Source organism: Bradyrhizobium sp. WD16 (assembly GCF_024181725.1).
In the GTDB taxonomy this organism is placed as follows: Bacteria; Pseudomonadota; Alphaproteobacteria; order Rhizobiales; family Xanthobacteraceae; genus Bradyrhizobium_A.
Genome location: NZ_CP028908.1, coordinates 5,855,001 through 5,912,671 on the forward strand (window position 1 = coordinate 5,855,001; position 57,671 = coordinate 5,912,671).

The 57,671-nt window shown below is 65.5% G+C and carries 40 protein-coding genes and 1 pseudogene (2 of these 41 cut by a window edge); 20 read left to right on the top strand and 21 right to left on the bottom strand.

Annotated elements, in window-relative coordinates; all coding sequences use genetic code 11:
- On the bottom strand, positions 1-222 hold the start of the coding sequence (locus tag DB459_RS26940) for a hypothetical protein (RefSeq protein WP_253710398.1). The gene continues 825 nt to the left of window position 1, outside the view; only the first 222 of its 1,047 coding nucleotides appear in the window; its start codon is at positions 220-222; its stop codon lies beyond the left edge, outside the window.
- A gap of 498 nt (positions 223-720) precedes the next feature.
- On the opposite strand from DB459_RS26940, the gene DB459_RS26945 reads away from it, so the two are divergent.
- From DB459_RS26945 to DB459_RS26960, 4 genes are all read left to right on the top strand, one after another.
- Positions 721-2,292, top strand: a complete 1,572-nt coding sequence (locus tag DB459_RS26945; RefSeq protein WP_253710400.1) for an ABC transporter ATP-binding protein — start codon at positions 721-723, stop codon at positions 2,290-2,292.
- Positions 2,276-3,364 carry an ABC transporter permease gene (locus DB459_RS26950; RefSeq protein ID WP_253710403.1) on the top strand — a complete coding sequence of 363 codons (1,089 nt, stop codon included), beginning with the start codon at positions 2,276-2,278 and terminating at the stop codon, positions 3,362-3,364. Before DB459_RS26945 ends, DB459_RS26950 begins: the two co-directional genes overlap by 17 nt.
- On the top strand, positions 3,351-4,268 hold the full coding sequence (locus DB459_RS26955; RefSeq protein WP_253710405.1) for an ABC transporter permease: 918 nt from the start codon (positions 3,351-3,353) through the stop codon (positions 4,266-4,268). Before DB459_RS26950 ends, DB459_RS26955 begins: the two co-directional genes overlap by 14 nt.
- 168 nt (positions 4,269-4,436) lie before the next feature.
- Positions 4,437-5,507 carry a BMP family ABC transporter substrate-binding protein gene (locus tag DB459_RS26960; protein ID WP_371927016.1) on the top strand — a complete coding sequence of 357 codons (1,071 nt, stop codon included), beginning with the start codon at positions 4,437-4,439 and terminating at the stop codon, positions 5,505-5,507.
- A gap of 147 nt (positions 5,508-5,654) precedes the next feature.
- Here the strand turns inward: DB459_RS26960 and DB459_RS26965 are convergent, their stop codons facing one another.
- The 6 genes from DB459_RS26965 to DB459_RS26990 form a co-directional block, all read right to left on the bottom strand.
- A complete protein-coding gene (locus DB459_RS26965; RefSeq protein WP_253710409.1) occupies positions 5,655-7,004 on the bottom strand; it encodes an 8-oxoguanine deaminase in 1,350 nt (449 codons plus the stop codon).
- A gap of 259 nt (positions 7,005-7,263) precedes the next feature.
- Positions 7,264-8,514, bottom strand: coding sequence for an IS256 family transposase (locus DB459_RS26970; RefSeq protein WP_253713713.1), 1,251 nt, complete (start codon positions 8,512-8,514; stop codon positions 7,264-7,266).
- A 441-nt stretch (positions 8,515-8,955) separates the two neighbouring features.
- Entirely contained in the window at positions 8,956-10,482 is a 1,527-nt protein-coding gene (locus tag DB459_RS26975) for an aminotransferase class III-fold pyridoxal phosphate-dependent enzyme (protein ID WP_371926827.1), read from the bottom strand.
- Entirely contained in the window at positions 10,479-11,924 is a 1,446-nt protein-coding gene (locus DB459_RS26980) for an APC family permease (protein ID WP_253710411.1), read from the bottom strand. Before DB459_RS26980 ends, DB459_RS26975 begins: the two co-directional genes overlap by 4 nt.
- Before the next feature lie 55 nt (positions 11,925-11,979).
- Positions 11,980-13,494, bottom strand: a complete 1,515-nt coding sequence (locus tag DB459_RS26985; RefSeq protein WP_253710413.1) for an aldehyde dehydrogenase — start codon at positions 13,492-13,494, stop codon at positions 11,980-11,982.
- A 364-nt stretch (positions 13,495-13,858) separates the two neighbouring features.
- Positions 13,859-14,854 (bottom strand): transporter, encoded by a 996-nt coding sequence (locus DB459_RS26990; RefSeq protein WP_253710415.1) that lies wholly within the window; start codon positions 14,852-14,854, stop codon positions 13,859-13,861.
- Positions 14,855-15,663: 809 nt separating this feature from the next.
- Between DB459_RS26990 and DB459_RS26995 the strand changes: the two genes are divergently transcribed.
- The 5 genes and pseudogenes from DB459_RS26995 to DB459_RS27020 all read left to right on the top strand — a co-directional run bounded on the left by DB459_RS26995 (position 15,664) and on the right by DB459_RS27020 (position 21,940).
- Positions 15,664-16,647 carry an AraC family transcriptional regulator gene (locus DB459_RS26995; protein WP_253710416.1) on the top strand — a complete coding sequence of 328 codons (984 nt, stop codon included), beginning with the start codon at positions 15,664-15,666 and terminating at the stop codon, positions 16,645-16,647.
- A 166-nt stretch (positions 16,648-16,813) separates the two neighbouring features.
- Positions 16,814-17,380 (top strand): annotated as a pseudogene (locus DB459_RS27000) (IS701 family transposase); the annotation flags it as partial.
- A 63-nt stretch (positions 17,381-17,443) separates the two neighbouring features.
- Positions 17,444-17,917 carry a transposase gene (locus tag DB459_RS27675; protein ID WP_371926828.1) on the top strand — a complete coding sequence of 158 codons (474 nt, stop codon included), beginning with the start codon at positions 17,444-17,446 and terminating at the stop codon, positions 17,915-17,917.
- Positions 17,918-18,392: 475 nt separating this feature from the next.
- Positions 18,393-19,223 carry a xanthine dehydrogenase family protein subunit M gene (locus tag DB459_RS27015; RefSeq protein ID WP_253710417.1) on the top strand — a complete coding sequence of 277 codons (831 nt, stop codon included), beginning with the start codon at positions 18,393-18,395 and terminating at the stop codon, positions 19,221-19,223.
- Positions 19,220-21,940 carry a molybdopterin-dependent oxidoreductase gene (locus DB459_RS27020; protein WP_253710418.1) on the top strand — a complete coding sequence of 907 codons (2,721 nt, stop codon included), beginning with the start codon at positions 19,220-19,222 and terminating at the stop codon, positions 21,938-21,940. The genes DB459_RS27015 and DB459_RS27020 overlap by 4 nt, the downstream gene beginning before the upstream one ends.
- A 104-nt stretch (positions 21,941-22,044) precedes the next feature.
- Here the strand turns inward: DB459_RS27020 and DB459_RS27025 are convergent, their stop codons facing one another.
- Positions 22,045-22,518, bottom strand: coding sequence for a hypothetical protein (locus tag DB459_RS27025; protein WP_253710419.1), 474 nt, complete (start codon positions 22,516-22,518; stop codon positions 22,045-22,047).
- A 565-nt stretch (positions 22,519-23,083) separates the two neighbouring features.
- On the opposite strand from DB459_RS27025, the gene DB459_RS27030 reads away from it, so the two are divergent.
- From DB459_RS27030 to DB459_RS27060, 7 genes are all read left to right on the top strand, one after another.
- Positions 23,084-23,173, top strand: coding sequence for a K(+)-transporting ATPase subunit F (locus DB459_RS27030; protein ID WP_253710420.1), 90 nt, complete (start codon positions 23,084-23,086; stop codon positions 23,171-23,173).
- Positions 23,174-23,289: 116 nt separating this feature from the next.
- On the top strand, positions 23,290-25,002 hold the full coding sequence (gene kdpA, locus DB459_RS27035; RefSeq protein ID WP_253710422.1) for a potassium-transporting ATPase subunit KdpA: 1,713 nt from the start codon (positions 23,290-23,292) through the stop codon (positions 25,000-25,002).
- Between the two features lie 14 nt (positions 25,003-25,016).
- The gene (gene kdpB / locus DB459_RS27040) at positions 25,017-27,131 is read left to right on the top strand and encodes a potassium-transporting ATPase subunit KdpB (RefSeq protein WP_253710424.1); all 2,115 of its coding nucleotides are present in this window, start codon (positions 25,017-25,019) and stop codon (positions 27,129-27,131) included.
- A 96-nt stretch (positions 27,132-27,227) separates the two neighbouring features.
- Positions 27,228-27,827 (top strand): K(+)-transporting ATPase subunit C, encoded by a 600-nt coding sequence (locus tag DB459_RS27045; RefSeq protein ID WP_253710426.1) that lies wholly within the window; start codon positions 27,228-27,230, stop codon positions 27,825-27,827.
- Positions 27,828-27,851: 24 nt separating this feature from the next.
- Positions 27,852-30,575: a sensor histidine kinase KdpD gene (locus DB459_RS27050; RefSeq protein ID WP_253710428.1), complete on the top strand. Its 2,724-nt coding sequence runs from the start codon at positions 27,852-27,854 to the stop codon at positions 30,573-30,575.
- A complete protein-coding gene (locus DB459_RS27055) occupies positions 30,572-31,261 on the top strand; it encodes a response regulator (RefSeq protein ID WP_253710430.1) in 690 nt (229 codons plus the stop codon). Before DB459_RS27050 ends, DB459_RS27055 begins: the two co-directional genes overlap by 4 nt.
- Before the next feature lie 106 nt (positions 31,262-31,367).
- On the top strand, positions 31,368-31,826 hold the full coding sequence (locus tag DB459_RS27060) for a PTS sugar transporter subunit IIA (protein WP_253710432.1): 459 nt from the start codon (positions 31,368-31,370) through the stop codon (positions 31,824-31,826).
- A 231-nt stretch (positions 31,827-32,057) separates the two neighbouring features.
- On the opposite strand, the gene DB459_RS27065 is transcribed toward DB459_RS27060, so the two are convergent.
- From DB459_RS27065 to DB459_RS27110, 10 genes are all read right to left on the bottom strand, one after another.
- Positions 32,058-34,274, bottom strand: coding sequence for a CHASE2 domain-containing protein (locus DB459_RS27065; protein WP_253710435.1), 2,217 nt, complete (start codon positions 34,272-34,274; stop codon positions 32,058-32,060).
- 7 nt (positions 34,275-34,281) lie between these two features.
- Entirely contained in the window at positions 34,282-35,613 is a 1,332-nt protein-coding gene (locus DB459_RS27070) for an HlyD family type I secretion periplasmic adaptor subunit (protein WP_253713715.1), read from the bottom strand.
- A 32-nt stretch (positions 35,614-35,645) separates the two neighbouring features.
- On the bottom strand, positions 35,646-37,394 hold the full coding sequence (locus tag DB459_RS27075; RefSeq protein ID WP_253710438.1) for a type I secretion system permease/ATPase: 1,749 nt from the start codon (positions 37,392-37,394) through the stop codon (positions 35,646-35,648).
- Between the two features lie 143 nt (positions 37,395-37,537).
- On the bottom strand, positions 37,538-40,498 hold the full coding sequence (locus DB459_RS27080) for a VCBS domain-containing protein (protein WP_253710440.1): 2,961 nt from the start codon (positions 40,496-40,498) through the stop codon (positions 37,538-37,540).
- A gap of 627 nt (positions 40,499-41,125) precedes the next feature.
- Positions 41,126-41,641, bottom strand: a complete 516-nt coding sequence (locus DB459_RS27085; protein ID WP_253710442.1) for a hypothetical protein — start codon at positions 41,639-41,641, stop codon at positions 41,126-41,128.
- 140 nt (positions 41,642-41,781) lie between these two features.
- Positions 41,782-42,636 carry a D-amino-acid transaminase gene (locus tag DB459_RS27090; RefSeq protein ID WP_253710444.1) on the bottom strand — a complete coding sequence of 285 codons (855 nt, stop codon included), beginning with the start codon at positions 42,634-42,636 and terminating at the stop codon, positions 41,782-41,784.
- Positions 42,637-42,809: 173 nt separating this feature from the next.
- Positions 42,810-43,541 carry an amino acid ABC transporter ATP-binding protein gene (locus DB459_RS27095; RefSeq protein ID WP_253710447.1) on the bottom strand — a complete coding sequence of 244 codons (732 nt, stop codon included), beginning with the start codon at positions 43,539-43,541 and terminating at the stop codon, positions 42,810-42,812.
- 10 nt (positions 43,542-43,551) lie between these two features.
- Positions 43,552-44,244: an amino acid ABC transporter permease gene (locus DB459_RS27100; RefSeq protein ID WP_253710449.1), complete on the bottom strand. Its 693-nt coding sequence runs from the start codon at positions 44,242-44,244 to the stop codon at positions 43,552-43,554.
- A 3-nt stretch (positions 44,245-44,247) separates the two neighbouring features.
- The gene (locus DB459_RS27105) at positions 44,248-44,979 is read right to left on the bottom strand and encodes an amino acid ABC transporter permease (protein WP_253710451.1); all 732 of its coding nucleotides are present in this window, start codon (positions 44,977-44,979) and stop codon (positions 44,248-44,250) included.
- A 237-nt stretch (positions 44,980-45,216) separates the two neighbouring features.
- Complete coding sequence (locus DB459_RS27110) at positions 45,217-46,143, bottom strand: amino acid ABC transporter substrate-binding protein (protein WP_371926831.1); 927 nt, start codon at positions 46,141-46,143, stop codon at positions 45,217-45,219.
- Positions 46,144-46,806: 663 nt separating this feature from the next.
- Between DB459_RS27110 and DB459_RS27115 the strand changes: the two genes are divergently transcribed.
- Positions 46,807-47,136 carry a helix-turn-helix transcriptional regulator gene (locus DB459_RS27115; RefSeq protein WP_253710453.1) on the top strand — a complete coding sequence of 110 codons (330 nt, stop codon included), beginning with the start codon at positions 46,807-46,809 and terminating at the stop codon, positions 47,134-47,136.
- Positions 47,137-47,172: 36 nt separating this feature from the next.
- Here DB459_RS27115 and DB459_RS27120 read toward each other — a convergent pair whose 3' ends face one another.
- The 3 genes from DB459_RS27120 to malQ form a co-directional block, all read right to left on the bottom strand.
- Positions 47,173-47,490, bottom strand: coding sequence for a cupin domain-containing protein (locus DB459_RS27120; RefSeq protein ID WP_253710455.1), 318 nt, complete (start codon positions 47,488-47,490; stop codon positions 47,173-47,175).
- 217 nt (positions 47,491-47,707) lie between these two features.
- Positions 47,708-48,658, bottom strand: coding sequence for a glucokinase (gene glk, locus DB459_RS27125; protein ID WP_253710457.1), 951 nt, complete (start codon positions 48,656-48,658; stop codon positions 47,708-47,710).
- A 150-nt stretch (positions 48,659-48,808) separates the two neighbouring features.
- A complete protein-coding gene (malQ, locus tag DB459_RS27130; RefSeq protein WP_253710460.1) occupies positions 48,809-50,767 on the bottom strand; it encodes a 4-alpha-glucanotransferase in 1,959 nt (652 codons plus the stop codon).
- A 201-nt stretch (positions 50,768-50,968) separates the two neighbouring features.
- Between malQ and DB459_RS27135 the strand changes: the two genes are divergently transcribed.
- The 3 genes from DB459_RS27135 to glgB form a co-directional block, all read left to right on the top strand.
- Complete coding sequence (locus DB459_RS27135; RefSeq protein ID WP_253710462.1) at positions 50,969-52,915, top strand: alpha-1,4-glucan--maltose-1-phosphate maltosyltransferase; 1,947 nt, start codon at positions 50,969-50,971, stop codon at positions 52,913-52,915.
- 102 nt (positions 52,916-53,017) lie between these two features.
- A complete protein-coding gene (gene treS / locus DB459_RS27140) occupies positions 53,018-56,254 on the top strand; it encodes a maltose alpha-D-glucosyltransferase (RefSeq protein ID WP_253713717.1) in 3,237 nt (1,078 codons plus the stop codon).
- Positions 56,251-57,671: the 5' portion of a 1,4-alpha-glucan branching protein GlgB gene (gene glgB, locus DB459_RS27145; RefSeq protein WP_253710464.1), read on the top strand. 727 nt of this gene lie beyond the right edge of the window; only the first 1,421 of its 2,148 coding nucleotides appear in the window; its start codon is at positions 56,251-56,253; the stop codon falls past the right edge of the window. The genes treS and glgB overlap by 4 nt, the downstream gene beginning before the upstream one ends.

The window sequence follows — 57,671 nt, forward strand, 5'->3', positions numbered from 1 at the left end:
ATGGGTGAAGGCAAAGATGTTCTTCGGCGTGCTGGCGCTGGCGCCCGGCGAAGTCGCGGTGAACTGGTAGGCGTAGGTCAGGCGGTTGTCGTTGACGATGAAGAAGGGCACATCGGCCACCGGCTTCGCCTTTACCGGCATCGTCGAAAGGTCGGCGGCAAAGGCCGAGCCGGCTGCCGCGATCGTCAGACCGAACGCGAGTGCGTAGGATTTCAATTTCATCAAGTGCCCCCGAAAGTGAGTTGAGACGACGAACGTTGTCGCCTCACTTTGCGCGGGGGCGGCACGGACGGAAGCACGAAAGTTCCGCATGCCCTGCACAGACATTGACGCGAGCGCGAAATACATGAGCAGCGCCCATCGCGTTGCGGCGCCGGCGCGCGGGCGCTTCGCATGATCATGATCATGCAAAATTCGCGGAGTTTACGCGGTGTTCGGCGCCTCGCCCGTCGGCTCGCGGCGCGCTGCGACGACACGCCGCGCCGTCATCGGCCGCTGCTCATTTTCTGACCGCGCGGTCCCTGCAGGATTCCGATTTGCGGCCGCCTGTCGCAAATCAGCAACAGATCCGTCGACGCCGGGACAAGAGCGTTTTCAACAGGTTGCACCGGGATTGGGCAACTGGTGGCGCTTTTCATGACTTATCTTGACGGACGATCTGGCACAGTATCGTCCCAATAATCCCGCCCGCGCGAGTCCCGCACCGAAGCCCCGACGCTCATGACCGAAGCTCCACCTTCCCCGCCCCCGGCCGGCGCCATCGCGCTTCTCGAGGCCGTCGGCATCACCAAGCTTTACGGCGATTTCGCCGCCAATGACGGCGTCGACCTCGCCGTCCGGCCGCATCAGATCCATGCGCTGCTCGGTGAAAACGGCGCCGGCAAGTCGACCCTCGTCAAGATCATCTACGGGCTGATCCAGCCGAGCGCCGGCGAGTTGCGCTGGCAGGGCCGCCGGGTCGAGCTGAGCGGACCGGCCGCCGCGCGCGCGCTCGGCATCGGCATGGTGTTCCAGCATTTCTCGCTGTTCGACAATCTGACGGTGGCGGAAAATGTCGCGCTCGGACTGCCGGCGGGCGAATCCTTTTCGGCGATCTCGGCGCGGCTCGCCAAGATCTCCGCCCTCTACGGGCTGCCGCTCGATCCCAAACGCGAGGTCTGGCAGCTGTCGGTCGGCGAGCGCCAGCGCATCGAGATCGTCCGCGCCCTGATGCAGGATCCGAAATTCCTCATTCTCGACGAGCCGACCGCCGTGCTCACGCCGCAGGAAGCCGACCAGCTCTTTGCCGTGCTCGAACGGCTCAAGGGCGAAGGCCGCGCGATCCTCTATATCAGCCACAAGCTCGAAGAGGTGAAGCGGCTGTGCGACACCGCCACCATCCTGCGGGGCGGCAGGAAGGTGGCGAGTTGCGATCCGCGGCTGGAAAGCGCCGCCTCGCTGGCGCGGATGATGGTCGGAAGCGACATCAGGGAGGTTCGCGCCAGGAGCCATCGCCCCACCGTGCCGCGCCTCGTCGTCAACGACCTGAGCGCCGCCCCCGAGGAGGCGCACGGCACGCGCCTTCGCAACATCTGCCTCGAGGTGAAGGGCGGCGAGATCTTCGGCATCGCCGGCGTTGCCGGCAACGGCCAGGACGAACTCTTCGCCCTGCTCTCGGGCGAACGGCGGCTGCTCGATCCGGCGAAGATCGTCATCGACGGCCAGGCCGCCGCCCACCTCTCCATCACCCAGCGCCGCCGCCTCGGCGCCGCCTTCGTTCCCGAGGAACGGCTGGGCCACGGCACCGCGCCGCGGATGCGCCTGTCCGAGAATGCGCTTCTCACCGGCCACGCCACCGGCACCATGACCCACCACGGCTTCATCGATGCCGCCGCGACGCTCGCCACCGTCGATCGCGCCACCGCGGCTTTCGATGTGCGCAAGGCCAAGCGCGATCCCGAGGCCGCCAGCCTGTCCGGCGGCAATCTGCAGAAATTCATCGTCGGCCGTGAAATCCTGCGCAAGCCGGCCGTTCTCGTCGTCAGCCAGCCGACCTGGGGCGTCGACGCCGGCGCCGCCGCGGTGATCCGCCAGGCGCTGATCGATCTCGCCGCCGACGGCGCCGCGGTCATGGTGATCAGCCAGGACCTCGACGAACTCGCCGAGATCTCCGACCGCATCGCCGTGATGTTCCATGGCGGCCTCTCCGCGCCGCTCGCCACCGCCGAAGCCGACCGCGAGACCATCGGCCTGCTGATGGGCGGCAGTACGATCCAAGCGGCAAAGGAGCACGCCCATGGCGCTGGTGCTTGAGAAGCGCGCCGAGCGCTCCACGCTGGCGGCGCTCACCTCGCCGGCGATCGCGATCGTACTGACGCTCGCGACCATGGCGATCCTGTTCGCCGCCATCGGCAAGAGTCCGTTGGCAGCGCTGTCCGCCTATTTCGTCGAGCCGCTGACCGACAGCTATTCGCTGCAGGAGATCGCGGTCAAAGCCTCGCCGCTGGTGATGATCGCGGTGGGCCTCGCGCTGTGTTATCTCGCCAACGCCTGGAATATCGGCGCCGAGGGCCAGTTCCTGATCGGTGCCGTGGCGGGAAGCTGGATCGCCGTCGCGACCCAGGGCACCGACGCCGGCCCCTGGGTGCTGCCGGCGATGATGATCTGCGCCGCCGCCGCCGGCGCGCTCTATGCGCTGATCCCGGCGCTGTGCAAAGTGCGGTTCGGCGCCAGCGAAATCCTCACCAGCCTGATGCTGGTCTATGTCGCCGACCTGTTGCTGGACTACCTCGTCCGCGGCCCCTGGCGCGATCCCAACGGCTTCAACTTCCCGACCACGGCCGAATTCGATCCGGTCGCAACCGTGCCGCTGCTGATCGAAGGCAGCCGGCTCCATATCGGCGTCCTGCTGACGCTGGTCGTGGTCGTCGCCGTCGCCATCCTGCTCGGGCGCACCATCACCGGCTTCGAGATCCGCGTCGTCGGCATCGCGCCGCGCGCTGCCCGTTTCGGCGGCTTCAATGCCGATCAACTCGTCATCCTGACCTTCGCGGTGTCCGGCGCGCTGGCGGGCCTCGCCGGCATCATCGAGGTCGCAGGACCCGTCGGCCATCTGCAGCCGGGGATTTCGCCGGGCTACGGCTTCACGGCGATCATCGTCGCCTTCCTCGGCCGTCTCAATCCGGTTGGAATACTAATTGCAGGGCTATTCCTCGCGCTGACCTTCATCGGCGGCGAACAGGCCCAGATCGCATTGAAGATCCCTCTCGACATGACCAAGGTATTCCAGGGCATCCTGCTGTTCTACGTGCTCGCCTGCGACTCCCTGATTCTCTACCGGATCCGCTGGATCACGAGCCAGAGGAGCGCCGATGGAGCTGTTTGAGGCCATCCTCCTTTCCGTGATCACGGCATCGACGCCGCTGCTGCTGGCGGCGGCGGGCGAACTCGTGGTCGAGCGCTCCGGCGTGCTCAATCTCGGCGTCGAAGGCATGATGATCCTGGGCGCCGCCTGCGGTTTCGCCGGCGCCCACCTCACCGGCTCGACCCTGGCCGGCGCCCTGTGCGGCGCCACGGCGGGCGTTGCGCTCGCGGCGGCATTCGCGCTGATGACGCTCGGCCTCGCGGTCAACCAGGTGGCCACCGGCCTCGCTTTGACCATCCTCGGCATCGGCCTGTCCGGGCTGATCGGCGCCGGCTTCGTCGGTGAACGCATCGCGCCGGCGCCCCATCTCTTCATCCCGCTGCTCACGAGCATGCCGTTCGCCGGGCGCCTGCTGTTCGGACAGGATGGCTTCGTCTATGTCTCCATTGCCCTGATCGCGGGCATCTGGCTGTTCCTCTATCGCAGCCGCGCCGGCCTCGTGCTGCGGGCGATCGGCGACAACCATGTCTCGGCCCACGCGCTGGGCTATCCGGTGCTGAAGATCCGTTTCCTCGCAGTGCTGTTCGGCGGCGCCTGCGCCGGCCTCGGCGGCGCCTATCTGCCGCTCGCCTATACGCCGTTCTTCGTTCCGGGCATGACCGCCGGCCGCGGCTGGATCGCCCTCGCGCTGGTGGTGTTCTCGTCGTGGCGGCCGATCCGCCTGGTGGTGGGCGCCTATCTGTTCGGCGCGGTCAGCATCCTGCAACTGCACGCCCAGGGCGCCGGCGTCGGCGTGCCCTCCCAGCTGATGTCGGCGCTGCCCTATCTCGCCACCGTGCTCGTGCTGATCCTGATCTCGCGCGCGCGCAGCGGCGGCTCGACGGCGCCGGCCTCGCTCGGCACCGTCTTCGTGCCGGATCGCTAGCCCGGTACCCAGTTTCCGAAGTTCGTTGGAGGAGATGCGGTACCCTTTGCGAACTTTGGAAAGTGGGCACCGGCACCAAGCGTTTCACTCCATCCGGAATGCACGCGACGGGGCGTTGCGTTTCGGCGTTCTGTTCACCCGTCCCTTTCGAATGGAGATCATTGCATGATGCGTAAAACCCTGTTTGCCGCGGCCGTCGTGCTCGCCGGCGGATTGCAGGCGGCGACCGCGTCCGACAAGCTGAAGGTCGGCTTCGTCTATCTCGGTCCGGTCGGCGACTTCGGCTGGACCTATCAGCACGAGGTGGGACACCAGGAACTCGTCAAGGCGCTCGGCGACGAGATCGAGACCACCTATCTCGAAAACGTCAATGAAGGGCCGGATTCCGAGCGCGCCATCGAACAGCTGGTCCGTGCCGGCAACAAGCTGATCTTCACCACCTCCTTCGGCTACATGGACCCGACCCTGAAGGTCGCGAAGAAATATCCGAACGTGCATTTCGAGCACGCCACCGGCTTCAAGCGCGACAAGAACATGGCGACCTATTCGGCGCGCTGGTACCAGGGCCGCTACATCCAGGGCCAGATCGCGGCCAGGATGTCGAAGAAGGGCGTGATCGGCTATATCGGCTCGTTCCCGATCCCCGAAGTGGTGTCGGGCATCAACGCAACGCTGCTCGGCGCCCAGAGCATCAATCCGAACATCAAGTTCAAGATCATCTGGGCGAATTCCTGGTTCGATCCCGGCAAGGAAGCCGACGCGGCCAAGGCGCTGCTCGATCAGGGGGCCGACATCATCACCCAGCATACCGACAGCCCGGCGGCGGTGCAGATCGCCTCGGAGCGCGGCGCCATGGCCTTCGGCCAGGATTCGGACATGATCAAGTTCGGCCCGAAGACCCAACTCACCGCCATCGTCGACAACTGGGCGCCCTATTACATCGAGCGCATCAAGTCGCAGCTCGACGGCAGCTGGAAGGCCGGCGACACCTGGGGCGGCCTCGACAGCAAGATGTTCGTGATGGCGCCCTATACCAACATGCCCGACGACGTGAAGAAGCAGGCCGAGGACACCGAGGCCGCGCTCGCCAAGGGCACGCTGCATCCGTTCAAGTGCCCGCTCGCCGCCCAGGACGGCAAGGCGCTCGAATGCAAGGACGGCGACCATCTCGCCGACGGCCAGATCCTGAGCATGAACTACTACCTCAAGGGAATCGACGACAAGCTGCCGGGCAAGTGAGGGCTGCGGACGGCGATACGTCCGTCAAGTGCCCCCTCACCCGGCGCCTCGCACCGACCTCTCCCCGCCGTCGCGGGGAGAGGTCGGATCACGTCAGCGATCCGGGTGAGGGGCATTATCAATTATCAATCGTCTGAGCAGTAACAATCACCCCGCCCGCAGCGCCGCCGCCGCGACCGAATGGCGGCGGATCAGATCGGCGATGTCGAGGCCGGCGATGGCGCCGTTCTCCACCGCCCAGCGGCCGCCGACCATGACGCGGTCGGCGCGATGGCCGCCGCACAGCACGAGCGCGGCCAGCGGATCGCCATGGCCGGAGAAGCGCAGTTCGTCCAGCCTGAACAGCGCGAGATCGGCGATCTTGCCGGCCTCGATGCGGCCGAGTTCGGGCCGGCCGATGCAGGCGGCGGATCCCTGCGTCGCCCAGCGCAGCGCGTCCTTGTGGCTGACCCTGGAAACGCCGTAGCGCGCCCGCTGCAACAGGAAGGCGGAGCGCACTTCCTGGATCAGGTTGGAGCCGTCGTTGGAGGCGGAGCCGTCGACGCCGAGGCCGATCGCCACCCCCGCCTCCTCGAGATCGCAGACCGGACAGCAGCCGGAGGCGAGCAGCTGGTTGCTGCAGGCGCAATGGCTGATGGTGGTCTTCGCCCTGGCGATCCGCCGGCCTTCGTCATCGTTGAAATGAATGCCGTGGGCGAGCCAGGTGCGCTCATTGAGCCAGCCGCAGTCCTCGAGATAATCCAGCGGTCGGCAGCCGTAGAGCTGCTGGCAGAACTCGTTCTCGTCCTGCGTCTCGGCGAGATGGGTGTGCAGCCGGACGTCGAGCCGCGCCGCGAGCTCGGCGGTGGCGCGCATCAACGAGGTCGTCACCGAGAACGGCGAACACGGCGCCAGCGCGATCTGCACCATGGCGTCCTCGCCGCGCTCGTGGAAGCGCTCCACCACCCGGACGCTGTCGGCGAGGATTAAGTCCTCGTCCTGGACCACGCTGTCCGGCGGCAGGCCGCCGTCTCGCTCGGACAGGTTCATCGAGCCGCGCGTCAGCAGCACGCGAAGGCCGAGCCGGCGCGCCGCCGCCACCTCGATGTCGACGGCGTCTTCGAGGCCCCGGGGAAAGAGATAGTGATGATCGGTGGTGGTGGTGCAGCCTGACAGCAGAAGCTCGGCCATGGCGACCGTCACGGCGAGGTCCAGCGCTTGCGGCGTCAGACGGGCCCAGACCGGATAGAGCGCCTTGAGCCAGGGAAACAGTTCGCGGTCCATCGCCGCCGGCAGCGCCCGCGTCAGGGTCTGGTAGAAATGATGATGGGTATTGATCAGCCCGGGGACCACCACGTGTTGCGCGGCGTCGAAGGCGACCGTGTCGCGCGTCTGCGGCTCGCGGCCGGCCGCCACCAGCTCGACGATGCGTCCGTCCTGGATCACAATGCCGCGCTCGGCGCCGTCCGCGAGGATCGCCAGCGGATCCTTGATCCAGATCGGTTTTGTGGCAGTCACGCATCATCTCCTTCAGATTGTGCCGCGTTCAGGTTATGGCGCGGAAACAGAACTGGCGTCGGACTTGCAGGGATACTCGGCGCCTCGCCGGACGAGTTGCAGCAAAAGCGGTATCGCGTGCGACGGGCAGCTTGCAACATCGTCCAGCATCAATATGATTCTAGTGTCCCGTCTCCGAATTACCGCTTCGTTTGCCTCACCCTGGCGATGTCCCGTTCGCTGTTGAAGTCTTGAGAGCGGACGTTGCTTGGCATTCAGATTAGGCGGCCTTCTTCTGCTGCTCAAGAGCGTGACGCGCTTGAATGGCTTTGAGCGCGACCTTCAGGACTGGCAATTGCTTCCACGCCTTCAGCCGCCTGAAGCCCTTGGCCGCTTCGATCATCCCTGCGGCCGTCCAACGCAGAGCCATGCTCGCGTCGCGCCATCGCTTGACGTTGCCGCACACACGCCTGATCGTGCCGTTCATGTTCTCGATGACGTTCGTGCATGCCAGTGATCGTCTGAGCTGCGGCGGCAGGCCGAGCCGCGTGACCGTGAGGATTTCGTCGAGCCCCTCGAAGATGCTGGCCGCGACGCCCGGCGCTTCACGCTCCAGGCGCCGGGCCAGGTTCTTGATCAGTTGCTCGGCGCGCGCCGCGTCGTCGATGTCCCCGGCATGGCGCAGCGCCTTTCGGACTGGCGCATGCAGATGCTTCGGCAGGCGCTCGACGATGTTGCGGGCCTTGTGAATTTGACAGCGCTGGGTCGGCGTGTGGCGGCCAAAGGTTTGGCGGATCGCCTTGGTCAGCGCCTTTGCGCCATCGACGATGAACAGCCGGCAGATCGTGGGGTCGAGGCCGCGGCCGCTCAGGTTGTCGAGAAGCGCCTGCACCGTCGCGGCATTTTCCGTGGCGCCCTCGACAACCGCCAGCGGATGCTTGCCGCCGTCGCTGTCGATCCCCACCGCGGCGACCAGAACCAGCTCCTCGGTGATGTGCAGCCCGTCGATCTGGATCGCGAGCAGGTCGAGCCGCGACAGGTCAGAGGACATCCATTCCGTCATCCGCGCCGCCGACAGCTCGACGAACCGGCGCGACACGGCCGACTTGGAGCGGCTGTCGCCCCGCTCTGCCGGAGCGTCGCCTTCCGGCAGACGCCCCGCGCGCCCGAACCGGCGCGTCGACACGTTCAGCACCATCAGGTTCATCGCCCATCGGCTGAGCCACCCTTCTGCCCGGGCGGTTTCCCAACTCGGCAGTGCCATCTCCCCGCCGCCGCGCCGACGCACGCGGGGCCGCTCGACCTGGACCGTTCCCCCATGAAAGTCCAGCCGGCCTGTCGGTCGTCCCCACCGATGGCCGTCCTTGTCCTTTGATCGGCCATGCCGTGGCCCGCAAAGCCGTTCGGCGTCTTCCTCCATCATCCCGGCAAGCGTGGCGATGCCGGCTGTCAGGCAGAAATGCTCGAAACTTTCCCCAACCGTTTGCCAGGCCGCTTCCACCATCGCGGTCGCATCAGGCTTCGTTCTCATGGTAATCTTATTCATGGCGTTGCTTTCCTCGTGGGTTCGACACCCCGAGCCTACCGGCTCAAGGCGAGCAACGCCGCCCTTTCTATTTCAACAGAGGTCGGGACATTCCCTTTGCTAATGTCCCGTTTCCAACGTTCGTATTTCTTTGCAGCAGACGCTTCAACGAACGTTGGAAACAAGGAGACACTAGCATCATTATGATTCTAGTGTCCTGTCTCCGAATTACCGCTTCGTTTGCCTCACCCTCGCACGGTAATTCGGAGACATCAGGACACTAGCAAAATCAAAAAGCTAGTGTGGCTTATGTCTCGCAATTGCCTACAGGGGCTTGCCGCAAAGGGCATCGGCAATTGCGAGACGCCACACTAGTGTGGTTTTGGATCTGACGCTCGTCTGAAGAGCTCGCTGCAATGCTGAAACGAGCGTCAGAGATCTACCGCACTAAGTCAGCGTTTCCACACGCTTGAACGCCGCTGTCAGAGCATCGATAATGTTGTCAACATGCTCGGCTTGAATCACGAGCGGCGGCGATAAGATGATGGCTGCCCCGGCCGGACGCACGATGACGCCTTCCTCCCGCGCGAAGGCCGCGACTTGTTCAGCGAGTCCCGTCTGCGGCTCCAGCGGGACGCGAGTCTTCTTGTCGGCGACGAGATCAATGCCGACCATCAGGCCCTTGCCGCGTACTTCACCAGCGATGCGCGACAGGCCGGGAATATGCTGCAGTCCATCGAGGAGACGTTTGCCCTGCACGGCGGCGTTCCCAGGCAAGTCTTCGCGCTCGACGATTTCGAGGGCCGCGAGCCCGGCCGCGCACCCAAGCGGATGCCCGGTCGCCGTATAGCCATGCATAATGAAGCCTTCCGGGGTAACGTCCTTGTACCAGGCCGACGCCACCCGTTTGTTGAGTACGGTTGCACCCAGCGGAATGTAGCCCGCCGACAGCCCCTTCGCGAGGCACATGATGTCAGGCTTCACGCCCCAACCGCGAGCGCCGAACATCGATCCCGTGCGCCCGAAGCCCGTGACCACCTCGTCCGAGATCAGCAGGACCTGGTATCGATCAAGCACCTCGCGTAGTCTGGGCCAGAAGCTTGGCGGCGGAACGATGACCCCACCGGCGCCCTGCACCGGTTCCGCGATGAACGCTGCGACTGTATGCGGTCCCTGGTGAACGATCTCACGCTCCAGCAGTTTGATCACAATGTCTGCCAGCGTCTCCGGATCTTCCGACCAGACATTGCGATACGGCCACGGTGAGTCGATCTGGAAACAACCGTCGAGGAGCGGCTCGTACGGCGCTCGATAGTATGTGCTACCATTGACCGACATTCCGCCGAAGTGCACGCCGTGATAGCCCTGCTTCAACGAAATGAACTTCGTACGAAGCGGCTCGCCGGAAAGCTTCCAGTATTGCCGTGCCAGCTTGAGCGCCGTCTCGACCGCGTCAGAGCCGTTCGCCGAGAACAGCACCTTATCCATATCCTCCTCGGCCGACATCTCGACGATTTTCGCCGATAGCTCGATCGAGGGGCCGGTTGTCGTCCCCGCGAATGACGAATAATAGCTAATACGGTCCATCTGGGCGATGATCGCGTCTTTTATTTCCTTGCGGTTGTGACCGACATTCACGTTCCACAGACCGCCAATGCCGTCGATGTATGTCTTACCGTCGATATCGGTGACAAACACTCCATCTCCGCTAGCGATGATTTGGGGCGGCTGCTGACGCGACAGCAACGGATGGATCATCGGATGAAACTGATGCCTGGTGTTTTCTTCTCGAATGAAGTTGTGATTGCCTTGAATCATGGTCTTTTCCGCCTTTGCCCCGTCCAGATGATGGAAAACGGGATGTTGGAGCGGGGTGTACTCTCCTCCATCCCATTTCGGCTCGGGCCATCCCGCGGCAGGACGCGCGTGGAAAGCAGCGCAAGCCGCTTTAGCGCGGCCGGCGCGCTGTGTCACGAGCCGAAGACTCGTCCGAGGTTTTCGTAGAGTTGCGGGCGACTGCGGCGAATTTGGGTGGCGAGCGCCACGCCCAGGAGTCCGACCGCCACAATGATAAGGGGGAAGGACCGCACGATCCAACTCTCGCTGCCCGCCAAAAGCGACAGGTTCGAGATCACCAGGAACAGCATCACCATGAGGCAGAGACATGCAAGCGCCGGCGCAACGGTCGTCGTCCAGGCTCCGTGCAAGTTAGCTGTCTTTCGGAAATAGAGGATGATCGCGACACAGACGATGGACTGAACCGCCAGAATGCCGATCACCGTCAGAGCGGACATCCAGGCGAAGACGACGGAATAGGGATCGGAATTGAGGAGCACGAATAGTGCGATCATGGCCGCCGCGATTGCAGTTTGAAGATAACCGGCCACATAGGGGGAGCCGTGTCTGTCGTGAACTTTACCCAGTCGCCGGCTGGCCAGCCCTTCCCGCCCCAATGCGAAGAAATAGCGGTTGATCGTGTTGTGGAAGGAGAGCACGCAAGCAAAAAGACTGGTGATCAGCAGGATGTTGATTACCGTGCTCGCCCATGGGCCAAGAACAGCGTCGGCAGCCCTGAAATAGAGGGTCTCGAGCCCGGCCTTCGCCGTCTCTTGCACATTCCCCGGCCCATAGAACTGGACGATGGCCCAAGTCGAAAAGGCGTAGAAGGCTGCAATCAACAGCACCGCGACATAGGTCGCCCGCGGGATCGTCTTCTCGGGATCTTTCGCCTCCTCGCCGAAAATCGCTGTCGCCTCGAAGCCAATGAACGAGCCGATCACGAAGACCAGAGCAACCCCAAGGCCGGTTGAGAGAACGGTGGGTGGCGCGAACGACGTCAACCCAATGCCTTCGGGGTGTGGGCCGGCAGCCAGGATTCCGAGGTCGAGGAACAGCAGGATCGCAATCTCCGCCAGCATGCACACCCCCAGGATGGTGCCGGAGAACGCGATGTTGCGCTGTCCGCAAATCAACACCACGACGAGCGCCACATAGGCACATACCCACCAGGGCACGACGAGCCCCAACGGCGCCAGCGCACCCGATAGAAATACGCCGAACAAGGCATAGATCGCGATCTGCACGGAAGTGTAGGTGACGAGCGCGATCAAGGCGGCCGCGACCCCCGCTTCCTTACCGATCCCCGAGGCGATGTAGGTATAGAATGCGCCAGTGCCGCCGACATGCCGGCTCATCGCAGTGAAGCCCACCGAGAAGAGCAGGTAAAGCAAGCCTACAATAACGAATGCCCCCGGGACACCGGCGCCGTTGCCAAAGGCGAAGGCTGCAGGCGAGGCGCCAACTACAGCGGTCAGCGGAGCCGCGGCGGCGACGACGAAGAAGACGATGTGCGCCAGACCGACCGAATTCTTGGACAGACGCTCCTGCCGGGCTGGCGTAGCTTCGCTAGACGACATAACGTTTCCCTTCCCCGTTTCCCGTTCACCGAGATCTCAAAATCGACCAGTTTCGTCATCCGACGGCGATGCAGACGGATTTGGTCTCTAGAAAATTGTCGAGCGCTGCCCGTCCATGCTCGCGGCCAATGCCCGACCGCTTGAGGCCACCGAACGGCATGTTCTGATCAGGCAGGTTGTGGGCGTTGACCCAAACAGTCTCAGCCTGGATCCGCGGGACGTAACGCAGCATCTTGTTGAGATTGGTCGTCCAGATGGATGCACCAAGGCCGAAGCGGGTGTCATTGGCGAGGCGGATCGCCTCCTCGGGATCGGAGAACGGAGTGATCGTGACGACAGGGCCGAACACCTCGTCCTGCATGATCGACATGCCCTGCTGAACATCGGTGAATATCTGCGGTTGCACGTAGAATCCGGGTCCGTCGTGCGCTTTCTGGTCAAGCAGCGGCCGAGCCCCCTGCTCGATGCATTGGTCGACGCACGCACGGATGTGCGCCTGATGCTTGGCCGACACGACCGGATTGATCTGGTTTGCCGGGTCGAGGCCAGAACCGATCGATAGCGAACCAGCGATTGCTGCGAGGGTCTCGACGACACGATCATACACCCCTTTCTGCGCATAGATGCGGGTGCCGGCACAGCAGGTCTGACCCGTGTTGAAAAAGATTCCCACCCCTGCGGCGACGGCGAGTTGATCGAGGTCCATGTCGTCGAACATGATCATCGGCGCTTTGCCCCCGAGCTCAAGGGTCACGCGCTTCATGTCTCGCATGGCCTGGATGCCGATAATTCTTCCGACCTCGGTCGAGCCGGTAAAGGCGATCTTGTTGACATCCGGGTGGGCCGTAAGCGCCGCGCCCGCTTCCTCGCCCGTTCCCGTCACGACATTGACGACGCCCGCGGGAATTCCAGCTTCAAGACACAGCTCGGCCAGGCGGATTACGGTCAGCGGCGTCTCTTCGGCCGGCTTCAACACCACGGTACAGCCGCAGGCCAGCGCCGGCGCAATCTTCCAGCACGCCATGTTGAGCGGGAAATTCCAGGGAGTGATCGCCCCGACGACACCGACGGGCTCCTTGCGTGTGAAAGCCTGATAGCGAGCCCCAGGCGGGACCGGAATGGAAACATCAAGCGTCGAACCTTCGATCTTCGTCGCCCAGCCAGCCATGTAGCGAATGTATTCCGCAGACGACGTCACCTCGACAAGCCGAGAGAGCATCACCGACTTGCCATTGTTGACGGTCTCAAGCTGTGCCAGCTCTTCGCCGTTCTCCTCCAGGAGGTCGGCAAGCTTCAGCATCACGCGCTGCCTCTGCGCGGGAAGCCGCCGCGACCATTCACCGGCCAGCGCCTGTTTGGCGGCCCGCACCGCCGCATCTACATCTTCGGGCCCGCTGCGTGGAACAGACGTGATCGCGGCTCCAGTTGACGGGTCGAACACGGCAAGCGTTTGCCTACCCGCGGCAAGTGGACGCTCGGCCCCCACGATCATCCTGATCTCGGAGGCAACAAAGGACCGGACCCCGGTGGCGAGTTCCAATACCGGCGTCTCCGGGGATGCGATGAACATTCTCTTCCTCCCTGATGAACATGCGCAACGCTGCCCCTGTTCTTCAATCTCATCGCCCACGCGCGTGTCGCGGCGCGGCGCAGAGCGATCCATGCTGAGCGCCAATGCCAGGATCCCGCCGCATGGCATGGCATTTCGCACAAGACGGAGCGCACAACTCTGTGCGCGGTCTGCGAAAGCCAAACCTATTTGTCGACACTACGCACTTACAGCGGAGCCCGGAGCCTGTCGTTTTCGGCGTCCACGCGGGGTAACGAATATCCGTCGATGCGGCGTGTGCAAACGAGTTGCGCACCTGCGACAGTCTGTTTGCCGCGCATACTCGCTCACTTCCAACGACCGATCGGATGCACGCCATTTGATGTCACTTACGCACATAGGGAATTGAGCGCGCGGCGGGTTCTTCAGGCGCCCAAATGCGATAGTTAAGCTGAGCAAAGATCGCAAATCCTTTCGTGATCGTAGCAGTATCGACACCAGGCGAACCTGCCCTGCCGCCCGACGCACTTGCCGAAATTTCTTTCAGCCCCCAGACGTTAATGCTTGCGGGGCCGAAGTCGTAACCGACAAGACCACCGACGGCCCATACGTTGTAGCGGTTGACATTGATCGCACCGTTATAGAAGGCACTCGATCGGTCATCGGTCACCTGGCCTACATAGTAGGCGACGGGGCCAAGGGTCCACTTGTCAAAGGACTTCGTCGCGGTGAACTCGGCGTGGAGGACGTTGCCGGTGCGGTAGTTTGTAAGCCGGTTTGCAGTATTGATTTCCTCGAAGAGGTTCGCCGTGAGATTCCAGCCGTCCTTCACGTAGGACAAGACAAGGCTTGGCTCGAATGTCCACCAAGGGACGCCGACGTTGGACAAACCTGCCGGCCCCTGCTGGGTGCCGGTGGGAACGTACAATCCAAGACCAGTCTTTATGAAGAAACCTGTCTCTCCAAGCCTCCAGCTCAGCTCGTTCGCAAGGAATGCGTTCTGCATCCCCGCTGGCGCAAAATCAATCGGACTTCCAACCGTCGTGGACGTAAACGGCACCACGCCAACGACATCATAGCTCGCACCGAGGAAACTCCAGCCTGGGACCCAAAGCAGGCCAGCCGACGCCGAGTCGGACTTGGAGCTCACTTGCGCCCCATTGACCGTTGGTGCACCAGGTCCGACAATTCTTGCCTGATATGTGAACACCTGATTGAACCCGTAGAGTCCGGGCGGCGGCGCCTCTGCCGACGCACCGATCACGATGCCGGCCGATTGGACCGAGCCTGGAAAACCGAATTCGTACGCTCGCGCCGTCGTCGTGACTGCCAATGCCGTGACTGCAACCGAAGCGAATATCGTTACGGTCTGTCCAGCCAACCCGAAACTCCGAGCCATCGCGTTCACCCCACTCCCTTCCGTTGTCCGTCAGCTTGAATAACTACTTGCTCGCCTTATTTCCGTCCGTGGCTGGTGGCGCCCGCACCGGAAGCAACGCGCTGGACCGCTCACTCCGCGATAGCTGATGAACGTTGCTTTCGGCGTCGCTCTGGAAGATTGATCGCGAGGTTCGAAGCGGCGAAGCCAATCGGCTTGAGCCGAATCCTGCACAATCGACAGGCATTATCTGGTCATTCCGCATGCAGACACGCCGGTGACGGCACGGGCGCCATAGGACGGCGTCGGCGCTACCGGCACCGAAGAGGCGCGACATACCGCCTGTCGATACAGACGCAACCGGCCGACTCCGACCACAGCCGAACGAAAACACGGCGGGCATCGCGCAAAGGGCCGTCAGACGATCTGCTGCTGCGAACGCAAAGACGTCGACGCCGATTGCGCGCAGGTCGCCCCGTAGGCGCGGGCGCCTCATATGGTCTGCCACGAACGTCTTCATCCTCATGATCTCCGCTACGAAGTAGCGCCGCAGCGCGGTCCTCGGCATTAAGGAGCGGGATCGCCCTGCGGCTGAATTCATCAGCGGAGAGCCTTGTCCCGTTCACTTCATTTGTGCGACAGTATGAAGATTCCTAACTGGCTCGCTATAACGGTTTGCGCCAACAATTCGATTAACTGCGCCATGCGGAGTGATGCGGATGGTTCCAACGCCAATACGGGCAGTTGCTACGGAAACAGGCACGCGCTTGCTCCCGATCCAGACTATCAGAGCCTCCATGTTGGCTCCGTTGGTGGACAAGCTCGACCGCGGGCGCGGGCTGACGGACATCTTGTTGAGCGAGCATGACCTGCTCCGTTCAACGCTGGGGGACCCTTACGCCGCGATCCCGCTCAGGCACTACATAACGATGCTAGAACACGCGGCGGTCGCACTTGGGGATTTCTGGTTGGGGCTACATCTCGGACAAAACATGAGGTTTTCCGACCTTGGTCCGCTAGGGCCCTACCTTGCGGCCGCGTCGACGGCACGATCCGCGTTCGAGCGCATGTCGCGTTTTCTCCATGTACTTCAGAGCCACACCTTGGTGAGGCTGGACGTGTCGGGAAAGACGACAATCTGGACGTACCAGGTCGAGGATCCGACGATTTGGCCGCGCGTTCAAGACAGCGAATTGACGCTCGCCGGAACCTGTCAGGTTGTCCGCTTTTTCCTCGGACAGCACTGGTCTCCATCGGAAGTGCATTTCGAACACGGCGCGCCTGACGATTGCTCCGCGCATCAGCGTTTTTTTCGGGCTCCGGTCCTTTTCTCACAGCCAACCAATCGGCTCTTCTTTTCAACCGCCGATGTCGACCGTCCGGTTCGCAATGAAGATCCGGATCTCAGTCGCGTGCTCGAAAGACACATCGCTGATCTTCTTGCTAAACAAGAGACGGAAGCCGACATATTGCGTCAGGTGCAACGTCTCATCGTGCTAAACATGGGCCGTAATCGAATTACGGTCGATAGACTGGCCGGGGATCTTGGTATCTCAACACGAACGTTGCAGCGGGAGCTGTCCAAGCAGAACACCTCACTTCGGCTTCTGCTCAGAGCACATCGCCAGACCCTGGCCGAATCCCGCTTTGCGGCCGGTCGCTGCCGCTCGGCGGATATTGCACAGACGTTGGGCTATGCAGATGCGACTGCGTTTTGGCGGGCCTTTAAGAGTTGGACCGGCGCGACGCCTCGTGATTTTCAAAATCAGAGAAAGAGATATTCTCCACCACAATAAGGGTGCCCCGAGATAGGCTCGCCACCAGGCCCGGCTGACACCCGATGACGGCTTGATCGGGACCGACCTCTTTCCGATCGCATATTGTGTGACCTCCCGTATTCTTTGGACTGATTTCGGATAAGCCTTCGTGCGCCGCGGCTCGCTCCCTCGCGCCGGGCCCCCGGAGGCTCTTGCCGACGAGGAGGTAGTCCTGGTCATCGACGAGACCGGTTTTCTGAAGCAAGGCAAGACGTCATGCGGGGTTGCGCGCCAGTACACGGGCTCGGCGGACAAGATCACCAACTGCCAGATCGGCGTGTTCGCCTCCTATGTATCGCGCCACGGCCACGCCTTCATCGACCGGGCGCTCTATCTGCCAAAGGCATGGACGGACGATCCCAGCCGTCTGAAGGCGGCGTATGTGCCGGACAAGACCGGCTTTGCAACGAAGCCGCAGATCGCGCGGCGGATGATTGCGCGCGCCATCGCCGCAAAGGTGCCGTTCTCCTTCGTCGCAGCCGACAGCGTGTATGGCACGGGCGACATCGAAACGATGCTCCGCAAGGCCGGCAAGGGATACGTTCTGGGTGTTGCCTCCAACCATGTGTTCCGGTCCTGGGGCAAGAAGGGGCTGGTCGGCGGCACAGCCGCGAAGATCGCACAAGATCTTCCCAAGAACGCTTGGCGGCGCCTGTCGGCGGGTGAAGGAACGAAAGGTCCGCGCCTGCACGACTGGGCCTATCTCGAACTGGGAGGGTGTCAGTAACTCGGTGTAAGATGGTTTCTGTGAGTTTACCTTTGACAGGAGACTCACATGGCTACGGATTTTTCACCTGAGATTTTGGACCAGATTCTTGCCGGGGGCAGCCTCAAGCCGGAAGACCTGGCCGGCGAAGACGGGCTTTTCAGACGACTGAAGAAGGCGCTTTTGGAGCGCGCACTGGGTGCGGAGCTGACCCATCACCTTGGCTATGAGAAGGGCGACCCGGCGGGCCGTGGAACGGGCAACAGCCGCAACGGCACGAGCAGCAAAGCGCTGTTGACGGACGACGGCGAGATCGAGATCGAGGTGCCGCGCGCCCGAACGGCGCGTCGACACGTTCAGCACCATCAGGTTCATCGCCCATCGGCTGAGCCACCCTTCTGCCCGGGCGGTTTCCCAACTCGGCAGCGCCATCTCCCCGCCGCCGCGCCGACGCACGCGGGGCCGCTCGACCGGGACCGTTCCCCCATGAAAGTCCAGCCGGCCTGTCGGTCGTCCCCACCGATGGCCGTCCTTGTCCTTTGATCGGCCATGCCGTGGCCCGCAAAGCCGTTCGGCGTCTTCCTCCATCATCCCGGCAAGCGTGGCGATGCCGGCTGTCAGGCAGAAATGCTCGAAACTTTCCCCAACCGTTTGCCAGGCCGCTTCCACCATCGCGGTCGCATCAGGCTTCGTTCTCATGGTAATCTTATTCATGGCGTTGCTTTCCTCGTCGATTCGACACCCAGAGCCTACCGGCTCAAGGCGAGCAACGCCGCCCTTTCTATTTCAACAGAGGTCGGGACATTCCCTCGCCCTCGCACGGTCATTCGGAGACATCGGGACACTAGCAAAATCAAAAAGCTAGTGTGGCTTATGTCTCGCAATTGCCTACAGGGGCTTGCCGCAAAGGGCATAGGCAATTGCGAGACGCCACACTAGTGTCCCTTTGTTTCCAACGTTCGTATGAGCGCCTGCTGCAAAGGAATACGAACGTTGGAAACGGGACACTAGCCGATCCATGGACCTGAACACCATCACCGAAATCGCCCGGCCGGCCTCTCGTGCCGAGCTGCCCAAATGGACGGCAGGCGATGCCTGGCTGGCAGGCGGCACCTGGCTTTATTCCGAACCGCAGCCGCGCCTCACGCGGCTGATCGATCTGACCGAACTTGGCTGGCCCGCGCTGCAGCTGAGCGACGACGGTCTCGAGATCGCGGCGACCTGCAGCGTCGCCGAATTGCACGCGGCGGCGTCGGCGCTTGCGCCGCAATGGCGCGCGGCACCGCTGTTCGAACAGTGCTGCCACGCCTTCCTCGCCTCCTTCAAGATCTGGAAGACCGCGACCGTCGGCGGCAATCTCTGTCTGGCGCTGCCCGCCGGGGCGATGATCTCGCTCACCGCGGCGCTCGACGGCGTTTGCACCATCTGGTCGCCCGACGGCAGCGAACGCCGATTGCCGGTGCTGGACTTCATTGAAGGACCGCAACGTTCGGCACTGGCCGCCGGCGAGTTGCTGCGCGCGGTGCAGATCCCGGCAGCGGCGCTCGGTGCCCGCACCGCCTTCCGCCAGATCTCGCTGACGCCGGTCGGCCGCTCCGCGGCGCTCGTAATCGGCAAGACCGCAGCCGGCGGCGGGCTCGACCTCACCGTCACCGCCTCGACCAGGCGCCCGCTCCGCCTCGCCTTCGACACCATGCCCGACGCGCCGGCGCTGCACGCGCGGATCATCGGCGACATCCCCGATGCGCTCTACCATGACGATCACCACGGCGATCCGGCCTGGCGCCGGCAGATGACGCTGCGGCTCGCCGAGGACATCCGTCGCGAACTGGCCGACGAGGCGCCATGACCTACCTGATCAACGGCGAGAGCTTCGAAGCGGAGCCGCGTCCCGGCCAGTGCCTGCGCACCCTGCTGCGCCAGCTCGGCTGGTTCGGCGTCAAGAAGGGATGCGACGCCGGCGACTGCGGCGCCTGCACCGTGCTGCTCGACGGCGAACCGGTGCACAGCTGCCTGATCCCGGCCCACCGCGCCGAGGCGCGCGAGATCACCACCATCGAAGGTCTCGCCGACGGCGAGGCGCTGCATCCGATGCAGCAGGCCTTTCTCGACGCCCAGGCCTTCCAGTGCGGCTTCTGCACGCCGGGCATGGTGCTGACCTGCGCCTCGCTCAACCAGGCGCAGCGCACCGATCTCGGTCGGGCGCTGAAAGGCAATCTGTGCCGCTGCACCGGCTACCGCGCCATCGCCGACGCGCTCGGCGGGCTCAAGGAAGTCGAGACCGACGGCGCCGGCGACGCGCTCGGCCGCAGCGTCGCCGCGCCGGCGGCACGGCAGGTGGTGCGCGGCGAAGCGCCCTACACCTTCGACACCGATGTTTCGGGTTTTTGCCACATCAAGCTCTTGCGCTCGCCCCACGCCCATGCCCGCATCAGGGCCATCGACAAGCGCGCGGCCCTCGCCGTCCCCGGCGTTCACGCCGTGCTGACCTTCGAGGACGCGCCGTCGACGCGCTTCACCTCCGGCACCCACGAATACACAGTTCATGACGCGCTCGACACCCGCGTGCTCGACGATGTCGTCCGCTTCATCGGCCAGCGCGTCGCGGCCGTGGTCGCCGACAGCGAAGCGGCGGCGGAGGACGGCTGCCGCCGCCTCGTCGTCGATTACGACGTACTGCCGGCGGTGACCGACCCGGTCGCGGCGCTGCGGCCCGGGGCGCCGATCGTTCACGACACGTCGGCGCGGCCGGACGCGAGCGGCAGGCCCAACGTCCTGACCGAGATCCGCTACCATCTCGGCGACATCGAAGCCGGCTTCGCCGCCGCGGACGTCGTCTACGAGAACACCTTCACCACCAACCGCGCCCAGCATGCTCATCTCGAGACCCATGGCGGCATCGCCTGGCGCGACGAGGCCGGGCGGATCAATATCCGCTCCAGCACCCAGACGCCGTTCCTCAGCCGCAAGCTGCTCGCCCGCATCTTCTCGCTGCCCGAAGATCAGATTCGCGTCGTCTGCGGCCGGCTCGGCGGCGGCTTCGGCGGCAAGCAGGAGATGCTGGTCGAGGACATTCTCGCGCTGGCGGTGCTGCGCACCGGCCGGCCGGTGAAGCTCGAATTCACCCGCGAGGAAGAGTTCATCGGCGCCACCACGCGGCATCCGATGACGATCCGGGTCAAGGCCGGCGCGCGCCGCGACGGCGACTTGACGGCGATCGAGCTCGACGTCGTCTCCAATGCCGGCGCCTACGGCAATCACAGCCCCGAGGTGCTGCACCATGCCTGCGGCGAAGCGGTCGCGGTCTATCGCTGCGCCAACAAGAAGGTCGACGGCCTCGCCGTCTACACCCATACGGTGCCGAGCGGCGCGTTCCGCGGCTTCGGCCTGCCGCAGAGCACCTTCGCGGTGGAATCGGCGATGGACGAGCTGGCGCACCGGCTCGGCATCCCGCCGCTCGACTTCCGGCGCCGCAATGTGGTGCGCCCCGGCGATACGATGGAATCACCGTCGACCGCGCCCGGCGACGTCACCTTCGGCAGCTACGGGCTGATGCAGTGCTTCGATCTCGCCGAGGCGGCGCTGCGCCGGCCGGGCGCCGGCATCGCCGCGCCGTCGCCGGAATGGCTCGTCGGCCAAGGCTTCGGCATGACCATGATCGACACCGTGCCGCCGTTCGGCCATTTCGCCGACGTCACCATTCGTCTGCGCGACGACGGCGACTTCGACCTCGTCGTCGGCACCGTCGAGTTCGGCAACGGCACCAGCACGGTGCATCGCCAGCTCGCCGCCAGCGCGCTTCGCGTCAGCGTCGAGCGGATCCACCTGTTGCAGTCCGACACCGATCACGGCGGCCACGATACCGGCGCCTATGGCAGCGCCGGCACCTTCGTCGCCGGACGGGCGAGCCATCTCGCCGCGCAGGCGCTGGCCGAGCGCATGCTGGGCTTCGCCGCCGGCCTCACCGATGCGCCGCCCGAGGCGTGCAGGATCGACGGCGGCGGCATCGCCTGCGGCGATCGCACCCTGAGCTTCGCCGAGATCGCCCGCGCCGCCGCGGCGCGCGGCGAACGGCTCGCCGGCGACGGCCACGCCACCGGCAGCCCGCGCTCGGTCGCCTTCAACGTCCAGGGTTTCCGCGTCGCGGTGCATCCCGCGACCGGCGAGGTGCGGATCCTCCACAGCGTCCAGGCGGCCGATGCCGGGCGAGTGCTCAACCCGATGCAGTGCCGCGGTCAGGTCGAGGGCGGCGTCGCCCAGGCGATTGGCGCCGCGCTCTATGAAGACGTCGTGGTCGACGCCGAGGGCCGGGTGACCACGGCGAAATTCCGCGACTACCACCTACCCTCCTTCGCCGACCTGCCGCGCTCCGAGGTGCTGTTCGCCGACACGGTCGACGAAGTCGGCCCCGCCGGCGCCAAGTCCATGAGCGAAAGCCCCTACAATCCGGTCGCGGCGGCGCTCGGCAACGCCATCGCCGATGCCACCGGCATCCGCTTCCGCGACCTGCCGCTGCGGCCCGACCGCCTCTATCCGGCGCTGGCGGAGAAGTTCGGCAAGGGGTGAGGCGGGCAGACACCGTTTCCCGCCACTCACGACAGCACGGAACAACAGTTCCCGTTCCAGCCGGCGCGTCTTCGCGGCGAGACATGCAGCCGCCGACCAGACGATCAGATGAAATTGTCGCAGCCGAGACGAATGCCGGCCATCGCGCGAGGCTGACGATCGGAGCTGGAGCGAAAGGCATCGGCCTGCGGCGCAGCCAGACGCCGGGCCTCGATCACGGCTTCGAGGATGGCGAGCGACGCCTCCTCGTGGCGCGCCTCGGCCATGTCGTCGAGTTCGACCGGCAGCTGCGGCTGCCGCGAGAGGCTGCAGTGCCAGAGCCCGTCGGTCTGGACCAGCCGCCGTAGCGTCCAGGTCGGCAACTCGCAGGCAAGGAGCTCGAGACAGGCATCCATCCAGGCTTGCGCACCGATCAATTGTTGAAGGCGGCTGGTATGGCCGGCCTGCGCCAGCGAGCGGGTTCGCGGACAGGATTCCGCGATCACGCGCCGCAGCAGGTCGGGCGTGATTGCCGCCGTCGAGTGAGCCGCGCGGGCCAGATCGAATTGCCGACCGCCGCCGTCGGATGAAGGGAACATGGCGCAATCTCGTCAAAGCCTGGTTCGCCTGGAAAACCAACTTGCGCTCGGGGCCATAGGGATACGAGAGGAATCGCCGCACGATGAAATAAATGCGCCATATGGATCGCGCCGCGAACGCATCCCAGCCGCGCCGGCGGCCGTCATGGCGAAGGCGTCGCAACGCCTCCGCCAATATTTGGGACCGACCTTCCAATCGCCCGAAAGGAGCACCTTCCCACCCGCATTCAGCGCGAAAATTGACCCGACAACAAGGAGATAACGGATAGCCGCGGAGCACCGGCAAAGGTGCTTCAGCGCACCGTCTTTATGGAATTCCTATACCTCCGGGCCGCCTTCCCTCTCGAAAACCTACCCTCGCCGCAGCCAGATGAGGCCGACGTTCCGCGGCTTGAGGCACGTCAAGCGCGCCAATCCCGCTCAACTAAAATTGGTGCATTTCTCCGGCCGCCACTCCTGGGAGCTCTGCGATGTTGGAATTCCTCCTGCTCGCCCTCGGCCTTGCGCTGTTCGCCCTATCCGTCGGCTACGTCTACGCCTGCGACCGCCTGTGAAGGAGCGCGCCATGGCTTTCGATCAAATTCTCGCCGCGACGGTAACGGTCGGCCTTCTGGTCTACCTCACCTACGCGCTGCTCCGGCCCGAACGGTTCTAGAGCCTATTCCGCTCCGATGGAATCGGAGCAGAGGCTCTAGGTTTTTGTTTGACGCGTTTTCTTCGCGCGAACCGGTGTCCACTTCGCTGGAAAACGCTCTAAAGAGGGGCTGCATCATGACGATGCTCGGCTGGATTCAAGTCATTCTCTATTGCGCCATCATCGTGGCGCTGGTGAAGCCGGTGGGATGGTACATGACCGCCGTCTTCAACGGCGAACGCACCCCGCTGTCGCTCGTGCTGCGCCCCGTTGAGGTTGCCCTCTACAAGCTCGGCGGCGTCGACGAAAAACGCGAGCAGGGCTGGATCGGCTATACCATCGCCATGCTGCTGTTCCATGTCGGCGGCTTCGCCATCCTCTATGCCCTGATGCGCCTGCAGGCCGTGCTGCCGTTCAATCCCGCCGGGCAGTCGGCGGTGGCTCCCGACCTCTCGTTCAACACCGCGATCAGCTTCATCACCAACACCAACTGGCAGAACTACGGCGGCGAAGGCACGATGTCGTACCTCACCCAGATGCTGGGGCTGACGCATCAGAACTTCCTGTCCGCCGCCACCGGCATCGTGCTCGCCGTGGCGCTGATCCGCGGCTTCGCCCGCGCCTCCGCCAGGACCATCGGCAATTTCTGGGTCGATCTCACCCGCTGCACGCTCTACATCCTGCTGCCGGTCTGCGTCGTCTTCACGCTCTTCCTGGTCTGGCAGGGAATTCCGCAGACGCTGGGACCGTCTATCGAGGCGACGACGCTGGAAGGCGCCAGGCAGACCATCGCCGTGGGGCCGGTGGCCTCCCAGGTCGCGATCAAGATGCTCGGCACCAACGGCGGCGGCTTCTTCAACGCCAACGCCGCGCACCCGTTCGAGAACCCGACGGCACTGTCGAACTTCGTCCAGATGCTGTCGATCTTCGTCCTCGGCGCGGCGCTGACCAACGTGTTCGGCCGGATGGTCGGCGACCAGCGCCAGGGCTGGGCGATCCTCGGCGCCATGGGCGTGCTGTTCATCGCCGGTGTCGCCGTCTGCTACTGGGCGGAAGCCCACGGCAATGACGCCCTGACCGCACTCGGCCTCGGCGGCGGCAACATGGAGGGCAAGGAAGTCCGCTTCGGCATCGTCGCCTCCGCCCTGTTCGCCGTCATCACCACCGCGGCCTCCTGCGGTGCCGTCAACGCCATGCACGATTCCTTCAACGCGCTCGGCGGCATGATCCCGCTGATCAACATGCAGCTCGGCGAGATCATCATCGGCGGCGTCGGCGCCGGCCTCTACGGCATGCTGCTGTTCGTGATCCTGGCGATCTTCGTCGCCGGGCTGATGGTGGGCCGCACCCCGGAATATGTCGGCAAGAAGATCGAGGCCAAGGAGGTGAAGATGGCGATGCTGGCCATCCTGATCCTGCCCTTGATGTATCTCGGCTGGACCGCGGTGGCGGTGGTCTATCCGACCGCCGTCGCTTCCATGGCCAATCCCGGCCCGCATGGCTTTTCCGAGGTGCTCTATGCCTACACCTCGCAGACCGCCAACAACGGCTCGGCCTTCGGCGGCCTGACCGGCAACATCCTGTTCTACAACGTCACCGGTGCGATCTCGATGTTCATCGGGCGATTCTGGATGATCATCCCGGCGATGGCGATCGCCGGATCGCTGGCGGCGAAGAAATCGGTGCCGCCATCGGCCGGCACATTCCCGACCACCGGCCCGCTGTTCGTCGGCCTCGTCGTCGGCGTGATCCTGATCGTCGGCGGCCTCACCTTCTTCCCGGCGCTGGCCCTCGGCCCGATCGCCGAGCACCTGGCGATGACGGCCGGCACCCTGTTTGCCTCGAATTGAGCGGAGCTCGCCCCATGGATACCACTCACATCGTGCGGAAGCGCCAGGTCACGTCGGCGCTGTTCGATCCGCAGATCCTCGTCCCGGCGATCGGCTCGGCCTTCGTCAAGCTCGATCCCCGCACGCTGATCAAGAACCCGGTAATGTTCGTGCTGGAAGTCGTGACGGTGCTGACCACGGTCATCCTGCTGCGCGACATCGTCACCGGCGGCGGCGAGATCGGCTTCGAAGTTCAGATCATCCTGTGGCTGTGGTTCACCATCCTGTTCGCCAATTTCGCCGAGGCGATCGCCGAGGGCCGCGGCAAGGCGCAGGCCGATGCCCTGCGCAAGACCCGCACCGAGACCAGCGCCAAACTGCTGACCGGCAGCGGGCGGGAGTTCAAGCTCGCCCCCAGCACATCGCTGAAGGTCGGCGACGTCGTGCTGGTCGAAGCCGGCGACACCATCCCCTCCGACGGCGAGGTGGTCGAGGGCGTGGCCTCGGTCAACGAGGCGGCGATCACCGGTGAATCCGCGCCGGTGATCCGCGAATCCGGCGGCGACCGCTCGGCGGTGACCGGCGGCACCCAGGTCCTGTCGGACTGGATCCGCGTCCGCATCACCGCGGCGGCGGGCTCGACCTTCCTCGACCGTATGATCAACCTCGTCGAGGGCGCCGCCCGGCAGAAGACGCCGAACGAGATCGCCCTCAACATTCTGCTGATCGGGCTGACCATCATCTTCGTCTTCGCCACCGCGACGATCCCGAGCTATGTGGCCTATGCGGGCGGCACGGTCTCGATCGTGGTGCTGGTGGCGCTGTTCGTCACCCTGATCCCGACCACCATCGGCGCCCTGCTTTCGGCCATCGGCATCGCCGGCATGGACCGCCTGGTCCGCTTCAACGTGCTGGCGATGTCCGGCCGCGCGGTGGAGGCCGCCGGCGACGTCGACACCCTGCTGCTCGACAAGACCGGCACCATCACCCTCGGCAACCGCCAGGCATCCGCCTTCCGGCCGGTGCGCGGCGTCACCGAGAAGGAGCTCGCCGACGCGGCGCAGCTCGCCTCGCTCGCCGACGAGACGCCGGAAGGCCGCTCGATCGTGGTGCTGGCCAAGGAGAAACACGGCATCAGGGGCCGCGACATTGCCGAGATCGGCGCCCATTTCATTCCGTTCACGGCCCAGAGCCGGATGAGCGGCGTCGAGATCGGCTCGTCCTGGGTCCGCAAGGGCGCCGTCGACGCGGTGATCAACTTTCTCAACGCGGGGGGCACCGCCAGCGCCTCGGGCAACGTCGTCCGCGCCATGCAGCCGGCGCTCAGCACCGAGGCGACGCGGGAAATCAACGCGATCGCCGAGGAAATCGCCAAGGCCGGCGGCACGCCGCTGGCGGTGGCGAGGGACGGCAAGCTGCTCGGCATCATCCACCTCAAGGACATCGTCAAGGGCGGCATCCGCGAGCGCTTCGCCGAGCTGCGCCGCATGGGCATCCGCACGGTGATGATCACCGGCGACAACCCGATGACTGCGGCGGCCATCGCCGCCGAAGCCGGCGTCGACGACTTCCTCGCCCAGGCGACGCCGGAGGACAAGCTGCGCCTGATCCGCGACGAACAGGCCAAAGGCAAGCTGGTGGCGATGTGCGGCGACGGCACCAACGACGCCCCCGCGCTCGCCCAGGCCGATGTCGGTGTCGCCATGAATACCGGCACCCAGGCGGCGCGCGAAGCCGGCAACATGGTCGATCTCGATTCCAACCCGACCAAGCTGATCGAGATCGTCGAGATCGGCAAACAGCTGCTGATGACCCGTGGCGCGCTGACGACCTTCTCCATCGCCAACGACGTCGCCAAGTATTTCGCCATCATCCCGGCGATGTTCCTGGCGTTCTATCCGCAGCTTCAGGCGCTCAACATCATGAATCTATCGAGCCCGCAAAGCGCCATCCTCTCGGCCATCATCTTCAACGCGCTGATCATCATCGCGCTGATCCCGCTGTCGCTGAAGGGCGTCGCCTATCGCGCCGTCGGCGCCGGCGCGCTGCTCCGCCGCAACCTGCTGGTTTACGGCCTTGGCGGCATCATCATTCCGTTCATCGGCATCAAGGCCATCGACCTCGTCGTCGCTGCGCTGCATCTGGCGTGAAGGGAAGCGACATGCGTTTCGAGGCATCGAGCCTGTCGCGCGGCGGAAGCTGCAGATGATCGCTGACCGTCGCGACACCCATTGAGGAGAACAACCATGTTGAAGGAACTCCGCCCCGCCGTGGTCTTCATCGTCGCCCTGACGGTGATCACCGGCCTCGTCTATCCCCTCGCCATGACCGGGATCGCCCAGGCCCTCTTCCCCCGCCAGGCGCAGGGCAGCCTGATCGAGCACCACGGCCAGGTGGTCGGCTCGGCGCTGATCGGCCAGGCCTTCGCGCAAGACAGGTACTTCCACGGCCGGCCGTCGGCCACCAATGCGCCGGATCCGAATGATTCGGCCAAGACCGTCGATGCGCCCTACAACGCCTCGAACTCCATGGGCTCCAATCTCGGCCCCACCAACAAGGCCCTGATCGAGCGGGTCAAAGGCGAGGTCGAGAAGCTGAAGGCGGAAAATCCGTCGGCGGCCGTCCCGATCGACCTCGTCACCACGTCGGGCAGCGGCCTCGACCCGAACCTGTCGCCCGAAGCCGCCCTCTTCCAGGTCGGGCGGGTTGCGAAAGCCCGACAGATGTCGGAGGATCGAATTCGACAGCTGGTCCAGCAACACATCGAAGGACGCTGGCTGGGCCTCCTGGGCGAGCCGCGGGTCAACGTGCTCGCCCTCAATCTGGCCCTCGATCAGCTGAAGTGAGGTTGCGAAAGGCACTCGGATCCGATGGCGGAATGGCACCGCGATACTGAGGCCAGACCTTCGCCGGAGGCGCTGCTGGAAGCCGCCCGGCGCGAAGACAGCCTTGCGGGCAAGCTGAAGATCTTTGTCGGCGCCGCCCCCGGCGTCGGCAAGACCTATGAGATGCTGCAGCAGGCGCGCGCCCGCCGGCGCGACGGCGCCGATCTCGTCGTCGGCGTCGTCGAGACCCACGGCCGCAAGGAGACCGAGGCGCTGCTCGAAGGCCTCGAGGTCATTGCGCGCCGCCCGATCGACTACCGCGGCCAGCGCCTCGAGGAAATGGACCTCGACGCCATCGTGGCGCGAGGCCCGAAGATCGCGGTGGTCGACGAGCTCGCCCACACCAATGCGCCAGGCTCCCGCCATCCCAAGCGCTATCTCGACGTCGAGGAACTGCTCGATCGCGGCATCGATGTCTACACCACCGTCAACATCCAGCACATCGAGAGCCTCAACGATGTGGTGGCGCAGATCACCCATGTGCGGGTGCGCGAGACCGTGCCCGATTCGATCTTCAACCGCGCCGAAGCCGTCGAACTCGTCGATATCACGCCGGACGACCTGATCCAGCGCCTCAAGGACGGCAAGGTCTACGTCCCCAGGCAGGCCGAACGCGCCCTCGAGCATTTCTTCTCCAGCGCCAATCTCACGGCGCTGCGCGAACTCGCCCTGCGGCGCACCGCCGAGCGCGTCGACGAACAACTGCTCGACCAGCTCCAGGCCCGCGCCATGCACGGCGCATGGGCGGCGGGCGAGCGGATCCTGGTGTGCATCAACGAGGATCCGGTGGCGCAGGGGCTGGTGCGCTACGCCAAGCGCCTCGCCGACCGCCTCCACGCGCAGTTCACCGCTCTTTCGGTCGAGACCTCGCGCAATCTTCAATTCAGCGAGGAGCAGCGCGACCGGCTCGCCGACACGCTGCGGCTCGCCCAGTCCCTGGGCGCGGAAGCCGTCTCGATCCCGGGCGGCGGCCGGCGCATCGCCGACGACGTGATCAGCTATGCCCGGGCCAACAACATCACCCAGATCGTGGTGGGCAAGTCGTCGCGCTCGCGCCTGTTCGAGATCATCTACGGCTCGGTTGTCCACGACCTGGTCCGCCGCGCCGACGACATCAGCGTCCACGTCATCGCCGGCGAGGACGCGCTGGAGGAGCCGCCGGCGCGGCGGGCGATCAAGCCGGCGCAGAGCCAGGGCGCCTTCGACCTCAGGCCCTATGCCTATGCGCTTGCCGGGGTCGCCGCGGCGCTCGGCTTCGGCGAGGCCATCTGGCCGTGGTTCGGCATCGAGAATGTCGACCTGGTGTTCCTGACCGCGATCGTGGCCGTCGCCGTCAGCCTGGGACTGTTGCCGTCGCTGCTGGCCACCGTGGCCGCGTCGCTGGCCTACAATTTCTTCTTCATGGAGCCGCTCTACACCTTCACGATCGCCGACCCGCGCAATATCGCGGCCTTCATCTTCTTCACGGTGATCGCGGTGTTCGTCTCCAATGTCGCGGCCAGGGTCCGCACCCAGGCCGTCGCCGCCGCGATGCGGGCGCGCAACACCGAGTCCCTCTATTCGTTCAGCCGCAAGCTTGCCGGCGTCGGCACCCTCGACGACGTGCTGTGGGCGACCGCCTACCAGATCGCCTTGATGCTGCGGGTGCGCGTCGTGCTGCTGCTCGAGGAGGACGGCTCGATCGCCGTCAAGGCCGGCTATCCGCCCGAGGACGCCCTCGACGAGGCCGATCTCGCCGCGGCGAAATGGGCCTGGCAGAACGACCGTCCCGCCGGCCGCAGCTCCGACACGCTGCCCGGCGCCAAGCGCCTGTTCCTGCCGATGCGCACCGGCCGCGGCGCCATCGGCGTCGTCGGCATCGACAGCGACCGCCCCGGCGCCCTGCTCACGCCGGACGAGCGCCGCCTGCTCGACGCCCTGATCGACCAGGGGGCGCTCGCCATCGAGCGCGTTCGCCTCGTCGAGGACATCGACCAGGTCAAGCGCGCCATCGAGGCCGATCGCCTGCGCAGCGCGCTTCTGACCTCGATCTCGCACGACCTCAAGACGCCGCTGTCCGCGGTGCTCGGCTCGGCCGGCGCGCTGCGCGACCTCGGCGACAAGCTCGGCCCCGCCGAGCGCGCCGACCTGCTCGGCACCATCATCGACGAGGCCGAGCGGCTCAACCGCTTCATCGCCAACCTGCTCGACATGACCAAGCTGGAATCCGGCGCGGTGACGCCCAACGCCGCGCCCCACGACATGCACGAGATCGTCAGTACGGCGCTGCGCCGCGCCGGCCGGATCCTGGCGCGCCACAAGATCGAGCTGAAGCTGGCGGCGGACCTTCCCATGGTCGCGGTCGACGCAGTGCTGTTCGAGCAGGTGATCTTCAATCTGCTCGACAACGCCGCCAAATACTCCCCGGAGGGCAGCACCGTCACCATCCAGAGCTTCCGCGACGCAGGATCAGTGATGCTGCAGGTCGCCGACGAGGGCCACGGCATCCCGCCCGGCGACCTCGAGCAGATCTTCGAGAAGTTCTACCGGGTGCGGAAGACCGACCACGTCCGCGCCGGTACCGGGCTCGGGCTTGCCATCTCCCGCGGATTCATCGAAGCGATGCAGGGGACGATCACGGCGGCCAACCGGACCGACCGCTCCGGCGCCGTCTTCACCATCCGGCTGCCGGTCCCGGCCCAACAGCGTCAAATGGATACGGCGGCATGAGCGCAGCGCCCCTGCAGGTTCTGGTGATCGACGACGAGCCGCCCATCCGCAAACTGCTGCGCATGGGCCTCGGCAGCCAGGGCTACCGCGTCATCGAGGCGGGCAACGGCAAGGCCGGGCTGGAGTGCCTCGAGCAGAAGCCGGACCTCATCATCCTCGATCTCGGCCTGCCCGACATCCAGGGGCACGAGCTGCTGCGGATGATCCGCGCGCGCAACGACAGCGTGCCGGTCGTCGTGCTGTCGAGCCGCGGCGACGAGGCCGGCAAGGTCCAGGCGCTCGACTACGGCGCCGACGACTACGTCACCAAGCCGTTCGGCATGGACGAACTGCTGGCGCGGCTGCGCGCCGCCCTGCGTCACCAGCTTCAGAGCCATGGCGAGCGGCCCCTCTTCCGGGTCGGCGACCTGTCGGTGGATCTGGTGCGGCGCATCGTCAAGCGCGGCGACGCCGAGATCAAGCTATCCCCCAAGGAATACGACCTCCTGCGGATCCTGGTACAGCACGCCGGCAAGGTTCTCACCCACAAGTTCCTGCTGAACGAGCTATGGGACAGTTTCACCGACGCCCAATATCTGCGGGTCTATGTCCGCCAGTTGCGCCAGAAGATCGAAGCCGATCCGGAGCAGCCGCAATTGCTGCTGACCGAGACTGGCGTCGGCTATCGGCTGCGTGCGCCGGACTGAGCGCGCGCGGCGCAGCACTGGTTTGGAGCGAAGGCCGTGGCTCTTGTTGTTGACGTACCGTCTTCACGCGAGCCGGCCTCCCCCTCGCTTGAAGACGCTCGATGGAATGACTGAAATGAATCTCGCTGCGGTGTTCTTCCCGGCCACGACCGTGATCGACCTCAATGTCGCCGACAAGGCCGACCTGCTGCGACGCCTCGCCGAGATCGCATCGACCGCCGCCAATCTGACCGCCGGCGAGATCACCGCCGCCCTCGTCAAGCGCGAGGACCTCGGCTCGACCGGTCTTGGCGGCGGCGTCGCCATTCCTCACGCCCGCGTGGCGGAATTGAAGACGCCCTGCGGCGTCATCGCCCGGCTCAAGCGCCCGATCGATTTTGCCGCCATCGACGGCCAGCCGGTCGATCTCGTCGTCCTCCTCCTGCTCCGCGGCGACGCCGGCAGCGATCAGCTCAACCTGCTCGCCGCGGTGGCGCGACGGCTGCGCGATGTGCCGGCGCTGCGCGCGTTTCGTGCTGCAAAAGGCGCCCAGCAGCTCCTGGAACTGTTCACGCGGCCGGCGTGACGCGCCATAGCCCCATTCGCAAATCCCGCCTTCCGGCGTGGCGCGCTTGCGCTATCAGCATTCGAGCGAGTTCTTCAAACGCGCGTCAGATCCAAAACCACACTAGAAGTCCTGGATGCCCGCGACCGGTCGTCGGCTTCGATCCGGCACAATGGCTGGGCGCGCCGAAGCTTCTTAGCGAAGGCGGGCGAGCGCGGGCATGACGATTGAAAGGGGCGTTTCAGTGAACCGCTACTTGCCGGTCGCGACGAAGACGCCGTCCCATGCGGCCGGCGGCGGCGCGGCCTGGAACGCCCTGATGCGCTCGGCATAGAGGTCGTGATAGGCCTTCAGCCGGCCGGCGCTGTCGGCCTTGCGGCCGGCGTCGAGCGCGAAGGCCGCGCCGCTCCAGTCGCGGCTGCGATAGGCCGCCAGCATCTCGGTATTGGCGTTGCGCAGGTGCTGGAATTCCTCGGACGCCAGCAGGTCCTCGCGCCCGAACACCGCATAGATCACCTCAGGCTCGTTCTTGCCCTTCACCCGGATGAAATCGATCTCGAGAATGGCGAAGCGTTCCCTGACGGCGAGCGCGGTGTTCGATCCGGCGATGATCGGCACGCCGTAGGATTTCGACTGGCCTTCGAGGCGCGAGGCGAGATTGACGCTGTCGCCGAGCGCCGAATAGTCGAAGCGCAGGTCCGATCCCATGTTGCCGACGACGCAGGCACCGGTATTGAGGCCGATGCCGATATTGATCGGGATGAAACCCGCGCCGTCTGCTTCCGCCTCGGCCCGCCGCTCCACGTTGAGCATCTCGATCCGGGCGATCATGTCGAGCGCGGCCTCCACCGCATGGTGCTCGTGCATGGCGTCGCCGAGCGGCGCGTTCCAGAACGCCATGATGGCGTCGCCCATGTATTTGTCGACGGTGCCATGTCGGCTGACGATGGCGTTGGTGAGCGGCGTCAGCAGCCGGTTCATCAGCGAGATCAGCCCCTGGGGATCGTCCTTGTAGCTCTCGGAGATCGTGGTGAAGCCGCGGACGTCGGAGAACATCACGGTGAGCGCCCGCACCTCGCCGCCGAGCACCAGATGCTCGGGGGCGCTGGCGAGCCGCTCGACCAGCGCCGGCGACAGGTATTGACTGAAGGCGGAGCGGATGCGCCGGCGCTGCTGCTGTTCGCTGACGTAGTTGACGAAGACCAGCACCACATAGATCAGGAAGCTCGCGAGCAGCGGAAAGCTCGCATCGATCAGCAGCCGTTGCTGGTCGAACAGGTACCACGAGACGCCGGCGATCAGCACCGACAACACGATCCCCAGCAGCAGGATGACCAGCGGACCGAACACCGGCACCAGCCAGATCACGGCGCCGCCGACCACCAGCGCCGCCAGGATCTCCAGCGCACCGGCGAAGTTCGGCCGCGACAGGGTCGAGCGCGTCAGCACGTTTTCGAGGATCTGGGCGTGAACCTCGACGCCGGGCACCACCGGGTCGACCGGCGTCGTCTTGACGTCGAGCAGACCCACCGCCGAGGTCCCGATCAGCACCAGGCGGCCGTTGAAGCGGTCGGCCGGCACGGCGCCTTCCAGCACGTCCACCGCCGAGACGAAGCGCGCCGGATCGTGGTGGGAGAAATGCACCCAGAGCTGGCCGTTGCGGTCGGTCGGAAACTGAAAGCCGCGCACCGCGACACTTCTCATCCCGGCGGCATCCGCCCTGATCAGCAGTGATTCCGATCCGCTCGCAACCCGCAGGATTTCCGTGGTCAGCGACGGCAGCAGATTTCCCTCGGCGCGCATCACCACCGGGACGCGGCGGACGATGCCGTCGCGCTCGGTGCGGATGGCGAGCTGGCCGAGGCCTGCGGCGGCGTTCTCCAGCACCGGAATGTTGCGCAGCAGCCCGGGGAAATCGAACAGCAGCGGCGTCGGGTCGACGCCCAGCACCGCGACGCCCTGCGTCGGCCGCGGCGGCAGCGACCTCGCCACGACCCTCGGCAGGCCGGATTCGCCGAGCACGACGCGGCCCTTCTTCAAGGCCGCGGCGAGGATCTGGTCGTTGTTGGGCGCGGCACGAAGGCGCGCGCGCGTCGCCTCGTCGATGCCCTGGAAATCGCGGGCGGCGATATCGGGCGACAGGCGGTCCGGCTCGGCGAAGATGATGTCGAAGCCGATCACGACGGCGCCGGCCCGGGTCAGGCGGTCGACCAGGTCGGCGAGCCGCGTCCGCGCCCACGGCCACTGGCCGATGCGATCGAGGCTCTTGTCGTCGATGTCGACGATCACCACCGGGCGCTGCTCGGCCCGCCGCGGTGCCAGAACCTGATAGGTATCGAAGGTGCGCACGCGCAATTCCTCGACCGCAAGCGGGTCGGCGATGCGGCCGGCGACAAGAACGATCAGCAGCGCGACGCAGAGCGCGCGGCCCGGTCCGAAGCGGCGAGCCAGTCGGCGGAGCCCCTTCATGGATCGGCTACTTCTCCCGGAATGCGCGCATGAGCTGGTCGTGCAGCGGCTTCGCCAGATAGGACAGAACGGTGCGCTCGCCGGTCTGGACGAAAGCTTCCACCGGCATGCCGGGGATCAGCTTGACGTTGTCGAGCCGCGCCATTTCGCCGGCCGGAATCGAAACCCGCACGGTGTAATAGCTCTGGCCGGTGCGCTGGTCGGTGGTGGTGTCGGGCGAGACCCGCACCACTTCGCCGCTCAGTTCCGGCGTGGTGCGCTGGTTGAAGGCGGACAGCCGCAGCAGGACCTTGGCGCCGATCTTGACCTGGTCGATGTCCTGCGGGTTGATCTTCGCCTCGACCGACAGCGTATCGGCCTGCGGCACGATCAGCATGATCGCATCGCCCGCGGTGATCACGCCGCCGATGGTATGGACGTTGGACTGCAGCACCATGCCGTCCTGCGGCGCCCTGATCTCGATGCGCCGGAGCTGATCTTCGGCCGTGACCTTGCGCTCGACCAGTTCACCGATCTTGTCGTTGACCTCGCGCTGTTCCTTGGTGACCTCGGCGCCGAGATCCTTGTCGATCTGGATGATCTGCAGTTCGGTCTCGGCGATCTTGCCCTTGGCCTGGGCGGTGGAGGCGACGAACTGGCCGCGGTCGCCTTCGAGGCGGGCGGCATCGCGCTCCAGCGCGGTCAGGCGCGAGATCTGGATGAGGTTGCGGTTGTAGAGGTCGCGGACGCCTTCGAGCTCCTTGTTGATCAGATCGATCTCGCGCCCCTTGGCGGCCTCCTGGGCGGCGAGGCCGCGGATCTCCTCCTGAAGCTGGGCGACGCGCTCGCGCAGCTGCGCGCGCTGGCCGAGGCGGCCGGCGCGCCGTACCTCGAACTGGTTGGTCTCGCTCGCCATCACCGCCATCACTTCCGGGTCGCCGGCCTGGTCGAGCAACACCTGCGGAAACGTGACCTGCTGCGCGCCCTGCAGTTCGGCCTGCAGCCGCGCCGCCCGGGCATAGAGCGCGTTCAATCCCTTGGTGACGATCGCGAGGCTCGCCTTGGTGACGGTGTCGTCGAGCTTGACCAGCACGTCGCCGGCCTTGACGAGGTCGCCGTCGCGGGCACGCAATTCGCCGACCACGCCGCCGGTCGGATGCTGCACCTTCTTGACGTTGGAATCGACCACCACCGAGCCGGACGCCACCAGGGCGCCGGCGATCTGCGTCGTCGAGGCCCAGCCGCCGACACCGCCGGACAGCAGCACGACGATGGCGACGCCCGCGAGCAGATGCCGGCGGATGGAGCGGCGCGACTGGGTGAGCGGAGCTGGCACCGGGGTCGGGGACGCGACGATCATTGCGGGTGGCTGTGCCATCGTCTGCCTCATGATCACACGCCCGCATCCGGCGCCGCGCGCCGCGGCAGCGGCGCGACCTTGGCGGGCGAAGGCTGCAGCACGGCCTCCTTGGATCCGAAGGCCTGCCTGCGTCCGCCGGCCATCACCAGCACGTGGTCGACGCCGGCGAGACCGACGGGCCGGTGCGCCACCACCACGACGATGCCGCCGCGAGCCCGCACCGCGAGGACGGCCGCGGTGAGCGCCTCGTCGCCGTCGCGATCGAGATTGGAATTCGGCTCGTCGAGCACGAGCAGGAACGGCTCGCCGAAGAGCGCCCGCGCCAGCGCCACACGCTGCGCCTGGCCCGCCGAGAGCACGCAACCCTGTTCGCCGATCTGGCTGTCATAGCCCTCGCGCATCGACACGATCAGTTCGTGGATGCCGGCCTGTTTCGCCGCGGCGATGATGGCCTCGGGCCGCGCCTCCCGATCGAAGCGGGCGATGTTCTGGGCGATGGTGCCGGCAAACAGCTCGACGTCCTGCGGCAGATAGCCGATGTGCCGGCCGAGCACCTCGGGCGACCACTGGTCGAGGGTGGCGCCATCGAGGCGCACCGCGCCGCGTTGCGGCGCCCAGACGCCGACCAGCGCCCGCGCCAGCGACGACTTGCCCGAACCGCTCGGCCCGATGACGCCGAGCCCCTGCCCGGCTTCGAGTTCGAACGACACATCGCCCACCGCCACCTGCTGGCTGCCCGGCGGCACGACGCCGAGATTCTCCACGGTCAGCCGCCGGGCCGGATCCTGCAGCAGGGTCGGCGCCGAACGCATCGGCAGGGCCGCGAACAGGACGTTGAGCCGGCGCCAGCTCTGCCGCGCGGCGACGAAGCCCTTCCAGTTGGCGATGGCGAGATCGACCGGCGCGAGCGCCCGGGCGCTGAGGATCGAGCCGGCGATGATGATGCCGGCGGTGGCCTGCTGGTTGATGACGAGCCAGGCGCCGACCGCGAGCACCGCCGACTGCAGCATCATCCGCAGCACCTTGGCGAGGGCGCCGAGGCCGCCGGCGACGTCGCTCGCCCGGCGGTTGCCTTCGAGATAGGTCTGGTTGGCCTCGGTCCAGCGCTGCGTCATCCGGCCGGCCATGCCCATGGCGACAAGCACCTCGGCGTTGCGCCGGCCGGCCGCGGCGAGATCGCTGCGCCTCGCCGCCTGGGCGGTGGCTTCCCGCCACGGCGCCTGGGTGAACCATTCGGTCAGCACCGTCAGGGTCGCCAGGATGATGGCGCCGACCAGCGCGGTGACGCCGATCAGGGGGTGGAAGGCGAAGCAGATCGCCAGATACAGCGGCAGCCATGGCAGATCGAACAAGGCGCCCGGGCCCATGCCCGACAGGAACGCGCGCACCGCGTCGAGGTCGCGCAGCGGCTGAAGCCCCTCGCCGCGGCCGCCGCTGACCAGCGGCAACCGGACCACGGTTTCGAACACGCGCGGGCTCAGGACCTCGTCGAGGCTCATGCCGATACGGACCAGAATACGCCCGCGCAGCAGGTCGAGCACGCCCTGGGCGACATAGAGGCCGCCGGCCAGAATGACCAGACCGACCAGGGTCGGCACGCTGCGGCTCGGCAGCACCCGGTCATAGACTTCCAGCATGAACATCGAGCCGGTCAAATAGAGGATATTGATCATGCAGCTCATGGCCCCGACGCCGAAGAAGGCGCCGCGGCAGGCGCTCAAGGCCTCGCCGAGCTCGGATTTGGCACTGGATTGGAGCGAAGGAGACGGGCCGCGCTGCATCATCAGATCCGAATTGACGGACGACCGGCGGTGCTTGCTGCCCGTGTCCTGCTGAATCGTCGCACCATTATGCCAGCCGCCCGCCGGTTTTGGCAGTTTTTCCCGAGCGCCGCCCGCCGAAAATTCGTCGGCCGGCCTGACGCTCAGCCGATGGAATGGCTGCTGACGATGAAATCGCTGGCATGCAGGCTGCTGGCGGCAACGTTCTTCAGAGTGATGCTGTCCTGGCTGTCGATGGTGATCAGGGTGTCCGCGCCCACGGCCGTGACGTGCTGCGCCATCCAGCCATTGACATCATCCGTGGTCACAACGGCACGAAGATCGATCTGATCCTGGCTCGGGGAGAAATCGAGGATGGTATCCTTGCCCGACTGGGGGGCGAAGACGAACTGTTCCGCGACGCTGGAACCGAGAAAGACGTCTTTCCCCGTCGTTCCGGCCAACACAACCGGGGCCACCGGAAAATCGGCCGTGCTGAAAATGAAGTTCAGGCTGTCGGAGGCGCCATGGCCATCGGTGACGGAGACCGTCACCATTTCGACGTGCTCTTCGTCGGATTCGTTGGTCTGATAGACAAACCCGGCGAGATCGCCGTTGATCGCGACAAGGGTTCCGCTATCGCCGTTCGAACTCAGGGTTCCATAGACGGTCTGCGCCTGCAGCGTGTAGGTCTCCGTGCTCGCGGCATCGGCATCGCTGACGTGCAAGCCGGAAAAGGCGATTCGGTCCTCGTCCGTGTGGACCGCGCTGAGCCCGTCGATAGCGATCACCGGCGCGTCGTTGACGCCATGGATGTCGAAGGACACATCCTTGGTCGTTCCGTCCGCCGCGGTCACCGTGAAGACGTCGGTCCTGGTCTGGTCGGCGCCGAGATAGGCGACCGCAGAATTGGCGACGGAATACACGTAGGAACCGTCGGACTGCAGGGTCAGGACGCCGAGATCGCCGTCGTGGGCGACGACGTCGGTCTGGAAGCTGGACTGGCCATGATCGGCATCGCTGATGCCGATGTGGCCGCTCGCCAGCAGATTGCCATTGGCATCGACGCCAAAATCCTCGGTGACGGACGCCACGTCCGGATTGCCGATGACGGCGGGATCGTTGCTGCCGGTGACGACGACATTCACCGTCTCGGTGCCGCTGGCGCCGTTCGTGTCGGTGATCTGGAGGGTATAGGACAGCGTCACGCTCTCGCCCGCGGCGAGATAGTCGAACAGATGGTCCGGCGCGGTGAAACTCGCCGTGAGCTGGCCGTGAATGTCGTCGAGGTTCTTGGTCAGGCTCTCGATCGAAAGGCTCGAGCCGAAAGTCGACGCAAGATCCGCCGGCAGTCCGCCCGTCACGCCGCTGGCGCCGACGAAATGCACCGATGGCGTGTGGCCGGCGGCGAGATAGCCGCTGGTGACGTCGCTGAAGTCCTGATCGGTGAAATTGAGGACGATCGTCGCCGTATCGGAGGCGCCGCTCCCCGTCACGGCCGGTCGTTCGCTGAGCAGAACGGACGTCAGCGGCGTCGTGCCCGTCGTGTCGCCAACCAGCGCATGGGCCGCGCCGTTGAGCGCGTCGGCATAACTGCCGGTGTACTGATAACTGCCGGTGGTCGAAAACACCGGGGCGTCGTTGAGGCCGACCAGCGTCAGTTCGAGCGTGATATGGACGGTATAGGGCTCGTTCGACGTCAGATTGGCGGTCGCCGGACCACCGTAGCTGTCGAAGGTGATGGTGTAGACCGCGTTCTCGCCCTTGCCCAGGAACTGAAAGTTGCTCGGATCGTAGGTGATTTTGCCGGAGACCGGATCGATGGTGATCAGGCTCGCCAGGTTGAAGCTGCCCGGCAGCGCCGAGGGGCCGGTCGTGTTCGTCAGCACGGCGGTGCCGGAAACGTAAGGCACCACGATGTTGTAGAACGGCGCGGAGCCGACACTGGTCTGATCGACGACGACGCGATCGCCGATATTGAAGGACTTGATCACCGACACCGACGACTGGATATCGTCCACATTGCCGACCCCGCCGGCTTGCGGCGCCGACACGTCGCTGACCTTGATGGTGGGCGGCGGCACGATCGTGATCGTCGCATCGAAGCTGCTCCAGCCCCTGGAGTCGGCATCGGGAAGGAGCAGGTTGGCGAGCTTGATCTGCCCGTCGGTGGTGAACTGGTAGAGCTTGTCGTCGCCAAACAGCCAGTAGCTCGAGCCGGACGATCCGCCGTTGGATTTCGGATCGGCGTCGTTGAGCTTCTGGAACGCCATCGAGAAGACCTGCTGGATCAGGTCCCGCTCCGCCTGCATGTCGGCCAGCGTCTTCACCTGCTCGGTGATCGAGAGCTGGTTGAAGCCGGACGGCGTGACGAGGGTCACGATCCCGGCCTGGTTCACGGTCCCGATCCTCTCGCCGGTCACCCGGCTGTAGAGTTCGTACGAGCCGACATGATTGCCCGGCTCCACCAGCACGGAGAATTTGGTCGGGCCGTCATTGGCGGCGATTTCGACCAGCACCGCTGTGCCGCGGATGCCCATCGTCGCGACCGGCGTGTCGATCCGCATCGACCCGTTCTTCGCCGTCTGGCCGGCGACGAAGGTGATGGTGCCCTGGACGAGGCTCAGGAAGGACGAGTTCGATGACCCGTTGGGGTCATAGACCATGTCGTTGAGCACCATGCGGGCATTGGAGCCGAGACTGAACGCGGTGCCGTCGACGAAGATGACGCCCAAGGCGCTGTCCTGCCCCGCCTGCACCACGTCGCCCTTGAAGACGTTGTCGCCGATGTTGAGGTCGACGGTGACGCCGTTGCGCACCACGCTGGCGGTGCCGGTCAGCTTCGCCACCTTGCCGATCGGCGTGCCGGCGGGCGCCGCCGCTCCCGCCTGGGCGAACACCGTCGGTCCCGCCAGGGCGTCGACGACCGCGCCGCTGAGGCTGGCGCCCTCGCGGCTGTAGATGTCGGCGCGCCCGGTTCCCTTGAAATAGTCCGGCACGAGGAGCTTGCGGTCGTCGTCCGAAATCACGAGGTCGCTGCCCGAGCGCGCGTAATGGCCGGAGAACACCAGATGTGAATCGCCGACCACCACCCGGCCGCCGGTTGTGGCTGAGGCTCCATGCAACCCTGATCCGTCGACATGGCTTTTGGCTATGGACTGCCGGTCCCCGACGGAGTCGTTCGCGCCAAATGCGAACCCGTCCAGCACTGAAAAATGTCCACTCTCGGAAGAGTCGCGCACGGCGGGCGCCCTCGACTAAAGATTATCGATTAGTAAAACACCCCCAATAAAGGTTCATACCATTTCCGGTGGCGGGTTCAAATAAATACCGCCGACCACTTGAAAGAGGCGAAGATCAGAAAAGTAAATTGACGTCGTCGCGAGGAATTAAATCTGAGTTTTTTCAGGTATACCCAGGCGAATTCGGACAATATCTTTGGTGAATTCAGCAATTAATGTGCTGTATACGACAATATTCGCAACATGACGCAAAGCCTATTCGGCATCGGAACTTGAATTCCTCTTCCCGCCTGGCAGGAACTGGCCATGGTGGCAGCCCCAGCGCAGCGATATTGCCGGCTTTAGCCGACGAAACTGCCTCAAACGCAACGGATCGCCTTCCAGCGGATTTCACCAGCAGTCCGATCTCCCGAGCGGCGTTAGCCGGCCGCAATCGTCGCCGATCGCCACCTTGGACGCCAGGACCGGCGATTGCGAGGATGCGGCCCTACCTCTGACGCCCCAGACCGATCAGCCGGCCAGTCGGCGGAACAGCGAGCGCTTCTTCGCACCGCAGACCACCGCAGCCATGGCCTTCCTGCCGCCGCGCGTGTCGAACTCGTAAGCCAGCGGCGGCGCCTCGGTCGGCTTGAGTTCGAGCCGCAACCGCTTCGCCCGGGCGACGTCGCGCAGCGGCACGTCGAACAGCGGCACGCTGCGCGGATTGGAGAACACCTGCAGCAGCACCGGCTGCGGCTTCGAATTGTCGAAGGTGACGACGCTGTCGACCATGCCGCGCGTCAGGTCGCGGTCGATCTCGATCGCCAGCAGTGGCGCACCATTGGCGCAGGCGAAGCGCAAGGTGGCATCGCCCGCCTTGCTGGCGACGACAGCCTGGCGGGCGCCGCGGCCCGGGCCGTCACCCTGTCCCGGGACGACCTGCCATTGCGCCTGCGCGCCGAGAATCGAGCCGATCAGCACCAGCGACGCCAGGAGCCCCGTCGGCAGCGCCGCGACGCTCGTTTCTACGATGGATATCTGCGCCATGGATGTCTGCGCCAACGCCATGTCCCGGCACGCCCTCCGGCAGGCGGCCCGTCGTCGCCAGCCGCCCTGCGTCGCGACGTGAGGTGACACATCGGCGCCCATCCCGCAACATCGGCCGGCGCATGGCCGCGATCGCCCGGTCACTCGGCCGTGGCGCGGGCGAAGCCGATATAGATCTCGCGCAGGCGCGCCGCGATCGGCCCCGGCTTGCCGCCGGCGACCGGCTGGCCATCGATCCGCACCACCGGCTGCACGAAGGCCGAGGCGCTGGTGATGAAGGCCTCCTGCGCCGCCAGCGCCTCGGCGACGGTGAAGGCGCGCTCCTCGATCCTGAGCTTCTGCTCGTCGGCCAACGCCAGCACCGCCTTGCGGGTGCAGCCGGGCAGGATGGCGTTGGAATTGGGCCGCGTCAGCAGCACATGGTCGGGCGTCAGGATGAAGACCGACGACGACCCGCCCTCGGTGATGACGCCGTCCTGGACCATCCAGGCCTCCTGGCAGCCGGCCTCGGCGGCGGCCTGCTTGGCCAGCACCTGGGCGAGCAGGCCGATGCTCTTGATGTCGCGGCGCTCCCAGCGGATGTCCGGCACGGTGATGACCGCGATGCCGGTCTTCGCCGACGGCGCGTTGACGATGTCCTTCTCCATCGGGAACATCACCAGCGTCGGCGTGGCCTCCTTCGGAAAGGCGAAGTCGCGCGGCCCGGCCCCGCGGGTCACCTCGATATAGACCATGCCGTCGACGAGACCGCTGCGGCGGATGATCTCCTGCTGGATCTCCTTGATGCGCGCGATCGGCTCCGGCAGCGCCAGCGCGATCTCGCCGACCGAGCGCTGCAATCGCGCCAGATGCGCGTCGTTGTCGATCAGCTTGCCGTCGAGCACCGCGGACACCTCGTAGATGCCGTCAGCGAACAGAAAGCCGCGGTCGAGCACCGAGACCTTGGCTTCGCTCAGCGGCAGGTAGGATCCATTGACATAGGCGACGGGATTCACGGCAGTCTCCGATCAGTGCGAAACAAGCAGAACGACTTCATTTTCGTCATGGCCGGGGCTTGTCCCGGCCATCCACGGCCTTCTCGCAGCTGATACTGACAAAGCGTGGATGCCCGCGACGAGCGGGCATGACGGTGATTGTCTGACCACCTTGCGGCGACAGGCGGCCGAGGTCAATGCGACAGGATCTTCGACAGGAAGGCCTGGGCGCGATCGCTGCGCGGGCTGCCGAAGAAGTCCTCGGTGGCGGCGTCCTCGACGATCTCGCCCTGGTCCATGAACACGACGCGGTGGGCGACCTTGCGGGCGAAGCCCATTTCGTGGGTGACCACCATCATGGTCATGCCGTCGCGGGCGAGCGCCACCATGACGTCCAGCACCTCGCTGATCATCTCCGGATCGAGCGCCGAGGTCGGCTCGTCGAACAGCATGGCGATGGGATCCATGGCGAGCGCCCGGGCGATGGCCACCCGCTGCTGCTGACCGCCGGAGAGCTGGGCCGGAAACTTGCCGGCGTGGTCGGCGAGACCGACCCGGGCCAGCAGCGCCCGCCCCTTGGTCACCGCCTCGTCGCGGCTGCGCCCCAGCACCTTCTGCTGGGCGAGACAGAGATTGTCGATGATCCTGAGATGCGGGAACAGCTCGAAATGCTGGAACACCATGCCGACCTTCGAGCGCAGCTTCGGCAGGTTGGTGCCCGCATCGTTGACCTTGAGCCCGTCAATGGTGATCTCGCCGCCCTGGAACGGCTCGAGCGCGTTGACGCATTTGATCAGGGTCGACTTGCCCGATCCCGAGGGGCCGCACACCACCACGACCTCGCCCTTGGCGACGCGCGTCGAGCAGTCCTTGAGGACGTGAAACTGCGGCCCGTACCATTTTTCGACGTGGCGGATGTCAATCATCGAGCAGCCTTTAACGGATGATGGCGACGCGCGCCTGCAGGCGGCGGACGCCGCGCGAGGCAATGAAGGAGATCGAGAAGTAGACCACCGCGGCGAACAGATACATCTCGACGAGACGGCCGTCGCGCTGCGCCACCTTGCTGGCGGCGCCGAGGAAGTCCGTAATCGACAGCACATAGACCAGCGAGGTGTCCTGGAACAGGACGATGGTCTGGGTCAGCAGCACCGGCAGCATGTTGCGCACCGCCTGCGGCAGCACGACGAAACGCATGGTCTGGCCGTAGGTCAGGCCCAGCGCCTGGGCCGCGGCCGGCTGTCCGCGCGGGATCGCCTGGATGCCGGCGCGCATGATCTCCGAGAAATAGGCGGCCTCGAACAGCATGAAGGTGATCAGCGACGAGGCGAAGGCGCCGACCCGGATCGGCCGGTCGGCGCCGATCAGCCACTGCCCGATATAGGGGACGAGGAAATAGAACCAGAAGATGACGAGGACCAGCGGCAGCGACCGCATCAGGTCGACATAGAGCCCGGCGAGGCGCGCAAGGACGCCGATGCCCGACAGCCGCATCAGGGCGAGCAGCGTGCCGAAGACGAGGCCGCCGGTTGCTGCGAGCGCGGTCAGCGTCAGCGTGAAGCTCATGCCGTCGAGGAACAGATAGCCCAGCGAGCGGCGGATGACGTCGAAATCGAAACTGGCGAACATGGCCTACCTGCTCCCGACCGTGCCCGGCAGCGCGACCATGCGCTCGAGCAGCCGCATCGCCGTGACCACGACGAGATTGACCAGCAGATAGAGCAGCGTCGCCGCGGTGAAGGCCTCGAACACCTGGAACGAGAATTCCTGCATGGCGCGGGCCTCGGCGGTCAGCTCCATCAGGCCGATGGTGATCGCGACCGAGGTGTTCTTGATGGTGTTGAGGAATTCCGAGGTCAGCGGCGGCAGGATGACGCGGAAGGCGATCGGCAGCAGAATGTAGCGATAGGTCTGCGCAGTGGTGAGGCCGAGCGCGGCGGCGGCGTAGCGCTGGCCGCGGGGCAGCGACCCGATGCCGGCGCGCAACTGCTCGGCGACCCGCGCCGACATGAACAGGCCGAGGCCGACCACCGTGGTGACGAAGGGCGCGTTCGGCATCTGCTTGAGCCACAGGCCCCAGCTCTGCGGCAGCAGCTCCGGAAGCACGAAGAACCAGAGAAAGAGCTGCACCAGCAGCGGCATGTTGCGGAACAGTTCGACATAGGCGGAGCCGAACGCCTGCGCCCCGCGCGACGGCAAGGTGCGCAGCACGCCGATCAGCGAGCCACAGACCAAGGCCACGATCCACGCCGCAATCGCGCACTCGAGCGTCAGCCAAAGCCCGGCGAACAGCATATCGAGATAGCTGCCGCCTCCGGTCGGCGACGGCTCGAAGAAGATCCGCCAATTCCAGTGATAATTCACGCCCCCTCCGCGGTCTCCTCAAAGACCCATCGAAACACCACGCCCCCCCCCCGAGACTCCACCGACGGCCTCACGGCTCGGGACGACCCGCCGCGCGGGTCTCCTCACCATGAGGATCGAGGTTCGAATGATGCAGCTTCCGCGCCTCTCCACCTGGCGAGAAGGCCGGCAACGCCGGCCATCTCATCTCGATCCGCGCGGCCCGGTGCATCACCGGCCGGCGGAGCGAACGCCCTGTCACATCGCGTAGGCGTCCGGATCCGGCGAATCCGACGGCTTGGCAAACGCCTTGGTGAGCTCGGAGCCCAACGGAACGTTGAGCGTCAGCCCCCTCGGCGGAATCTTCTGCATGAACCACCTGTCGTAGATCCTGGCGCCTTCGGGGCTCTGATAGAGCGCCGCGGTCGCCGCGTCGACCACCTTCTTGAAGGCCGGGTCATCCTTGCGCAGCATGATGCCGTAGGGCTCCGGCTTGGAGAAGGCGTCCTTGGAGATCACATAGGCGCCTGGATCCTTCGAGCCGGCGGCGAGGCTCGCCAGCAGGATGTCGTCCATGACGAAGGCCACCGCGCGGCCGGTCTCGACCATCAGGAAGGCTTCGGCGTGGTCCTTGGCCGGAATGACGGTGATGCCGAGATTGCGGCTGACATTGGCCTCGGTGAGCTGCTTGATGTTGGTGGTGCCGGCGGTGGACACCACGGTCTTGCCCTTGAGATCGTCGATCGAGTTGATCTTGCTCGACTTCTTGGAGATGAAGCGGCTCGCCGTCAGAAAATGGGTGTTGGTGAAGGTGACCTGCTTCTGCCGCTCGGCATTGTTGGTGGTCGATCCACATTCGAGATCGATGGTGCCGTTGGCCATCAGCGGGATGCGGGTGGCCGAGGTCACCGGGTTGAGCCTGACCTCGAGCTTGTCGAGCTTGAGCTCCTTCTTCACCGCTTCGACCACCTTGTAGCAGATGTCCATTGCGTAGCCGACGGGCTTCTGGCTGTCGTCGAGATAGGAAAACGGCACCGAGGAATCGCGATAGCCGATGGTGATCGCGCCACTCTCCTTGATCGCCTTCAACGTCCCGGTCAGCTCCTGGGCCGCCGCCGGCGAGGCGCACAGCGAAACGGCGAGGACAAAGCCGGCCATCCGGCGGCGGCGAGGCGTGAACGTCATGATGTCTCCTTGTGTGGCGGCGAAGTGATGCCAATCTTGCTGTCGCCGCGACGCTTGGCAAGGCATCCCTTGTCGTCGGCGGCGGAGCGGCGTTCGGCGAGCTCCGGCTTGCATTTTCCGGGCCAGCTCGCCCGGATCGCGGCGCCGGCCCCGTTCGAATCAGATCCCGAGCGTCATCCGCCGGAGCCGCAGCCTGATAGAAAATCCCGCCACAACACAACTAAACGCAGCAGAAAATTTCCTTAAAATCCATGAAATTTAGAAATCCATGCCGCGCAGCAGGACCATCCCATTCATCCGGAATTGCTAATATTGCCCGCTTCTAGTGTGGCGTCTCGCAATTGCCTATGCCCTTTGCGGCAAGCCCCTGTAGGCAATTGCGAGACATAAGCCACACTAGCGCTTTGATTTTGCTCGTGTCCTTTATGTCTCCGAATGACCGTGCGAGCGTGAGGCAAATGGGGCGGTCATTCGGAGACAGGACACTAGTGTGGCGTCTCGCAATTGCCTATGCCCTTTGCGGCAAGCCCCTGTAGGCAATTGCGAGACATAAGCCACACTAGCATTTTGATTTTGCTAGTGTCCCTATGTCTCCGAATTACCGTGCGAGCGCGAGGCAAACGTAGCGGTAATTCGGAGACGGGACACTAGAGAGAATTGACCATGGCACCACGCAAGCAACGGGCGACGGCCACGGCCCCTGCGCGCCACCTCGCGGCCCAAGCGTCGGAGGCGGCGCGGCTGCTCGGCATGCTCGGCAACGCCCGGCGCCTCCTGATCCTGTGCCATCTCACCGAGCACAAGGAGATGATCGTGGGCGATCTCGCCGACGCCGTCGGGCTCAGCCAGTCGGCGCTGTCGCAGCATCTGACCAAGATGCGCCGCGAAGGCCTCGTCACTTTCCGCCGCCACTCGCAGCAGGCTTTCTACCGGATCGCCGATTCGCGCCTGGCGAAGCTGCTCGCCACCATCGAGCGGCTCTATTGCGAGTAGCGTGGGCAACCAGCCCGGCCGTGAGGAAAAGCGCCTTCACCCGCCCGCCAGCGCCTCCGGCCGCTTCACCTCGATCTCGACGAAGGCGATCGGGTGCGGCGAGCCGTTCATGACGTCGTGCTCGATTCCCGCCGCCCGGCGATAGGATTGGCCGGCCTTCAACGGCACGTCGGTGACCGCGCTGCCGTTGTGGATGCGCAGCACGCCGTCGGTCAGCATGACGACGAAATAGGGCCAGCCGTGGCGATGCCAGCCGGTGACCGCCTCGACGGCGAAGTCCCATCGGGTGATGCGGATATCGGCATCATCCTGCTGGACGGTCGGCACCGCGGGGGTCGTGCATTGGAAGGCCATCGACGTCGCTTTCGCTCCTGTTTCATCTTCGACTGACAGCGTTAGCGTCAGATCCAAAGCCGCACGAGAATCATAATGATGCTGGTGTCCCTTTGTTTCCAACGTTCGCAGAAGCGCCTGCTGCAAAGGAATACGAACGTTGGAAACGGGACACCAGCGCGAATTGCAGGCAGGCGCTGCCGCAATACGCGGCTGCCGTTCAGAGAAGCCATGCCGCCTATGCCGGTGCGGGAAGATTGGCGAGACCGAGCAGCGCCGGCTCGTCATTGACGATCAGAAGAGTCGGAATGCGCCGCAGATAATCCGTCATCCGCCCTTTGGCCTCGAAGCGCGCACGGAAATCGGATGCCGCCAGCGGCTGCCTGAAGCGGGGCAGGATGCCCCCGGCGAGATAGATGCCGCCCGTCGCTCCGAGCGTCAGCGCAAGATTGCCGGCGACGCCGCCGAGCATGGCGCAGAAATGGCCGAAGGCGGCGACGCATCGCGCATCGGTGCGGTCGAGCGCATGGGTGGTGACATCGGCGGGCGTGTAGTTCATCGCCGCCGCCCCGGCGATCTCGCTCAGCGCATGATAGAGGTTGACGAGGCCCGCGCCGCACAACACCCGTTCGGCCGAGACGTGGCCGAAGCGCCGGCGCAGGATGGCGAGAATGCGGTCCTCGGTCTCGTTCTCGGCCGGCATGGTGACGTGACCGCCCTCGCCCGGCAGCAGGTCCCACCGGCCATTCGACGGCACCAGCGCGCTGACCCCAAGACCGGTGCCCGGCCCGAGAACGCCGACCGGTCCGCCGGCGCCGCCGGCGAGAGGACCGATGGCGCAGCTGTCGTCAGGACGCAGATGGGGGATGGCGAGCGCATTGGCGGCGAAGTCGTTGAGCACGATCAGCGAAGTGAAACCGAATGCCTTCTGCAGCCTCGATATGGAGAAGGACCAGTTGCCGTTGGTCAGGCTGACTTCGTCACCGGCGATGGGTCCGGCGAGGGCGAGCGCCGCGCGGCCCGGACGGCGCGCGGCCGGAAGCGCCGCGAGGTATTGCGCTAACGCCTCCTGCAAGGTCGCGTAGTGGTGGACCTCGAGGTGCTGCAGGTCGGCATAGTGCCCCCGTTCAGCGACCGCGAAGCGCGCATTGGTGCCGCCGATGTCGCCGATCAGGGTCAGTTCGCTCATGACTAATTCCTGTCTCCACCGTGCCGCGCCGTGGTTGTACCAGCCTTGCCGGGTGCACGGCCCCTCGGCCGATGACAGCGGCCGCGACAGAGCCCATGACATAGCCCATGCGCGAGATCATGGAAACCGCGGCCATGTCGCGCCGGCAGATCAGGACGGAGAGCCGAACGCTCGTGACGCCAACACTCGCCGCAGTTGCTCGGGATCGAGGACGGCGGCGAGCGCGGCGCTGTCGGCCGGCAGCTTGCGGCGCCAGTTGGGGTGCTCGTCGATGGTGCCGGGCACATTGACCTGATCGCGCAGCTGCAAAAGATCCTCGACCGCGACGGCGAGCAGCCGCGACGGGGTGCGGTCGAGGAAGGCGAGCACATCCTCGAGTTCGATGTCGGCGGCCGGCTTGTGCACGGCCGCGCCCAGCCGATCGCGGGCCAGATTGCGGTCGCCCTCGCTTTCGCCCGGATCGATCGACAGGCCGTGCTTGACGGCGAGGTCGTGGCCGCTCATCCAGCCGGCGAAGGTCGGCAGGTCGTGGGTGCCGAAAGTGACGAGGGCATTGGCCGGATAATGCTCCGGCGGCTTGAAGGCGCCGTCGTACTGCCGCTCGAAGATCATCACCTGGTACGACCAGATGCCGTGGTCGGCGAGCCGGTCGCGAAAACCTTCGGGAACGGTGCCGAGGTCCTCGCCGATGACGATGCATTGGTGGCGGGCGCTTTCCAGCGCAGTAACCGCGAGCAGTGCCTCGAGGGGCATGCGCACATAGGAGCCCTCGCTCGCCGCAAAGCCCGACGGGATCAGGTAGAAGCGCTGCAGCCAGAGGACGTGATCGAGGCGGATGGCGCCAGCATAGCGCATGCTGGCGGCCATCATGTCGCGGAACGGCCGATAGAGCGCCCGATCGAGCCCGGTGGCGGAAAAGCCCGCAAGGCCCCAGTTCTGTCCGGCGGTGTTGAGCAGATCGGGCGGCGCGCCGACCGAAGCCTGCCGCGAGATCGCGTCCTGGGCATGCCAGGCATCGAAACCGTCCGCCTTCACGCCAACCGCGACGTCGAGATAAAGGCCGACCGGCATGCGAAGGGCCGCGGCGACTTCGCTGCATTCGCGCAGCTGGCGGTCCGCGAGCCACTGAATGAACTCGAAATAGGCGATCTCCTCGCCGTCCCTGCCCTGTCGCAGTTCGGCGAGCCGCGCCGTGTCGGGCCGGCGCCACTCCTGGGGCCATTCCCACCAAGGTCCGCCATGGCGCCGCCGCAGCCATTCGAAGCAGGCAAAATGGGCCAGCAGCTCGCCGCGCTCGGCGCGGAAACCATCGAATTCGGCGCGATCGGCCGCGGCGGCGTTACGGGGGAAGGCGGCGAAAGCCGCCCGCAGCGCCTGCCATTTGAGATCGGCGACCGCGCCGTAGTCGACGAGAGCTTCGGCGCGCAGCGCATCGAGACGATCGGCATGGCCTGCGGCGAAGCCCTCCGGCAACCCCGGCGCCCGCGCCGCGTCGACATAGATCGGATTGAGGAAGGAACGGCTGTTGGGAGAATAGGGACTGCAATCGGTTGGATGATCGTCGAACAGCGCATGCAGCGGATTGAGGCCGACCCCGCCGGCGCCGGCCCGCGCCGCCAGACGGACGACGTCGGCGAGATCGGAGAAGTCGCCGATGCCCCAATTGCGCTCCGAGCGCAGGCTGTAGAGCTGCAGCGTCAGCACCCAGGTCCGGTGGAATCGCCCCGCGAAAGCGCGCCGCGGCGCGACGATGACCGCGCGGCTGTCCGCCAGCCCGGCACGATCAGTGACGTCGAGCCGATAGACGTCGGGCGCGAGAACGGTAGGAACGGGAACCGGGCGATGCTCGGCCAGCCCGCCACAGATCTCGGCGTCGCCGCAGTGCAACGTCCAGCGGAGCGGGAAAGCGGCCGGTTCCCCGAGGGCATCGGCAGAGGCGTCGCCATCCCGGATCACCAGCGGCGCCTTGAGCAGCGGATGGGGGGTGGGCGCCGGGATCGCCTCGATCAGCGCCGTTAGCGCCGCTTCACTGAGGACGCGCCGCTCGCCCCAGGCGTCGTAAAACTCCCTCTCCAGGCCGAGTTCCGCGGCCCTTGTCGAAAGATCCATGAGCCCTGCCGCCGCACCGGCGCCGGTACGGCGCCAACCCCTTCCATTTCCAAGTATTTATCTACCGCCGGACAACCACCATGTGCGTCACAAATAACCCGTCTTGCCGAAGTCTGTTCCTGCGGAACCTCCGGTCTCCGCAGGTGTTCTCCCTGCCGGGACGCCCTCGGTTTCAAGGACGCGGTGGAGCAGGTGAATAAAATGGTTCAGACGGACGGTGCCATCGCCAGCGCCGCCGCATTCCTGATCGAGGACATCTATCCCAGCGTCGACGGCGGCCGCTATCCGGTCAAGCGCATTGTCGGCGAGACGGTCGAGGTCTGGGCCGACATCTTCCGCAACGGCCATGACGTGACCGTGGCGGAACTGATCTGGCAGCACGAGGGCAACGGCGAATGGCAGCGCGTCCCCATGCGTCACGACGGCAACGACCGCTGGACCGCCTCCTTCGTCCCTCACGAGCTCGGCCGCCACCTCTACGCCATCGAGGCCTGGAGCGACGAATTCGCCACCTGGCGGCGCGACTTCGAACGCAAGCGTGACGCCGGCCTCGACGTCTCGCTCGATGCGCTGGAAGGCGCCAGCATGTTGACCAGGGCGCAGGCGGCGCGGCCCGACGTCGCCGCCGTGATCCTGCAGAAGTGCGAAGACTATCTGTGCAGCGGCGACGCCGCCCCGCTGCTCTCGCCCCTGCTCGCCGACGCCATGGCGGAGAGCCAGCATCGCAGCGGCCTTACCCGGTCGCGGTTGCACCCGCTGGCGGTCGACCGGCCGACCGCGCGCTACGCCTCCTGGTACGAGATGGTGCCGCGCAGCCAGGGCACGACGCCGGGCCGCCACGGCACGTTTCAGGACTGCATCGCCCGCCTGCCCGATATCGCCGGCATGGGGTTCGACGTCGTCTATCTGACGCCGATCCATCCCATCGGGACGACCAACCGCAAGGGGCGCAACAACGCGCTGACCGCCTCACCGGAGGATCCGGGCAGTCCCTATGCCATCGGCAGCGTCGAGGGCGGCCACGATGCGGTGCATCCCGAACTCGGCACCCTCGACGATTTTCGCCGTTTCGTCGCCGCCTGCGACCGGCATGGGATGGAGGTCGCACTGGATTTCGCTGTGCAGTGCGCGCCCGATCATCCGTGGCTGACGCAGCATCCCGAATGGTTCCGCACGCGGCCCGACGGCTCCATGCGTCATGCAGAGAACCCGCCGAAAAAATACGAGGACATCGTCAATCCGGATTTCGACGCGCCCGCGGCCGCGGAAATATGGATCGCGCTGCGCGACATCGTGCTGTTCTGGATCGGCCAGGGGGTGCGGATCTTCCGGGTCGACAATCCGCACACCAAGCCGTTCCAGTTCTGGGAATGGCTGATCCGCGAGGTCCAGCTTCGGCACCCCGATGTCATCTTCCTCGCCGAAGCCTTCACCCGGCCGAAGCTGATGAAGGGCCTCGCCAAGCTCGGCTTCACCCAGTCCTACACCTATTTCACCTGGCGAACCCATCGCGGCGAGCTCGAGGACTACCTGCGCGAGCTCACCGGTTATCCGGAGCGCGACTATTATCGTCCGAACTTCTTCGTCAACACGCCCGATATCCTGCCCTGGCACCTGCAAGGCGGCGAACCGTGGATGTTCAAGTCGCGGGTCGCTCTCGCCGCGACGCTGTCATCGACCTATGGCATCTTCAACGGCTTCGAATTGCTGGAGCACGAGGCGCTGCCCGGCAGGGAGGAATACGCCAACTCGGACAAATACGAGATCAGGGTGCGGGACTGGAACAAGCCGGGCAACATCAAGGACTATATCCGCCGGCTCAACGAAGCCCGGCGCGCCAATCCAGCGCTGCAGCAGACCGAGCGACTGCGCTTTGCCGCCGTCGACGACGGCAACGTCATCGGCTTTCTCAAGGAGAGCGCCGACGGCACCAACCTGGTGGCGTGTGCCGTGGCCCTGAGCGGCGACCATCACGATTTCTGGTTTCCGCTGATCGGCGCCGAGGTCGGCCCCCCCAACTCCCGCCGCCGCGTCGCCGCGGTTGAAAACATCGCGACCGGCGAGCGACATGCAGTAGAATGGGACGGATTGCGGCTGCGCATCGATCCGGGGCGCGACCCGGCCGTTGTGCTGCGCTGTCTGGCGTGAGGGCGCGCCATGGATGAACGGCCGATGGTCGCCCGGAGCGAACCAGCCCAGGACAATACCGAAGGCGCGGCGTGGCCCACGGCGGGCGCCGCCAGGGATCCGATGTGGTACAAAGACGCGATCATCTATCAGCTTCACGTCAAGGCCTTCGCCGACAGCAATAATGACGGCATCGGCGATTTCGTCGGCCTGACCGGCAAGCTCGATTATCTGCAGGAGCTGGGCGTCACAGCGCTCTGGCTGCTGCCGTTCTACCCCTCTCCGGGCCGCGACGACGGCTACGACATCGCCGACTACGGCGCCGTCAATCCGGATTTCGGCACCATGCGCGATTTCCGCCGCTTCATCATCGAGGCGAAGCGGCGCGGACTTCGCGTCATCACCGAACTCGTCATCAACCACACCTCCGACCAGCATCCCTGGTTCAAGCGCGCGCGCCGCAGCCCGCCGGGCTCGAGCGCCCGCAACTGGTACGTCTGGAGCGATACCGACCAGAAATACAAGGGCACCCGGATCATCTTCACCGACACCGAGAAATCCAACTGGTCCTGGGACCCGGAAGCCGGAGCCTACTACTGGCACCGCTTCTTCACCCACCAGCCGGATCTCAATTTCGACAATCCGCGGGTGGTCAGCGCGGTGATGCAGGTGATGAAGCGCTGGCTCGACAGCGGCGTCGACGGCTTCCGGCTCGACGCCATTCCCTATCTGTGCGAGCGCGAGGACACCAACAACGAAAACCTCCCCGAGACCCACGCCATCATCAAGCAGTTGAGGCGCGAGCTCGACGCCTACGCCAGGGGCACGATATTCCTCGCCGAGGCCAACCAGTGGCCCGAGGATGTCCAGCACTATTTCGGCGATGCCGACGAATGCCATATGGCCTATCACTTCCCGCTGATGCCGCGGATCTACATGGCCATCGCCCAGGAGGACCGCTTTCCGATCACCGACATCCTGCGCCAGACGCCGGAAATTCCCGAGAGCTGCCAGTGGGCGCTCTTCCTGCGCAATCACGACGAGCTGACGCTGGAGATGGTCACCGACGTCGAGCGCGACTATCTGTGGTCGACCTACGCCAACGATCCACGAGCTCGCATCAATCTCGGCATCCGCCGCCGGCTCGCGCCGCTGATGGACAACGACCGGCGCAAGATCGAATTGATGAATTCGCTGCTGCTGTCCTTTCCCGGCACGCCGATCATCTATTACGGTGACGAGATCGGCATGGGCGACAACATCTATCTCGGCGACCGCAACGGCGTGCGGACACCGATGCAGTGGTCGCCCGACCGCAACGGCGGTTTTTCCCGGGCCGACCCGGCCAAGCTCTACGCGCCGCCGATCATGGACCCGGTCTACGGCTACGAGGCGGTCAATGTCGAGGCGCAGACGCGCAACCTGTCGTCGCTGCTGAACTGGACCAAGCGCCTGATTGCCGTCCGCAAGTCGAGTCCCGCCTTCGGCCGCGGCTCGATCACCTTCATCCGGCCCGCCAACCGCGCGATTCTCGCCTATGTCCGCCAGTACGGCGACGAGGTCATTCTCTGCGTCGCCAACCTGTCCCGCGCGGCGCAGGCCACCGAACTCGACCTGTCGCCGTGGAAGGAACGGGTGCCGCTCGAAATGCTTGGCCGCACCAGCTTTCCGGCGATCGGCGAACTTCCCTACATGGTCACGCTGTCGCCGTACGGCTTCTACTGGTTCAAGCTGACGGAAAAGGCCGTGGTTACGCCGCCTCCCGAGGTCGTTCCCGAATTCGAGACCCTGGTCATTCCGGTCGGCGCGGTGTGGGAATCCCTCACCCGCACCCGCGGCGTCTTCGAGCGCGATGTGCTGCCGCAGTATTTCGCTCTGGCGCGCTGGTTCCCGGAACATTCCCAGTTCGCCATCAAGGCCAAGCTGCTCGCCGCGGTGCCCTGCGCCACCGACGACGTCATGTCGCGGCCCTGGTTCGCCTTCTGCGTCGCCACCTATCGCGACCAGACCGCGCGCTACGTCATGCCGCTGCGCATCAACTGGTCGCGGTTCGATCGCTCGCATTACAACCCCGACGCCCTGGCCGCAGTCCGCCAGGGCGCGCGGGAGGGCACCCTGGTCGATGTCGCCGCCGACCGCGATTTCATCACCCTGATGCTGCACAATGTCCGGTCCGGCATCTCGATCGACGACCAGGGATTCCGCATCGAGTACCGCGGCACCGAGCGCTTCAACAGCGCGCCGATGCATCCGGTCGGGAGCGTCCGCGCCGTCCAGACCGAGCAGTCGAACTCCACCGCGCTGGTCGACAGCAACTACGTCGTCAAGATCTACCGCAAGCTCGAACATGGCGTGAACCCCGAGATCGAGATGGGGAAATTCCTCACCGACGTCGCCGGCTTCGCCAATACTCCCGCCCTGCTCGGCAGCATCGAGGCCCAGCATGGCGGGACCCGCAGCGCCGTCGCCGTCATTCACCAGTTCGTCGAGAACCAGGGCGACGCCTGGACGGTGACCAATACCTTCCTCGACCGCTTCATCGAAGCGGAGCGGCTGCTGCGCTCGGTGAAGGATCTGCCGCCCAGCGACGAGCGCAACCAGTATCAGCGCTATCTCGAGCAGATCGGCCGGCGCGTCGCCGAAATGCAGATCGCGCTGGCGAGCCGGGACGACATCGCCGATTTCGCGCCGCGGCCGATCGGGGCCGACGACGCCCGGATCTGGGCCGACACCCTGATCGAGCGCGGCCGCCGTGCGTTCGAGCGGCTGCGGCGCCATCGCGCCGTCGCCCGCGAATCCGACCGCGCGCTCATCGACGAGGTACTGGCCCATGACGGCCGGTTCGCGGACAGGGTGGAACGGCTGCGCCCGATGACGGGGGAGGCCCTCGTCATCCGCCACCACGGCGACCTGCATCTCGGTCAATTGCTGATCGTCAAGGACGACATTTTCATCATCGACTTCGAAGGCGAGCCGCGGCGCCATCTCGAGGAACGCCGTCGCAAGGCGCCGGCGGCGCGCGACGTCGCCGGCCTGATCCGCTCGCTTGACTATGCGGCGACGGCCGCGCTGGAACGCGCCCTCAAGGTCGAGGCCGACGACGGCTTCGCCGCCCGCGCCCTCGATGGCTGGCGCAAGCAGGCGATCGCCACCGTTCTGGCGAGCTACGACGCCGCCATGACCGACGGCCGGCTGTGGCCCGCCGCCGACGCCGCACGCCGGCGCATGCTCGACTTCTTCCTGCTCGAAAAGGCCATTTACGAAATCGAATACGAACTCGCCTATCGCCCCGACTGGCTGCGCGTCCCGCTCGCCGGCACCTTGCGCGTGCTGTCGCAGGAGAGAGATCCGAGCGCATGATTCAGTTGAGCGACGAGGCCTACGCGGTCATCGATGGTCGCCATTCGGACCCGTTCCACTATCTCGGGCCGCATCGGGTCGAGGACGGCATCGTGGTCCGGGCCTTCCTGCCGGGCGCGCTGGAGGTCGAGGCCGTCGAGGCCGGCGGCCATGCCGCCCGGCTCGACCGCCTGCACGATGCCGGGCTGTTCGAGGGGCGCCTCGTCAACGGCGACATGCGCTACCGCCTGCATGCGCGGTTCGGCAACGGCACCGCTGAGTTCGACGATGCCTACCGCTTTCCGCCGATCCTGTCGGACTTCGACCTTCACCTGCTCGGCGAGGGCACCGATCTCGCTCTCTATCGCAAGCTTGGCGCCCATCGCGCGGTCATCGACGGCGTCGAGGGCGTGGGCTTCGCGGTGCTGGCGCCGGATGCGCGGCGCGTCAGCGTGGTCGGCGACTTCAACTATTGGGATGGACGCCGCCACGCCATGCGGGTGCGCGGCAACGGCTACTGGGAAATCTTCGTGCCCGGCGCCCTGCCCGGCGACCACTACAAATACGAGATCGTCGATCGCTCCGGCCGCCTGCTGCCGCTGAAATCCGATCCGGTCGCCTTCGCCGCCGAACTGCGGCCGCACACCGCCTCGATCGTGGTCGACGAGCGCAGCCTGCAGCGGCCCGCCCCGGCGCCGGCCGACGTCAACAGCCTCCACGCGCCGGTGTCGATCTACGAGGTCCATCTCGGCTCCTGGCGGCGCAAGGACGGCAATGACTGGCTGAGCTATCGCGATCTTGCCGAGCAACTGCCCGCCTATGTCCGCGACATGGGCTTCACCCATGTCGAATTCCTTCCGGTGAGCGAACATCCCTTCGACGGCTCCTGGGGCTATCAGCCCACCGGCCTGTTCGCGCCCACCAGCCGCTTCGGCAGTCCGCAGGATTTTCTCGGCCTCATCGATGCCTGCCATCGCGCCGGACTGGGCGTGCTGCTCGACTGGGTGCCCGGCCACTTCCCCGACGACCCTCACGGCCTCGCCCTGTTCGACGGCACCGCGCTCTACGAACACTCCAATCCGCTGCAGGGCCGCCATCTCGATTGGGGCACGCTGATCTACAATTACGGCCGCATCGAAGTCAGCAATTTCCTGTTGTCCAACGCGCTGTTCTGGTTCGACCGCTACGGCATCGACGGGTTGCGGGTCGATGCGGTCGCCTCCATGCTCTACCTCGACTACAGCCGGCCGCAGGGGCAATGGATTCCGAACCAGTACGGCGGCCGCGAAAACCTCGAGGCCATCGATTTCCTGCGACGGTTCAATACGCAGGTGTTCGGCCATTACCCCCACGCCACCACCGCCGCGGAGGAATCCACCGCCTGGCCGCAGGTCTCACGCCCGGTGGAGTTCGGCGGCCTCGGCTTCGGCTACAAATG

What these genes read in the sequence shown, in the direction of transcription:
- DB459_RS27120 (WP_253710455.1), bottom strand. Translation starts at nt 47,490, where the DNA reads ATGGCCTTCCAATGCACGACCCCCGCGGTGCCGACCGTCCAGCAGGAT.
- DB459_RS27060 (WP_253710432.1), top strand. Translation starts at nt 31,368, where the DNA reads ATGACTGAAATGAATCTCGCTGCGGTGTTCTTCCCGGCCACGACCGTG.
- DB459_RS27100 (WP_253710449.1), bottom strand. Translation starts at nt 44,244, where the DNA reads ATGTTCGCCAGTTTCGATTTCGACGTCATCCGCCGCTCGCTGGGCTAT.
- DB459_RS27045 (WP_253710426.1), top strand. Translation starts at nt 27,228, where the DNA reads ATGTTGAAGGAACTCCGCCCCGCCGTGGTCTTCATCGTCGCCCTGACG.
- DB459_RS27030 (WP_253710420.1), top strand. Translation starts at nt 23,084, where the DNA reads ATGGCTTTCGATCAAATTCTCGCCGCGACGGTAACGGTCGGCCTTCTG.
- DB459_RS26985 (WP_253710413.1), bottom strand. Translation starts at nt 13,494, where the DNA reads ATGTTCATCGCATCCCCGGAGACGCCGGTATTGGAACTCGCCACCGGG.
- DB459_RS26960 (WP_371927016.1), top strand. Translation starts at nt 4,437, where the DNA reads ATGCGTAAAACCCTGTTTGCCGCGGCCGTCGTGCTCGCCGGCGGATTG.
- DB459_RS27055 (WP_253710430.1), top strand. Translation starts at nt 30,572, where the DNA reads ATGAGCGCAGCGCCCCTGCAGGTTCTGGTGATCGACGACGAGCCGCCC.
- kdpA (WP_253710422.1), top strand. Translation starts at nt 23,290, where the DNA reads ATGACGATGCTCGGCTGGATTCAAGTCATTCTCTATTGCGCCATCATC.
- DB459_RS27115 (WP_253710453.1), top strand. Translation starts at nt 46,807, where the DNA reads ATGGCACCACGCAAGCAACGGGCGACGGCCACGGCCCCTGCGCGCCAC.
- DB459_RS27050 (WP_253710428.1), top strand. Translation starts at nt 27,852, where the DNA reads ATGGCGGAATGGCACCGCGATACTGAGGCCAGACCTTCGCCGGAGGCG.
- DB459_RS26980 (WP_253710411.1), bottom strand. Translation starts at nt 11,924, where the DNA reads ATGTCGTCTAGCGAAGCTACGCCAGCCCGGCAGGAGCGTCTGTCCAAG.
- DB459_RS27675 (WP_371926828.1), top strand. Translation starts at nt 17,444, where the DNA reads ATGGCTACGGATTTTTCACCTGAGATTTTGGACCAGATTCTTGCCGGG.
- DB459_RS27070 (WP_253713715.1), bottom strand. Translation starts at nt 35,613, where the DNA reads ATGATCGTCGCGTCCCCGACCCCGGTGCCAGCTCCGCTCACCCAGTCG.
- malQ (WP_253710460.1), bottom strand. Translation starts at nt 50,767, where the DNA reads ATGGATCTTTCGACAAGGGCCGCGGAACTCGGCCTGGAGAGGGAGTTT.
- DB459_RS27025 (WP_253710419.1), bottom strand. Translation starts at nt 22,518, where the DNA reads ATGTTCCCTTCATCCGACGGCGGCGGTCGGCAATTCGATCTGGCCCGC.
- glk (WP_253710457.1), bottom strand. Translation starts at nt 48,658, where the DNA reads ATGAGCGAACTGACCCTGATCGGCGACATCGGCGGCACCAATGCGCGC.
- DB459_RS27015 (WP_253710417.1), top strand. Translation starts at nt 18,393, where the DNA reads ATGGACCTGAACACCATCACCGAAATCGCCCGGCCGGCCTCTCGTGCC.
- DB459_RS26950 (WP_253710403.1), top strand. Translation starts at nt 2,276, where the DNA reads ATGGCGCTGGTGCTTGAGAAGCGCGCCGAGCGCTCCACGCTGGCGGCG.
- DB459_RS27020 (WP_253710418.1), top strand. Translation starts at nt 19,220, where the DNA reads ATGACCTACCTGATCAACGGCGAGAGCTTCGAAGCGGAGCCGCGTCCC.
- DB459_RS27110 (WP_371926831.1), bottom strand. Translation starts at nt 46,143, where the DNA reads ATGACGTTCACGCCTCGCCGCCGCCGGATGGCCGGCTTTGTCCTCGCC.
- DB459_RS26945 (WP_253710400.1), top strand. Translation starts at nt 721, where the DNA reads ATGACCGAAGCTCCACCTTCCCCGCCCCCGGCCGGCGCCATCGCGCTT.
- treS (WP_253713717.1), top strand. Translation starts at nt 53,018, where the DNA reads ATGTGGTACAAAGACGCGATCATCTATCAGCTTCACGTCAAGGCCTTC.
- kdpB (WP_253710424.1), top strand. Translation starts at nt 25,017, where the DNA reads ATGGATACCACTCACATCGTGCGGAAGCGCCAGGTCACGTCGGCGCTG.
- DB459_RS27135 (WP_253710462.1), top strand. Translation starts at nt 50,969, where the DNA reads ATGGTTCAGACGGACGGTGCCATCGCCAGCGCCGCCGCATTCCTGATC.
- DB459_RS27085 (WP_253710442.1), bottom strand. Translation starts at nt 41,641, where the DNA reads ATGGCGCAGATATCCATCGTAGAAACGAGCGTCGCGGCGCTGCCGACG.
- DB459_RS26970 (WP_253713713.1), bottom strand. Translation starts at nt 8,514, where the DNA reads ATGAGAACGAAGCCTGATGCGACCGCGATGGTGGAAGCGGCCTGGCAA.
- DB459_RS27065 (WP_253710435.1), bottom strand. Translation starts at nt 34,274, where the DNA reads ATGAAGGGGCTCCGCCGACTGGCTCGCCGCTTCGGACCGGGCCGCGCG.
- DB459_RS27075 (WP_253710438.1), bottom strand. Translation starts at nt 37,394, where the DNA reads ATGCAGCGCGGCCCGTCTCCTTCGCTCCAATCCAGTGCCAAATCCGAG.
- DB459_RS26955 (WP_253710405.1), top strand. Translation starts at nt 3,351, where the DNA reads ATGGAGCTGTTTGAGGCCATCCTCCTTTCCGTGATCACGGCATCGACG.
- DB459_RS27095 (WP_253710447.1), bottom strand. Translation starts at nt 43,541, where the DNA reads ATGATTGACATCCGCCACGTCGAAAAATGGTACGGGCCGCAGTTTCAC.